Origin of the sequence: Brevundimonas sp. (genome assembly GCF_035561115.1) — a bacterium.
Taxonomy (GTDB): Bacteria; Pseudomonadota; Alphaproteobacteria; order Caulobacterales; family Caulobacteraceae; genus Brevundimonas.
Genome location: NZ_DATMYH010000087.1, coordinates 1 through 54914 on the forward strand (window position 1 = coordinate 1; position 54914 = coordinate 54914).

Here is a 54914-nt window from a genome sequence, read left to right on the forward strand (position 1 = left end):
AGCTCAGGGTCGGGACCATCGAGACCTGGCTGATCTGGAAACTGACGGGCGGGACCAGCCACGTCACCGACGCCACCAACGCCAGCCGCACCTCGCTGATGGATCTGGCGGCGCGGAAATGGCGACCCGATCTGGCTGAGCTGTTCCAGGTGCCGATGGCGGTGCTGCCGGAAATCCGGGGCTGCGCCGATCACCTCGGCGACTGCGAGCCGTCTCTGTTCGGCGCGGCCCTGCCGATCCACGGCGCGGCGGGGGACCAGCAGGCGGCGCTGGTCGGCCACGGCGCGCTCAAGGCCGGGGACGCCAAGATCACCTACGGCACCGGCGCGTTCCTGGTCGCCAATGTCGGAGCGGCGCCCGTGGCCTCGACCAGTCGACTGCTGGGGACGCTGGGCTACGCCGCCGACGGGCAGGTCGCATATGCGCTGGAGGGATCGATCTTCTCGGCCGGCTCGGCGATCCAGTGGCTGCGCGACGGACTCAAGGTCATCACGGAATCGCGCCAGTCCGAGGCCATGGCGCAAGGCCTGAAGGACAATGGCGGCGTCTATCTGGTGCCCGGCTTCACCGGTCTGGGCGCGCCCTGGTGGGAGCCGGAGGCGCGGGGGACGATCATCGGCCTGACCCGCGACAGCGGCCCGGCCCACATGGTGCGGGCGGCGCTGGAGAGCCTGGCCTATCAGACGCGGGACCTGCTGGACGCCCTGGCGAAGGACGGGGCGCCGCGGCTGAAGGTGCTGAAGGTCGACGGCGGCGTGACCGCCAACGCCTTCGCCATGCAGTTCGTGGCCGACATCTGCGACGTCGTGGTCGAGCGGCCGGCGTTTCAGGAGATGACGGCGCTCGGGGCGGCCAAGCTGGCGGCGCTGGGCGTCGGTCTGATCGCCGATCTGGAGGACCATCCGGTCGAGGCGCCCGCGCGCTGGACGCCGCACATGGAGGCGGGCGAGCGCGAGCGGCTGCTGAAGGGCTGGCGCGGCGCGGTGCGGGCGGCCATCATCGCCGCGAACCCGGACCAAGCATGACCACGCCAGACCCTTCCGATCCCGCACTCTCCGACGCCCAGACGGCTTTCTCGGGCACGCGCACGGTCGATCCCCGCTATGCGCTGGACGAGACGGCGCTGGAGCTCTGGCTGTCGGCCAACGTCGAGGGCTACGCCGGGCCGCTGACGGTGCGGCAGTTCAGGGGCGGCCAGTCCAACCCGACCTATGAGCTGTCGACGCCCGGCGGGACCTATGTGCTGCGCCGCAAGCCGCCCGGGACCCTGCTGGCCAGCGCCCATGCGGTGGATCGGGAGTTCAGGGTCATCTCGGCCTTGCACGCCCAGGGCTATCCTGTCGCAAAGCCGTATGCTCTGTGTACGGATGATGCCGTGATCGGCTCCATGTTCTACGTCATGGACAAGGTCGAGGGCCGGATCCTCTGGGACCTGAAATTGCCCGGTATGGAGCCGGCCCAGCGGCGCGCCATCTATGACGCCCAGGTGGATACGCTGGCCGCGCTGCACGCGTTCGACCCGGCAGCCATCGGCCTCGGCGACTACGGCCGGCCGGGCAATTATTTCGAGCGGCAGGTCGGGCGCTGGACGAAGCAATATCGGGCGTCGGAGATCGATCCGATCCCCGCCATGGACCGGCTGATCGAATTCCTGCCCGCGACCCTGCCCCCGGAAGGGCCGACGCGGATCGTCCACGGCGATTTCCGTCTCGACAATCTGATCCTCGCCCCCGACGCCGCCGAGGTTCGGGCGGTGCTGGACTGGGAGCTGTCGACCCTGGGCGATCCGATGGCGGACTTTTCCTATCTGCTGATCGCCTGGGTGATCCCGGCGAGCGCGCGAAACGGCCTGGCCGGGGCCGACATCGAGGCGCTGGGCATTCCTTCCGTCGAGGAGACGGTCGAGCGCTATGCGCGGCTGACGGGGGCGGCGCCGGAAAATCTGGACTGGCTGTTCGCCTACAATCTGTTCCGGCTGGCGGCCATCTGTCAGGGCATCGCCGGGCGGGTGCGCGACGGCACCGCCGCCAGCGCCCATGCCCGGACCATGGCCGCACAGGTCCCGATGCTGGCCGCCGGGGCCTTGAGCTTCGCGAAAAAGGCCGGGGCCTGAAGCCTCAGCCCGGCGGCAGGACGGCGGCGTTGAGGATGCGCCGGTCGCCCCTGGCCTGGATCAGGATGGCGACCGCCTGATCGGGTTCGCGCGTGGCGGGCAGGACGTAGAGACGCGGCTGGCCGGTCCAGTCCCCCAAGGTCCGGACGGACCGCACGACATTGGTGTGGCGCACGCTGCGACCGCGGTTGTCGCCGCGGGCGATCTCAACCGTCTGCGGGCCGGGCGTATAGAGGACGGCCACCACCTCCGCCCCGCCGGCCGGAGCGTGCCCCGAGCCGACGCCGACCCGGTCGCCGCTTTCGCGGAACTCAATCTCGGGCGGGAAGATGCGGCGCGCGGCCTCCTCGTCGATGGCGGTCTGCAGGGCGGCGCCGCCGGCGCCGACGACCTGGCGCCGGCCGTCAATCACGACCTGGGGCGTCGACACGTCGCGCAGGCGCAGAGGCCGTCGATAGGCGCGCTGACGTTGGGAAAACTCGGGCTTGGCGAAGGTGTCCTCCCAGCCCAGATAGTCCCAGTAGTCGACGGCGTAGGTCAGGGCGATCACCCCCGGTTCATCGGCCACGGCCTCGACCCGGGCGTTGGCCTCAGGGCAGCCGGCGCAGCCCTGGGCGGTGAACAGCTCGACGACGACAGGTTCCGCCGGGGGCGCGTCTCGACGAACGACGCGCGTCGGCGACGGCTGGGCTCCCGCCCCGGCCGCCAGCAATGCGGCCGCGAGGGCCGCCGCAGGGATGATCCAGCCCCTCGTGCGCATGGCGGCGAGGTTAATCACGACAGGCGAAAGGACGCCGCTCATTTTCGCGTGAAGGCCGAACGCTAGACGCGGATGTCCAGCAGCGCGCCCGGACGGCCGGGACGGTCCTCGAAGGCGGTTGTGGCCGGCTGGGGCGCGGCCGACTTCAGACTCGGCGCGGCCGCCGGGCCCTGGACCGCGTCAAGCGCCGCCTTGAAGAAATCCGAGCGCGAGGCGCGAACCGGCGTCTGGCCGGCAGGGTGCGTGGGGAACAGGGTTGAAGGGAGGTCGGGTCGAATCGCGCTCATGCCGACAGGGTTAATCAAATCCGTCGGAAATGGGTTAACGTTCCCCGCTTCCGGACGTCGCGGCCGGCAGCGGGCGCGGTGGAGCCTGGATGGCGTCGACCATCCGTTCGATTTCTGCGTCGTCGACCATAGGGCCGGATGACTTGGCCACGACCTGCCCCATGGCGTTGACGGCGAAGGTTTCGGGCGCGCCGGTGATGCCCAGATCCAGCCCGGCGCGACCCTCGCGGTCGACCAGAACCATGGAATAGGGATCGCCGAGCTCGTCGAGGAACCGCCGGGTGTCGGCGGGATCATCCTTCCAGGCCACGCCGACGACGGCGACGCCGCGCGCCTTCAGCGCCATCAGCTTCGGATGTTCGACCTTGCAGGGCAGACACCAGCTGGCGAAGACATTGACCAGCATCGGCCTGCCGACGCCGGCGGTCTTCAGGTCGACGTGGCCGGGGCCGGGCATGGCCCCGGTCAGGATCGGCAGGACCGTCTCGGGGATCGGCCGACCCAGGAGAGCGTCGGGTTTGATCGCCGGATCGCGCTTCAGCGACCAGCCGACGAACAGGACGGCCAGGGCCGCCAACACGACCAGCGGGATGACGGAAAGCCAGCGGCTCATGATTGCGGCCCGTCCTTGTCGAGCTGCTTCAGCTCGGTATTCCAGCGCCGGGCCGCGAGGACCGCCCGGACCGCGAGAGCCGCGAGCACGGCGGCGCTGATCCCCCAGGCGGGCCAGACGAAGGCGGCGTAGGCGCCCATGTCGAGATCGACCATCTTCTTCAGGCCTCCCGGGCGCGGCGGGCGCGCAGGGTCATGACCCTGCGGCGGACGATCTCGGTGCGGATCGAGGTGATCCAGACGGCGAGGAAGAAAATCCCGAAGGCGGCCATCATGGTCAGCAGCGGGGCGAGGAAGACGGTCGGCATGGCCGGACCGTCGGCCCTCAGCAGGGAGGCGGGCTGGTGCAGGGTGTTCCACCAGTCGACCGAGAATTTCACGATCGGCAGATTGACCAGACCGACCAGCCCCAGCACGGCGGCGGCGCGGGCGGCCCTGGCCTCGTCGTCGATCGAGGCGCGCAAGGCCATGTAGCCGAGATAGAACAGGAACAGGATCAGCACAGACATCAGCCGCGCGTCGCCCCACGCCCACCAGGCGCCCCACATGGGCCTTCCCCACAGGCTGCCGGTGACCAGCGCCAGCAGGGTATAGGCCGCGCCGGGCAGGGCCGCGGCCCGCGCCGCGGCGTCGGCGAGCGGATGACGGAACACCAGGGCGAAGAAGCTGGAGACGCCCAGCGCCGCATAGATCATGAGCCCGACCGAGGCCGCGGGGACGTGGACGAACATGATCCGCGCCGTGTCGCCCTGCTGGTAATCCTCGGGCGCAGTGAAGGACAGCCAGGTCCCGACCGCCAGCAGAACCGCGGCCAGCCCCCAGAGCACCGGCGTCAACGGGCGGGTGAAGCGCAGGAAGCGGTCAGGGTTGGCGAGGAACATGGGCGTTCTTTAGTGGCCAATTGTGCGTTGCGCTACTTGAGGCCGGATCGCCGCCGTGTGCTACAGCGTCGCGTTCAGAAGGAGGGTCTCATGACCGACGACGTGACCAAGGACAGCAACGGCAACATCCTGGCCGACGGCGACAGCGTCACCCTGATCAAGGACCTGAAGGTCAAGGGTTCGGGCGGGGTGACGCTGAAGCGCGGGACGCTGGTGAAGAACATCCGGCTGACCGGCGACACCGATGAGATCGAGGCCAATGTCGAGAAGGTGCGCGGCCTCGTGCTCCGCACCGAGTTCGTCAAGAAGGCCTGAGTTTTTCCTCCGTCATCCCGCAAAAGCGGGAGGAGGGAGTGGGGAAGTCATCCCTGGGCGTTCCTGATCGCGGCGGCCGCTGCGAAGGGCGTGACCACGGCGGCGAACAGAACATAGGCCAACAGGAAGGCGAGGGCCGGCGTCGGACTAAGTCCGTTCGCCGCCCGCTCCAGCGCGCCCGCGCCGAACACCACCGGCGGAATGAACAACGGCAGGACGACGACGGCGATCAGAAGGCCGCCGCGTTTGGCGCCCAGCGCAAGGGCGGCTCCCAGTGCGCCGGTCAGGGCGAAGCCGAGGGCGCCGATCAGGGCCGACAGCCCGACCAGCGGCGCCAGCGTCGGCGGCAGGCCGAGGGTGACGGCGGCCAGCGGGGCGGTGATCGCCAGCGGAGCGCCGACCGCCAGCCACTGGGCCTTGGCCTTGGCCAGCACGACCAGCTCCAGCGGGACGGGTCCCAGGGTGATCAGATCCAGCGCGCCATCCTCGTGGTCGCGCTCGAACAACCGTTCCAGCGACAGGATCGACGACAGGGCCAGCGCCAGCCAGGCGATTCCGCCCGCGACCGGCTTCAGTCCCGCCGGATCACCGCCGGCCGCGAGCGGGACCAGCACCGTCAGGCACAGGAAGAAGCCGCAGGCCAGCAGGGGGCCGCCGCCGCCGGCCCAGGCCAGGGCGACCTCGCGCCGCCAGAGAACGAGCAGGGCCCTCATCGCCCGGTTCCGATATCGAGCGTGCGCGCGGGGAGCGGCAACGGGTCGTGCACGGCGGCGACGAGGCCGCCGCCCTTGTCGAGGTGAGCCTGCATCAGCAGACCGAGTGCGGCGCGCCAGCGGGCGTCCAGCGGCGCGAAGGGCTCGTCCAGAAGCCAGATCGGGCGTGGGGCCGCGATCAGCCGGGCGAAGGCCAGTCGGCGGCGCTGTCCGGCCGACAGCTTGCGCACCTCGAGATCCAGCAGGGGTTCGAGCGCCAGCACGTCGACGGCGGCGGCGATCCCGTCGACGGTCGCGCCCGACCATTGCGCCTGAAAGGCCAATTCCTCGCGGGCGCGGCGCCCGGTCTTCAGCCCGTCCAGATGGCCCAGCCAGTGGATGTGGTTGGCCCGGGCCCCGGCCGGCTCGACGTCGGCGAAGGCGACGGTCCCGGCGTCAGGGCGGATGAAGCCGGCGAGGGCCCGAAGCAGGCTGGTCTTGCCCGATCCATTGGCGCCGGTCAGCGCCAGAGCCTCGCCCGAGGCGAGCGTGAACGACAGTTGGCTGAACAGGACGCGATCGCCGCGTGAGACCGTCAGGGCGGAGACGGAAATCATCCGTGACTCCTCCAGTTGCGAATCTCTCTCAATACCCGCGCGGGCGACGTGGGTACATGGACGGGAGAGGGAACCCTCGCTATATCCGGCCTCGCCGCAGCAGGCGTTCGTCGCGCGCGTCGGGGACCTGTGCGCCCCGCCGCAAGCCGCGCGTTCGTGCAACCGGATTGTCGGGCGGCGTTGATCAGAGGAAGCCTCTCCATGCCGTCGAACGACAGCCTCAAGACCCGTCAGGACCTTTCCGTCGGGCGCAAGAAATACGCCTATTACAGCCTTCCGGCCGCCGAGGAAGCCGGTCTGGCCGGGATTTCCCGTCTGCCGCGCTCGATGAAGGTGCTGCTGGAGAACCTGCTGCGCAACGAGGACGGGGTTTCCGTCACCGAGGCCGACCTGCGCGCCGTCGCCGCCTGGACCGAGAACAAGGGCGCGGTCGAGCACGAGATCGCCTTCCGTCCGGCGCGGGTGCTGATGCAGGACTTCACCGGCGTGCCCGCCGTGGTCGACCTGGCCGCCATGCGCGACGCCATGTCGGCCCTCGGCGCCGACCCGACCAGGATCAATCCGCTGAACCCCGTCGACCTGGTCATCGACCACTCGGTCATGGTCGACCATTTCGGCACGCCCGGCGCCTTCAACCAGAACGTCGAGCGCGAATATGAGCGCAACATAGAACGATATAAGTTCCTGCGCTGGGGTTCGTCGGCCTTCAATAATTTCCGCGTCGTGCCCCCCGGCACCGGCATCTGCCACCAGGTCAACCTCGAGAACCTGGCCCAGACCGTCTGGACCGCCGAGGAAGGCAAGAAGACCGTCGCCTATCCCGACACCGTGGTCGGCACCGACAGCCACACCACCATGATCAACGGCCTGGCCGTGCTGGGCTGGGGCGTGGGCGGCATCGAGGCCGAGGCGGCCATGCTGGGCCAGCCGATCCCGATGCTGATCCCCGAGGTCATCGGCTTCCGCCTGACCGGCGCCATGTCGGAAGGCACGACCGCCACCGATCTGGTCCTGACCGTCACCCAGATGCTGCGCAAGAAGGGCGTGGTCGGCAAGTTCGTCGAATTCTTCGGCCCCGGCGTGACCAGCCTGACCATCGAGGACCAGGCCACCATCGCCAACATGGCCCCGGAATACGGCGCCACCTGCGGCTTCTTCCCGGTGTCGCGCGCGACCATCGACTATCTGACCGCCACGGGCCGCGACAAGGCGCGCGTCGCCCTCGTGGAAGCCTACGCCAAGGCGCAGGGCCTGTGGATCGACGAGACCTCGGAAGACCCGATCTTCACCGACGTGCTGGAACTGGACATGGGCACGGTCGTGCCGTCGCTGGCCGGTCCCAAGCGCCCGCAGGACAAGGTCGAACTGACCGTCGCCGCCCCGTCGTTCGAGACTGCCCTGGGCGAGGTCTTCAGCCGCCCCGTCGACGCCCCGCGCGTCAAGGTCGAGGGTGAAAAGTTCGATCTCGGCGACGGCGACGTGGTCATCGCCGCCATCACCAGCTGCACCAACACCTCCAACCCTTCGGTCCTGATCGCCGCCGGCCTGGTGGCGCGCAAGGCCCACAAGCTGGGGATGAAGGTCAAGCCGTGGGTCAAGACCTCGCTGGCCCCCGGCTCGCAGGTGGTCACGGACTATCTGACCGCCGCCGGCCTGCAGGCCGATCTGGACGCCCTGGGCTTCAACCTGGTCGGCTACGGCTGCACGACCTGCATCGGCAACTCGGGCCCGCTGTCGGACGCCATCTCGAAGACGATCAACGACAACGGCCTGGTCGCCACCAGCGTGCTGTCGGGCAACCGCAATTTCGAAGGCCGGGTGAACCCGGACGTCCAGGCCAACTATCTGGCCTCGCCGCCGCTGGTCGTGGCCTATGCGCTCGCCGGCTCGATGCGGATCGACATCTCGAAGGATCCGATCGGCAAGGACAAGAAGGGCAAGGACGTCTTCCTGAAGGACATCTGGCCGACCTCTGCCGAGATCGCCGCCATCCAGAAGAAGTCGGTCACCCCGGCCATGTTCGCCAAACGCTATGGCGACGTGTTCAAGGGCGACCAGCACTGGCAGGGCATCAAGGTCGAGGGCGGCCAGACCTACGCCTGGGACGAGGCTTCGACCTATGTCGCCAACCCGCCCTATTTCGAGGGCCTGTCGATGGAACCGACTCCGGTCGCCGACATCGTCGAGGCGCGCGTCCTGGCCATCTTCGGCGACTCGATCACCACCGACCACATCAGCCCGGCCGGTTCGATCAAGAAGACCTCGCCCGCCGGCGTCTATCTGTCGGGCCGCGGCGTCGACGCCCTGGACTTCAACAGCTACGGCGCGCGCCGCGGCCACCACGAAGTCATGATGCGCGGCACCTTCGCCAACATCCGCATTCGCAACAAGATCACGCCCGACATCGAGGGCGGGGTGACGAAGCATTTCCCGTCGCAGGACACGATGTCGATCTATGACGCGGCCATGCGCTACCAGTCCGAGGGCCGGCCGCTGGTCGTGTTCGCGGGCAAGGAATATGGCACCGGCTCGTCGCGCGACTGGGCGGCCAAGGGCACCCGCCTGCTCGGCGTGCGCGCGGTCATCGCCGAGAGCTATGAGCGCATCCACCGCTCCAACCTGGTCGGGATGGGCGTGGTGCCGTTGCAGTTCAAGGCCGAGGGCTGGCTGCGTCTGGGCCTGACCGGCGAGGAGATCGTCACCATCCGCGGCCTGTCGGACGTCAACATCGGCAAGCTGCGTCCGCGTCAGGACCTGTGGGTCGAGCTGTTCCGCCCGTCGGACGGCAAGATGGCCCGCTTCCCGGTCCGCTGCCGCATCGATAACCAGACCGAGCTGGACTACTTCAAGGCCGGGGGCGTGATGCCCTATGTGCTGCGCAATCTGGCGCGCGGTACGGCGGAGTAGTCAGAAGGTCGCGCAAGGGAGCCCGGATTGCAGATACAGCTCGTCCGCAGCGCCACGATTCGCGTGTCCATGGCGGGCGTCACCCTGCTGATCGATCCGTGGCTCGCGGCGAAGGGCGAGGGACGAAGCTATTCGGGCGACGTCCGCTCGCCCCTCGTCGACCTGCCGATGCCCGCGGAGGCCGTCGTCGAGGCGATAGACGCCGTACTGATCTCGCATCTGCACTCGGATCATTTCGACACGGCGGCGGCGGCCGCGATCCGCCCGGGCACGCCGGTGCTCGCGCCTGAACATGACGTGGCGGGGCTGGAGGGGTTCGGCCTGGCCCATGTTTCCGCCATCACCGGGCCGACCAAGGTCGGTCCGGTAGAGATCGTCCTGACGCCGGGGCGGCACGGACCGGACGAGGTCCTCGAAGCCATGGGCGAGGTCGCGGGCTTCCTGTTGCGCGCGCCGGGCGAACCTTCCGTCTACTGGGTCGGCGACAGCATCCTGTGCGACGAGGTGCGACAGGTGATCCGGTCCGAAAGGCCGGATGTCGTCGTCGTGCACGCATGCGGCGCGGACTGGGAGGGTTCGGCGCCGCTGGTCATGGATGCGGCCATGGTTCTGGAAACCATGCGGCTGTCCGCGCCCGCGACCGTCGTGGCGACGCATATGGACGCGGTTGATCACGCGACGGTCTCGCGCGCCGACCTTGAATGCGCGGCTGCGGACCTTGACGGGCCGGAGCGTCGCCGGCTGCGGATTCCGGCGGACGGTGAGGTCCTCGTCTTCCCGCCGGCCGCGCAACGCCCGGCCTGAGCGGCGGCCTTATCCGCCCGTCGCGTTGTGCGGCCCCCGGTCGCGCGGATTCCGGCCAAAGGCCTGGTCGCAGATGGCGCGGCCGAACTCTTCGGACACCATCATCTGGCGGTCGCCCAGCAGGCCGCCGAGCCGGCCCTGGGCGCTGGTCGCCACGGCGACGGGAAAGCGGCCGACGACGCGGTTGCCGTGGGTCGGATCGACGAATTCGACCGTGCCCGACAGGGTGTGGACGCCGTCGCCGTTCAGCAGGACGCCCAGCCGGTCCGCGCGATGCAGTTCGTCGATATGGATGCGAACGTCGATCGGCGCCGTGCCCCACATGCAGCGCTTCAGCTCCTCATGGACCTCGTCCGAGAAGGTCTCGGAGAAGTCGTCCGTCGAATTCACCCAGTCGCTGGACAGGGTGATGCTTCCGACCTGCGCCGTCTCCTGCAGACCCGGCGGCAGGGCGATGGGCGGACCGCCCTCGATGACCGGCGCGCAGGCGGCGGTGGTCAGCAGGATGGCGGCGGCGAGGACGGCGGCGGACTTCATTTCAGGCTCCCGATTTGCCGCCAAGCTTTAGCGTGGCGGGCGGTGAACGCCGGATGAACCACGTTCGCCGGGAGATTAAATCGCCGTAAGCCGCACTAGCGGCCGAACACCTCGACGCCGATCTCGCCGTCTGTGGTCAGCCAGGCGCGCTTCATGCCCTGGCTGTTGAAGGGGTCGGCGATGTTTCCGGCGCGGTCCAGGGCGATCAGGCCGCCGTCGCCGCCCAGGCCGCCGATCTCGTCGATGACGCCCTGGGTCGCCTCGGACAGAGACTGGCCGGCGGCCACGCGCCAGCTGACCTGCGCCGTCGCGGCGACGCGCAGGAAATATTCGCCCTGTCCCGTGCCCGAGGCGGCGATCCGGTCGTCGGCCCAGGTGCCGGCGGCGGGGATGGGGGTGTCGCCCACCCGGCCCGGCATCTTGCCGAACACGCCGGCGGTGGAGGTGGCCGCCGCCAGCCGTCCCTGATCGTCCAGGGCGCAGCAGCCGACCGTGCCGTGGCTGAGCGTGCCCGGCGGATGATTGTCCTCGCCCTGTCCGGCCCGGGTGAACCAGGCCTCCGGGTCTTCGATACGGTCCAGGCCCTGGCCGGCGCAGAAGGCTGCAGCGCCCTCGCCGACCAGCATGACGTGCGGGGTGTGGTCCAGGACGGCCCGGGCGGCGCGGATCGGGTTCCTGAAGCCCTGCAGGGCCGCTACGGCGCCGGGGCGGCGGCCGTCTCCGTCCATCAGGCTGGCGTCCAGCTCATAGCCGCCGGCGAGATTGGGCGAGGCGCCCCGCCCGGCGACATAGAGGCCGGAGTCCTCCAGCATGACCACCGCCTCGACGACCACGTCCAGCGCCGCTGCGCCCGCGTCCAGCCGCGCCTTCATGGCCACCACCACCTCGCGCATATGGGCGATCTCGCGATCATAGTTTCGCTCGCGCCGGGCGCCCGCGCCGCCGTGAAGGATGAGGGCCGTCATGAAGGGTCGTTCTCCGGATCGCCTCTTTCAAACGGGCGTGGCGCTGATTAGCCTCAAGCCGACGCGCGCGCCACCGGGGTGATCGCATCCACCATCCAACCGGCCTCAAGTAGCGCGAAGCGCGATAGGCCAAAAAGGAATGCCATGCGCGCTGTCCTGTCCAAGGCTCCCGGCGGTCCTGAAACCTTGGTCGTCGAGGAGGTCATGGACCCCCGGCCGATGAAGGGCGAGGTGGTGATCGACGTGCGGGCCATCGGGGTCAACTTTCCCGACACCCTGATCATCGAGGACAAGTACCAGTTCAAGCCGACCCGCCCCTTCTCGCCCGGTGGCGAGGTGGCTGGCGTGGTCGAGGCGATCGGCGAGGGCGTCACCAACGTCCGCAAGGGCGACCGCGTCATCGCCGTGCCAGGCTGGGGCGGCATGGTCGAGCGGCTGGCGGTCCCGGCCGCCTCGGTGATGAAGATCCCCGACGTTATGGATTTCAACACGGCCGCGGCGCTCGTGATGACCTACGGCACATCATACTACGCCCTGAAGGACCGGGCGCAGCTGAAGGCGGGCGAGAGCCTGCTGGTGCTGGGCGCGGCGGGCGGGGTGGGCGTCGCGGCGGTCGAGCTGGGCAAGGCCATGGGGGCGCATGTGATCGCCGCCGCCTCGACCAACGACAAGGTCCAGTTCGCCCTGGAGGCCGGGGCCGACAACGGCCTGATCTATCCCTCGGGCAAGATGGACAAGGCGGCCCGGAAGGAGCTGTCGGGCGAGCTGAAACTGGCCTCGGGCCGCGACGGGCCGGACGTGGTCTACGACGCCGTCGGCGGCGACTATTGCGAGCCGGCGATCCGGTCGATGGACTGGAACGGCCGCTATCTGGTGGTCGGCTTCCCGGCGGGGATTCCCTCCCTGCCGCTGAACCTGACCCTGTTGAAGTCGGTGTCGGTGATCGGGGTGTTCTGGGGCGCGGCGGTGATGCGCGACCCGGCCGCCCACGCCGCCAACATGGCCGACCTGCTGCGCCTGTGGGAGGACGGCAAGATTCGCCCCCGCGTCAGCCAGACCTTCCCGCTGGAACGCGCTCACGAGGCCATCAAGGCGCTGGGCGATCGCTCCGTGATGGGCAAGGTCGTGGTGACGATCGAGGCCTAGTCCTCGCGCAGACGCTCCAGCGCGGCCTGGGCCTGATCCTTGTGCCGGCGCTTGATGTTGGCGCCCAGGGTGGCGATCAGGGCGGCGATGACGGCCGCGTCGTCGGTGAAGCCTATGCCGGCGAAGATGTCGGGAATGGCGTCGAAGGGCAGGACGAAATAGGCCAGCGCCCCGACCATGATCCCCTTGGCCGCGGTCGGCGTCTCGGGATCGCGGGCGGCGAACCAGACCGACAGGGCCTGTCCGGCGAAAGGAATGCGCGAGGCCGTGCGCCGGATCTTGGGCCAGAATCCCTTCTGCACCTGCACCTCGTTGACCCGCTGGATCGACGGCACGAGGGCGCGCGACGGGTCCAGCGCCTCTTCGGGCGTGATCGGTTTGGCTTTGGCGGTCATGGCGGCTAAACCCCGCGGCAATCTCAAGGTTCATACAATATAGGGGCTGTGGCCATGAAACTCGACGGTTCGATCGCGGCGGTGGTGACAGGCGGAGCCTCGGGCCTGGGCGAGGGGACCGCGCGGGCCATCGCGGCCACGGGGGCGAAGGTCGCCATCTTCGACATGAACGAGGAGCGCGGCGAGATCATCGCCGAACAGATCGGCGGCGTCTTCTGCAAAGTCGACGTCACCGACGACGCCTCCGTCGCCGCCGGCTTCGAAAAGGCCCGCGCCGCCCACGGCCAGGAGCGGCTGACCGTCAACTGCGCCGGCATCGCCACGGGCCAGAAGACCGTCAGCCGCAAGAGGGACACGGGAGAGATCCGCGCCCATGACATGGCCCAGTTCGAGCGCACCGTGCGGGTCAATCTGTTCGGCACCTTCCGCGTCCTGTCGCAGTCGGCCGCCGGCATGGTCACGCTGGAGCCCATGGCCGACGGCGAGCGGGGCCTGATCGTCAACACCGCCTCGGTGGCGGCCCAGGACGGCCAGATCGGCCAGGCCGCCTATTCGGCCTCCAAGGGCGGCGTCTACGCCATGACCCTGCCGGTGGCCCGCGACCTGGCCCAGGAGGGAATCCGCTGCAACACCATCCTGCCGGGCATCATGTGGACACCGATGATGGCCGGCATGGACCAGAAGATCCAGGACGCCCTGGCCGCCGCCATCCCCTTCCCCAGCCGCCTGGGCACGCCCGCGGACTATGCGTCGCTGGTGCTGGAGCTGGCCCGCAACGTCTACATCAATGGCGAATGCATCCGCCTGGACGGCGCAATTCGTCTCGCTCCCCGCTGACGCGCGGAGCGGGCGCGCTACCGCTCGCGACGCGGTCGCTCGCTGCTTGAGCGCGATCTTGCGCAATTTCTGCGTAAGGGACTTGCAGGGTTCGCCGCCGCTCCGCTATACGCCCGCCTCCGACTGAAGTGCGGGCGTAGCTCAGTGGTAGAGCACAACCTTGCCAAGGTTGGGGTCGAGAGTTCGAATCTCTTCGCCCGCTCCAGTCGATTGAAGAGGCCCGGTCCCTGATCGGGCCTTTTTCAATTCCGCCCGGGCGGCGTGAGTTTGCCAAGGTTGGGGTCGAGAGTTCGAATCTCTTCGCCCGCTCCAGTCGATTTGAAGAGGCCCGGTCGCCAGACCGGGCCTTTTTCAATTTCCGCCCGGTCTTCGGGCGTTCGTCAGGCTGGATCGTTGTCGCCCGTCCCGGCCGCAACCGTACTCCAATCGATCTTGTCCATGTCCTCGGTCCAGTTGATCGCAGCCCCCAGGCGAATGCTCTGGCCGTCCTTCAGCCTGATCCTGGCGGGCACGGTAGCCGGCGCTGGTCCGGCCTTCTTCAGATAATCGCCGGCGCCCGGGACGTCGGAGATTCGCCGCCTGGCTTCAGCGTCGAGAAGCGCCAGCGTAGACGCCCGCGCAAGGTAGAGGTGGTTCATGACCAGACCTCCAGCCGAAGCGACCAGGATGAAAAGATAGTAGACAGGCGCAGGACCTGACCCGGGAGCGGCGGATGCAGGGGCAGGGTTCGTCATGGGGAGGCTTTCAAAATCGGGCCGGCAGGTGGCCCGTACGGCTTACCCTACCGCCGATTCGGAGCGCGCGGTCCGGATGTCGGCGCCCTTCCGTCAGACCACAGGCGTCTGGACGCCCAGCCTGTTTACGGCCCCCCCCCGGCGGCCCGATTGTTATCGATCCGCCTGGAGCCCCAGCGCCGTGCGGATGTCGCGCCAGTCGATATATTTGAAATTCTGGGTGCCGACGTCATTGACGTCGTCCTGGACCACGACCAGCCCTTCCGGGAAGGCCCCGACCGGGCCGCCGAACGCCGCCACCCCATCGGTGCCGGTGACCTTGTCCACGGTCCCCTCCGCGACCACGAAACGGCCCTTGTAGACCGGCGCGGCGCCGTCGATGCGCCAGACGGGGAAGGCGGAGTCCCCCTGGCTGGAGCCGATCAGATAGCGGGCGGCGCCGTCGGCGATGACGGTCAGGCCTTCCGCGTCGGCGATCAGAATGTCCCGGGCGATCCCCTGCACCAGGGTGCGCTCCGGCCCCGCCGCCGGGTCGAGGCGATAGCGCCACAGGCCGACATTCTCCTCGGCCAGATACAGGGCGTCTGTCGCCTCGTCTGTGGCGCAGCCTTCCGAGATCGTGCCGATGTCGAACCGGCGGACCTCGCGGGCCGCGGGCCGTCCGGCGGCGTCGGCGGTCAGCACGAACTGCCGCACCTCGCCTTCGTGACCCACCAGAACGGCGTGGATCTCGCCGCCGCGGCGGGCGAGGCAGAAGCCGTAGGGCTCGACCACGTCGGTGGCGATGTCGCCCCAGGGCCGCACGGCGTTGTCGCCGGTTCCGGCCGGATCGAACAGATACAGGGCCACGCCGCTCTTGCCCGGCGTCCGGTCGCTGGCGCCGAGCACTACCTGGGGCCGTCCGCCGACGCTCAGCCCCTCGAGCGCATCGACATTGTTCAGCAGGCCCTCGGGCAGGAATTGCAGGATCGCCCCGTCCAGGCCGTAGACGTACAGGCCCGACTTCTTGTCCGTGCCCGCGACGAAGCCCGAGGTCGTCACGCCATTGACCGTGACGGGGCTGGCCGAGGTCCAGATCGCGGGGTCGTCGGCGGCGTCCTCGCCCGCGGTCCCCACCGAGGGGGTCTCCAGCGCCGCGCGCACCGGGACGCCGGGACCGACGAAGCCCTCGCCCTCGCCCTGGAAGTCCACCTCGGCGACGGCGCAGGCGGACAGAAGCGCCACAGCGGCCGTCGCGATCATCAGGTTCCGGATCAACATGAAGCCCCGCGAGTGAAGTTTTCCGGGCCTGATCACGCACGGGCCGGCCGGTCAATGCGCCCACGGTGACGGTTCCGTGTCGACGGGACGACAACTGCTCCAGGGGCGGAGAATATGTCATCCCGATGTGCGCGGACCGACGATTTGTCTTCGTCGAACCGTCGCGAGGGCGTCGCCGCCACGGCCTAGCTGCGCTGTTCAGAGCCGGCGGCCGGGGGGTCGAGCGGACCATCGGGGATGCCTTTCATGAAACTCGGACTTCTGCTCGGGGCCGCCCTGGCGCCGCTCGCCTTCGCCGCTCCGGCGCTCGCCCAGTCGGCCGGCGATCCCGTCGGGCCGACCACCGCCCTCGACGAGGTGATCGTCACCGGCGAGCCGGTCATGCGCAACCGCACCGACGACGTCGTCCCGACCCTGTCCTACGACCTGGAATATTTCCAGCGCTTCGAACCGCTGACTGTCGGCGACGCCCTCAAGCGCGTGCCGAGCGTGACCTTCCTGTCCGACATTCTCGAGTCCGACGGCGTGCGTCTGCGCGGCCTCGATCCCGGCTACACCCAGATCCTGATCAATGGCGAACGCGTGCCCGGCGCCGGCGTCGACCGCTCCTTCTTCGTCGACCGTATCCCCGCCGAGCTGATCGAGCGGGTCGAGGTGGTCCGCTCGTCCTCGGCCAACCGCTCGGGCGACGCGGTCGCGGGCGCCATCAACATCGTGCTGCGCGACGCCCTCGCCCTGGATGGCGGCTATATCCGGGCCGGCGCCATCCTGTTCCCGGACGACGAGTTCGGCGGAACCTTCGGCGCCGTCTATGGCGGTCAGGTCGGACCGGGCCGGTTGCTGGTCGGCAGCAGCGTCCAGGACCGCCGTAATCCCAAGAACAAATACAGCCAGCGCTTCGACGAGCCGGGCGGCACGCTGGACAACACCGAGGTCCAGACCGACGTGCGCAGCGGCACGGACTATTCGTTCAATGCGGCCTATGAGGTCGAGGTCGGCGGCGGCACGCTGGACCTGTCGGGCGTCTTCGTGCGCACCGAACGCCTGCAGGACGAGGACTCGATCGAGTATCGCGACGGGATCGAAAACACCGCCAACCTGCTGACGATCAATGACAACAACGTCGACATCGAAACCGACAACTTGAATCTGCGCGCCCGCTACGAGCGCGAGATGTTCGGCGGCGAGACCCGCTTCAAGCTGGGCTTCGCCAGCTTCGACGATCAGCAGTCCGAGTTCGAAAACGAGGCGGAATATCTGCGCGACGGCCTGCCCTTCCCGGAAGAGGACCGTTTCACCGCCGACCTTGAGTATCGCGACCTGCAGGACGAGGAAGTGTCCGCCGCGCTTGAGCACACGCGTCCCCTGGGCGGGGATGTCGAGCTCGAGTTCGGCGTCCAGGCGATCCAGAAGGACCGCGATTCGACGACCCGGGTCGCCGACCGCGTCCGCTTCACCATTCCCAATGCTCCGACCCCCCGCCCGGCCCAGCCGCCGTTCGTCCTCACCACCAGCGACTATGTCATCGAGGAAACCCGGATCGATCCCTACGTCATGGTCTCGGGCGAGAGCGGTGCGCTGAAGTGGGAGGCCGGCCTGCGTTATGAGACGACCGACACCACCATCGCCGGCATCGACAATGACTATGCCGCCCTGCTGCCCTCGGCCAGCCTGCGCTACCGCCTGTCGGATACGGATCGCCTGACCCTGTCGGTGGCGCGCACGGTCCGCCGGCCGGACTTCGACGACCTGGCCCCGGTGACGCTGGAAGAAGAGCACGGCGACAACGATTTCCGCGGCAACCCGAACCTGGAGCCCGAACTGGCCTGGGGCGTGGACGTGGGCTTCGAACGCCGTCTGGGCCGCCGCGGCGTGGTCGGCATCAACGCCTTCTATCGCGACGTCACCGACCTGATCGAGGACGTGAACACCGGTGAGCCGGGCAGCGGCGATGACGACACCACCCCCGACGTCATCGAGGCCTTCATCGAATCGATCGACAATGTCGGCGACGGTCAGGTCTATGGCGTCGAGTTCGACCTCTCCACGCCGCTGGACTTCATCGGCATGGACAACACGGGCGTGTTCCTGAACGCATCCTGGCTGGACAGCCAGGTCGAGGACGCCTTGGGCGAGCGCCGCTTCAACGATCAGTCGGACTATGTCGTCAACTTCGGCTTCACCCATGACATCCCGGCCTGGGGCGCGGCCTTCGGCGCGACTTACCGGAAACAGGGCGACGCCTTCGGGCGGGTCTATGCGGAGGAGGTCACGACCTCCTACGGCGCCGATCTGGAGGTCTTCCTCGAGAAGCGTCTGTTCTCGAACACCGTCATCCGCCTGACCGGCTCCAACCTGCTGGACAGCTCCAAGGACGAGGTGTTCGACAAGTTCGGCGATCAGGCCGATCAGATCGCCCGCGACTACGACGAGTACGAGCTGGAGTCTGAAAGCGCCGGACCGGTCTACCAGATGGTCATGCGCGTCGCCTTCTGAGACGAGCGCCGCAGAGGAACGGGGGCCGGCGGCGACGCCCGGCCCCTTTTTCGCGCCATCCGGCTCCCTGTTGACGACAGGACTGGACCGCGCGGTCCAGCCCGGCTAGTCGCCTTGAGGGCGAAAGCGGGCCGGTCCGGTTCGCCGTTTGCAGGGTATCTCCCGAACGGGCGCGCGGGGCGCCAGAACGGGACAGTCGGGTCGCATGTTTCTCGAAGGCCAGGTCAACTGGATGTGGGTGTGGGCCGCTCTCGCCGGCCTTGGCTGGCTCGCGGCCCTGATCGCGATCTTCTTCGCCCTGCGCAAGAGCACCCAGCACGGCAGCGCCTCGGATCAGCTCGATCTGATACAGCGCGTCGCCGAGGATTCCCAAAAGCGGCTGTTCGAAACCCTGAACGCCATTCCCGTGGCCCTGGTCGAGACCGACAAACAGGGAAAATTCGTTTTCGCCAACCGCGCCGCGCATCAGCTGCTGGGGCGAAAGGACGCCGAACTGATCGGCCTGCGGTTCCATTCGGCGACCTGGGGCATCACCTTCCCGGACGGCCGCCCGGTGCCGCCGGACCTGTTGCCGAGCGCTCGCGCGCTGCGGGGCCAGACGGTCCGGGGATTCCAGCACCTGCTGGCCAATCCCGCCTCGCGCCGCAAGATGCTGGTCTCGGTGACGGCCATGCCGATCGAGAACGAACTGGGCCAGATCACCGGCTCGACGGCCGCCATCGTCGAGAGCGAGAGCCTGCAGACGCCTGAAGTCATCCTGCCCGGGACGGCCTCCGGAGCGGCCGCCTCGTATGAGGGCCTGACCCGCCGGGTGTTCGACGCCGCTTCCAGCGCCCTCGTCGTCGTCGGAACCGACGGACAGATGCGCGAGGCCAATCACACCGCCCTGCTGCTGCTGGGCCGCGATGAGGCCGCCGGCGATTTCGCCGACCTGTTCCTGGCCGAGAACGAACGGGTCGAAGGCCGACAGACCCTGCGGGCCGCCCTGTCCGTCCCCGCCGGGGAGGCCGAGCCGATCGTTTCCCGGATGGGTGATGGCGAGGGCGTGCGCTGGTCCATCCTGCCCCTGACCAATGCGGATGGCGTCGTCGACGCCCTGCTGCTGGCCGGAGAGCGCGCCGGCGCGGCGCCGGCCGAGGACAAGGACGACACCCCGGTCGTCGAGATCGTCGCGGCCGATCCCTCGCCCGAGGTCGACGCGCTGCGCGAGGCGGCGAACGCGGCGCGGCTGCAGGCCGACGAGGCGCAGGCCGCCGCCGCCGCCGCCCGCGAGGAGGCCCAGGCCGCCCGCGCCGCGGCGCTGAAAGCCCAGCAGGACGCCGAGGCCCAGCTTCAGGGCGGTCGCCGGATGGAGAACGTCGGCCGTCTGACAGGCGGACTGGCGCATGATTTCAACGCCCTGCTCGGCGTCATGACCGGGGCCCTGGACATGATGCTGCGCCAGGCCGACGACCCCGACCGTGTGCGCCGCATCGGCCAGGCGGCGTTGGCGGCCGGCCAGAAGGGCGAACTTCTGACGCGCCGGTTGACCGCCTTCTCGCAGGGCGACGACGAGCCCGTGCTGCGGGTTCTCGACGCCGGCGTGCTGTTGCGCGGCATGGAGACCCGGCTGCGGGCCATGGCCGGACCGGGCGTCGACCTGATGATCGAGGGGCCGTCCGTCGAGGCCCCCGTGCGCCTCGATCCCGTCGCCTTCGAGGGCGCCGTCACCGGCCTGACGCGCAACGCCGTCGACGCCGTCGCCGGCCAGGGCTCGGTCGCCGTGCGGCTGGAAGCGCTGCTGGAGGGCGGTGTCCGTCTGAGCGTCCGCGACAGCGGTCCGGGCATGGATCGCGACCTTGCCGCCCGCGCGGTCGAACCCTTCTTCACCACCCGCGAGGGTGCAGCCGGCCTGGGCCTGTCGCAGGCCTACGCCTTCTCGCGTCAGTCAGGCGGCGTCCTGTCGATCGACAGCGCTCCGGGCGAAGGTGCTGAAGTCTCCATCACCCTGCCCAGCGCGGGCTGACGCCCGCCCCTTTCGCCGGTTCCACAGACCGGTGTAAGGTTAACGCGGGTTCGGAGGCTCGAAATGAAGCTGTTGCGTCTGATCGTGATGTTGGCGGTCCTCGGCTATGCCGGGTGGCTGGCCTGGCCGTTCATCTCTCCGCTGATCGAGGGCGCGGCGCCCGATGCGGCCGTGCGCGCAGGGACCGGGGCCCCGGCGGGCGGCGACCTGTTCGGCTTCCTGCCGGTGTGGAGCCTCTGGGCCGGAGCGGTGGGCCTGTATGTGATCGCCGCGCTGATGCTGGGGGCGGGGAACACCCGGGCGGCCGTGGCCTATTTCCTCGGCTTCGCCGCCGATGTCATTCTGCGGCTGGCCGTTGACCGGCAGGGCGATGTCGCCGCCCGGTCCGGGCCCACGACGATGGCGACGCCCGAGGGGATGGAGGGCCTGCCGGTCGAGCCCGTCTGGCTGGTGCTGGGCGTCCTGTTCCTGCTGGGCGTGCTGGTGGCGTTCGCCAGCCGCCGCATCCGGCGCAAGCGCACCGCCGGTCAGCTGAATTTCTGAGACTGTCGGACGGGACCAGCCGCGCCTATATGCGGCGCGGCGGTTGACGCTTGCGGGCGGCGCCGTCAGGTTCCGCGCGCCTTCCCGCGCCCACGACAGGATACGAGACACTCCATGGCCGAAGCCGCTTCCCCCAGCACCTATGACGTCGTCATCATCGGCGGCGGACCGGGCGGGTACAATGCGGCCATCCGGGCCGGCCAGCTGGGGCTGAAAGCCGCCTGCATCGAGATGCGGGAAACCCTCGGCGGGACCTGTCTCAACGTCGGCTGCATGCCGTCCAAGGCCCTGTTGCACGCGTCCGAACTGTTCGAGGCGGTGACGAAGGAGTTTCCGACGCTCGGCATCGAGGTCGGGGCGCCGAAACTGAATCTCGGCCAGATGATGGGCCAGAAGCAGGACAGCGTGCACGCCCTGACCAAAGGCATCGAATTCCTGTTCAAGAAGAACAAGGCCGACTGGATCCGCGGCCGTGGCCGGATCGTCGGCAAGGGCCAGGTCGAGGTGACCGCCGCCGATGGCTCGAAAACCCTTCTGACGGCGAAGGATATAGTCATCGCCACCGGCTCGGAGCCGACCCCGCTGCCAGGCGTCGCCTTCGAGGCGGACCGGATCGTGGATTCCACCGGCGCCCTGTCCCTGCCGGCCGTACCGAAACATCTGATCGTCGTCGGGGCCGGCATCATCGGCCTTGAGTTGGGCTCGGTCTGGCGCCGGCTGGGGGCGCAGGTGACGGTGGTCGAATATCTGGACCGCATCACGCCCGGCATGGACGGGGAGGTGGCTAAGGCCTTCCAGCGCGCCCTGACCAAACAGGGCATGACGTTCAAACTCGGGGCGAAGGTCACCGGCGCGAAGACCGGCAAGGACGGCGTGGAATTGACCGTCGAGCCTGCCGCCGGCGGAACGGCGGAAACCCTGAAGGGCGATGTGGTCCTGGTCGCGATCGGCCGTCGTCCGTACACGGAAGGGTTGGGGCTGGAAACCGTGGGGATTCAGGCCGACAAACGGGGCTTCCTCGCTAACGACCACTTCAGGGTCGGGGACGGAGTGTGGGTCATCGGCGATGTGACCTATGGCCCGATGCTGGCGCACAAGGCCGAGGAAGACGCCGTGGCCGTGATCGACCTGATCGCCGGCAAGGCCGGCCACGTCGACTACGATCTGGTGCCCAGCGTGGTCTACACCTCGCCGGAAGTGGCCTGGGTCGGCAGGACCGAGGACCAGCTCAAGGCCCACGGCGTCGCCTACAAGGCCGGAAAATTCCCCTTCGCGGCCAACAGCCGGGCCAAGATCAACCACGAGACCGAGGGTTTCGTGAAGGTGCTGGCCGACGCCGCTACCGACCGCATCCTGGGCGTCCACATCCTGGGACCCCAGGCCGGCGAACTGATCGGCGAAGCGTGCGTGGCCATGGCCTTCGGCGGGTCGTCGGAAGACATCGCCCGCATCTGCCACCCGCACCCGACGCGCTCGGAAGCCGTCAAACAGGCGGCCATGGGGATCGAGGGCTGGACGATGCAGGCCTGATCCGGCGGGGCCGCTCCGCTATACGCCCGGAATCTCGAGCCTGCGGGTGGTTTGGCGGCGCAGACCCTCGAAGGTCACCGTATTGCCGGGGAAGTCGAGCGTGACCTCGCGGAACCGGCCCAGCAGATCCGCGCCGATCAGCAGGGCGGGCCGGCCGGACAGGCCCAGGGTCTCGAAACAGTGCAGGTCGGCGAACAGCATAGGCGTCGGTCCCAGCCGCTGCGGCCCGAACCTGAGATCGTCGACCATGGCCAGATCCGCGCTCAGGCTCTGACCCGTCACCCCGTAGATCGGCACCTGGCGGGCCACGCGGCCGCCGTCCTGGCGTCGCGCCGCCGCGGCCCGCCGCAGCGCCATATTGCCGATCGAATACTGCGCTCCGCTGTCGATGAACGCCGCCGCCGGCTGACCGTCCACGATGATCTGGGTCATGATCATCTGACCGAAGCGGCCCCGTACCGAACGCAGGCCGGCTCGTCGAAGGCGCGACCCGGTAGCCATATCACCCCCCGTCTGGATGGTGACGCCCCTCACATTCAGGCTCGCCGAGCGGCGCATGACATTGAACTTCAGCCTGAAGCTGTCCAGCACGTCCAGGCCGATCAGGCCGTCGGCGCCCAACTGGTCGCGCGGAAAGACCGGGCAGGCGAGATCACGGAATCCGAGTCCGCTGAGCTGCAGCCGGTCGATCGCCACGCTGCGGGTCACGCGCGCCTCCGTGATCCCGTGAACCAGCACGGGCGCCAGCGGCGGCAAACCCAGCCGGTCCGCGAGCGTGTCCGCGATCGAGGTCGTACCCGCCCCCGTGTCGATCACGAAGGTGAAGGGCCCATGCCCGCCGATGAACACTGCGGCGCCGACGCGGGTGAACAGATTGCTCAGCAGCTGGATGGGCCGGTCGTCGACCAGCGGCTCCACCGCGTCCTGTGCGGCGGCCGGCCCGGCCGGAAGGCCCAGGGCCCCCAGTCCGGCCAACAAGACGCGTCGGTCCAGGCCTGTCATGCAGTTCACGCTCCGCGCCGCCTCCCCAGCGGATAAGCCGTCACTGTAAGCGCGCGAACCTGAGCCTGACCAGCCCGGCGAACTCAGGTCCTCGGATGGGCGGCGGAATAGGCTTCGAGCAGGTGTTTTGCGTCGACGGCGGTGTATTTCTGGGTGGTGGACAGGCTGGTGTGGCCCAGCAACTCCTGGATGGCCCGCAGGTCCGCACCGGCGCCGAGCAGGTGGGTGGCGAAGCTGTGACGCAGGGCGTGGGGCGTGGCCGAGGCGGGCAGGCCCAGTCGCCCGCGCAGCCGTTGGACCATGGCCTGGACATGACGGGGCGTCAGCGGCCCTCCGCGACGCGCCCGGAACAGGGCGTCGCCCGGTTCCAGCGGAAAGGGCTGCAGCGCCAGCCAGGCGTCCACCGCCGTTCGCACGGCGGGCAGGACGGGGACCAGCCGGGTCTTGCCGCCCTTGCCGGTGATGCGCAGCGTCTCCGGCAGCGGCGCGTCGGCGCGGGTCAGGGACAGGGCTTCGGAAATCCGCAGGCCGCATCCGTACAGCAGGGTCAGGACGGCGCGGTCGCGCGCGGCCTCCCACGGTTCGGCGTCGGGGTCGGCGTCCGGCTCCTGCATCAGGCCGCGGGCCTGATCCTCGCTGACCGGCCGGGGCAGGGAGGCCTTGATACGGGGACCGCGCACCAGGGCCAGTTGCGGGGCCGGCGTGCCGCAACGCCGGTCGAGGAAGGCGTGGAAGGCGCGGATGGCGGACAGGGTCTGGCTGATCGACCGCGCCGTCAGCGGATGGTCGCCGCCGCGCCGTTCGGCCAGATGGGCGCGGACCTCGGCGGCGGTGACGGTTCCGAGGTCGGCCAGGCGCTGGGGCCCTCCGCGGTGGCGCTGCAGGAAGGCCAGATACGTCCGCCCGATGCGGCCATAGGCTTCCAGCGTATTGGCCGCCAGACGGCGTTCGTGGGCCAGATGCTCCAGCCAGGCCGACAGGGCCTCGTCCGAGGAAAGGTCGGGGGCGGTCAGCTCAGGATGGGCCATCGTTCGGCGGTCCGTTCCACCACCCGGGCGATGAAGGCCGCCAGCTCGCAGCCCATGGTCGGGGCGAAGCCGTCCGGCTCGGGCGAGCCGAAGGCGCAGATGGCGTGGCGCGCCGGAACGTCGGCGCCGGGGAATTGCGGAGCCATGCGGATCAGGGCGACCGACCTTACGTCCGCCTCGGCCGCGCCGAACAGGTTCAGGCCTTCGAAATTGGGTCCCAGCCAGGTCAGGCCGTGATCGCCCAGCAGGGCGTCGACGCCGCCGGCCTCCAACCCGCGCCAGCCGAACGGCACGCCGCCGGGCTTCTCGAGGGCGATGGCGGCGCCGGCCAGTCCGAACCGTCCCTGGGCCACCGCGTCGAGGCGGCGGGCCAGATCGGAGGGGTTGCGGGCCTCCATCAGGTCCAAAGCGGCGACATGGGTCTGGGTCTGGGCGGCGAAATTGGCGCGGGCGATGTTCTCGATCCGCTTGCGGGCGTCGGCCTCGCGCTCGGCGACCTCTTCCAGCCGGGTCAGGGCGGCGCGGCCGAACTCCACGACATTGCGGCCGTGCGGCTTGAGCCCGATCTCTTCCAGCAGGGAGCGGTCGTCCAGCAGGATCTGGGCGTTGGCCTGCAGCCACGCCCGGATTTCCGGCCAGTGCGGCTCTTCCGGCTTGGTCGAGAGGTCAGGCGAAACGCTCACAAACCTCTCCTCGAGGTCAAATCAGAGAATGGACTGACCGGTCTTGCCCCAGTCCGCCAGGAAAGCATCAAGCCCCTTGTCGGTTAACGGGTGTTTGACCAGGGCCTTGAAAACATCGGCCGGGATGGTCGCGGCGTCGGCCCCGGCCACGGCGGCGGCGCTGACATGGTTCGGGTTGCGCAGCGAGGCGGCCAGAATCTGCGTGTCGAAGCCGTGCACGTCGTACAGGACCCGGATTTCCTCCAGCAGGCCGATGCCGTCGGCGCCGTGGTCTTCCAGCCGGCCCACGAAGGGCGAGATGAAGGTGGCGCCGGCCTTGGCTGCCAGCATGGCCTGGGCGGCCGAGAAGCACAGGGTGACGTTGGTCTTGACGCCCTTGTCGGCGAAGGCCCGCGCGGCGCGCAGCCCGTCCCAGGTCAGGGGCAGTTTGACGACCACGTTCGGGGCGATGGCGGCCAGCTTGTCGCCCTCCTTGACCATGGTCTCGAAATCGGTCGCCACGGCCTCGGCGGAGATCGGCCCCTCGACCAGGGCGCAGATTTCGGCGATGACCTCGGCGATGTTGCGACCGGATTTGGCGATCAGCGAGGGATTGGTGGTGACGCCGTCCACCATGCCGGTGGGGACCATGTCCCTGATGACGGCGACGTCGGCTGTGTCGAGGAAGAGTTTCATGGGCGCGCTTCTAGCGGACCGGGCGGTCCGGTGAAAGTCGCATCCGTCCTTATTCCCCTGCCGGTGCCCGAGGCCTTCGACTACGAGGTTCCGGAGGGGCTGGACGTCGCGCGGGGCGATCAGGTCGCCGTGCCGCTGGGGCCGCGGCTGATGCGGGGCATAGTTTCCGAAGCGCGGGAGACTACCGGATCGAACCGGCGGCTGAAGGCCATCGATCATGTGCTGGACGATCCACGCCTGCCCGAACGCACGATGGATTTCGTGGAGTGGGCGGCGCGCTGGACGCTGAGCGCCCCCGGGGAGATGGCGGCGGCCGCCCTGAAGGGCCTGCGCGCGCCCCGGCCCCGGCCCGAGCGCCGCGTAAGGCGGGTCGGCGACAAGATTCCCGCCCGGCCGACGGCGGCGCGGGCGGCGGTGCTGGAGGCGCTGGGTCCGCGGTCGATGCCGGGGCCCGATCTGGCCCGGGCGGCGAATGTGTCGTCGGGGGTGGTCAAGGGCCTGGTCGACGAGGGGGTGCTGGAAATCATCGAGATCGAGGCGGTCGCGGCCTTCGACGCGCCCGACCCCGACCACGCCCCGGCGACGCTGAATGCCGATCAGGCGGCGGCGGCGCATGAGATGGCCGTGGCCACGGGCAGGGGCGGCTTCGCCCCCTTCCTGCTGGACGGGGTCACGGGCTCGGGCAAGACCGAGGCCTATCTGGAGGCGGCGGCGCGCACGCTGAAGGCCGATCCCTCGGCCCAGATCCTGATCCTGCTGCCCGAGATCGCCCTGACCCAGGCCCTGATCGCCCGCATCGCCGACCGCTTCGGCGCGGCCCCGGCGGAATGGCATTCGGGCGTCGCCCCGCCGCGCCGGCGTCAGGTGTGGGAGGCGGTGGTCGCCGGACGCTGCAACATCGTGGTCGGCGCCCGCTCGGCCCTGTTCCTGCCCTACGCCAACCTGCGGCTGGTGGTGGTGGACGAGGAGCACGACGGCTCGTTCAAACAGGAAGAGGGGCTGGTCTATCACGGCCGGGACCTGGCCGTGGCGCGGGCGCGGATCGAGGGGGCGACGGTGGTGCTGGCCTCGGCCACGCCGTCGCTGGAGACGCTGTGGAACGCGCATCAGGGCCGTTACGGCTGGCTGAAGCTGGCGGCGCGGCACGGGGCCGCGGTCCTGCCCGACATATCCCTGCTGGACCTGCGTCAGAACCCGCCCGATCCCCAGACCTGGCTGTCCCAGCCGCTGCGAGAGGCCATCGGGGAGACCCTTCAGCGCGGCGAGCAGACCCTGCTGTTCCTCAACCGGCGCGGCTATGCGCCCGTGGTGCTGTGCCGGGTCTGCGGCCACCGGCTGACGGCGCCCGACACCGACAGCTGGCTGGTCGAGCACCGCTACACCGGGCGGCTGATCTGCCACCTCACCGGCTTCTCCATGATCCGGCCGAAGCATTGTCCGGCCTGCGGCGCTGAGGATTCCCTGGTCTCGGTCGGTCCCGGCGTGGAGCGGGTCGAGGAGGAGGTGCGCCAGCTGTTCCCGCAGGCGCGGACGGCGGTGTTCAGCAGCGACACGGCGCCCGACGCCAGATCCGCCCGCGCCCTGATCCAGCGCATGGCCGACGGCGAGATCGACATCCTCGTGGCCACCCAGGCCGCGGCCAAGGGCCACAACTTCCCGCATCTGACGCTGGTGGGCGTGGTCGACGCCGACCTCGGCCTGCGCGGCGGCGACCTGCGCGCGGCCGAACGGACCTTCCAGCTCTTGACCCAGGCCACGGGCCGGGCAGGCCGGGCGGACAAGCCGGGGCGGGCCATCCTCCAGACCTGGACGCCCGAGCATCCCGTGTTGATGGCGCTTGCGGCCGGCGACCGCGACGCCTTCGTCGCAGCCGAGATGGCCGAGCGCGAGGCCGCCTCCCTGCCGCCGCACGGCCGGCTGGCGGCCATCGTCCTGTCCAGCGAGAACGCCGCGGCGGTCGAGAAGGTCGCCCGCGACCTGGCCGAGAACATCCCCAACGCCGAACGGCTGGAGGTCTATGGTCCCGCCGACGCGCCCCTGGCGCTGGTGCGCGGGCGGCGGCGCAAGCGGCTGCTCGTTCGCGCGGACCGGGACGTGGATCTGCAGGGCTTCCTGAGGGCGTGGCTGGCGCGGGTGAAGGCGCCGGCCTCGGTGCGGGTGACGATCGACGTCGACCCGTACAGCTTCCTCTAGCGCGGTCCGGTGAGTTTGATCTCGAACAGGGTCGGCCAGTTCTTGCCGGTGACGAACAGCCGGCGGCCCTCCGCGTCCCAGGCGATGCCGTTCAGCACCGCGTCCGTGGGGTCGAGGTTCGACCGGTCCGGCATCAGCCCCGTAAGGTCGATGACGCCCGTCACCACGCCGGTGGCCGGGTTTATGCGGACGATATAGTCGGTCTGCCAGACATTGGCGAAGACCTCGCCCTCGACCCATTCAAGCTCGTTGATCTGGCGCAGCGGCCGGCCCTGGACAGTCACCGGAACCTGACCCGTCTCGGCCATGGTCTGCGGGTCGAAAAAGCGCAGCGCGGCCGTGCCGTCCGACAGGATCAGACGCGTCCCGTCATGGGTCAGGCCCCAGCCCTCGCCCGCGTAGTCGAACTCGCCCTCGGGCTCGAGGGTCACGGGGTCCCAGACGAAACCCTTGCCGCCCTTCCAGGTCAGGGTCACGACGCGGTCGCCGAACACGGTCAGGCCCTCGCCGAACAGGACCGGATCCAGTTCGCGCCGTTGCAGCACCGCCCCGTCCTCCAGCCGCACCCGGCGCACGGTCGACGGAGAACGGCCGGTGCTCTCCAGCAGCTCGCCGTTGCGGAACACCAGTCCCTGGGTGAAGGCGCCGGGGTCATGGGGCCAGGCGCGGACGATCTCGAACCCGTAGACCGGGACCGGCGCCGGCGCGGCAGTCGATACGGGAACGGGTGGGGGCGCCGTCTGCGCCACGGCCGGCAGGGGCGTCAGCAGCGCAGTGAGAAGAAGGACGGCCCCCCGCATGGTCACACTCCCGGTTCGGCCGTCTCGGCCTTGTTCAGCGCCGCCTGCCGGGCCGCGAGGGCGGCCTGCTTCTTCGCCGACGCCGCGCGGCCCATCATGTTCAGCCCCTCGACCAGGGCCGAGAAGGCCATGGCGGCGTAGATATAGCCCTTGGGCACATGGACGCCGAAACCGTCGGCGATCAGCACCATGCCGATCATCAACAGGAAGCCGAGGGCCAGCATGACGATGGTCGGGTTCTTGTCGATGAAGTCCGCCAACGGGTCCGACGCGACCAGCATGGCGATGACGGCGATGACCACGGCCACCATCATGATCGGCACATGGTCGGTCATGCCCACGGCGGTCAGGATGGAGTCGATCGAGAAGACCAGGTCCAGCAGGATGATCTGGCCGATAGCGGCGCCGACGTTGTTGATGACGACCGCGGTCTTGTTCTTCTCCAGCAGGTCGTCGCTGATGCTGGCGTCCACGGCGTGGTGGACCTCGGTCGTCGCCTTCCAGACCAGGAACAGGCCGCCGGCGATCAGGATCAGGTCGCGCCAGCTGAAGGCCGTGTCCCAGCCCGCCCCGGCGAAGCCGAGGTCGAACACCGGGCGGGTCAGGCCGACGATCCAGCCGATCGTGGCCAGCAGGCCCAGCCGCATGACCAGGGCCAGGGCGATGCCGATCCGGCGGGTGCGCTGTCGATGCTCGGGCGGCAGCTTGTTCGAGAGGATCGAGATGAAGATCAGGTTGTCGATCCCCAGCACGACTTCCATGACCACCAGGGTGATCAGGGCGGCCCAGGCGGCGGGATCGGACAGCAGTGCGGCGATTTCGATCATGGATCCGGGATAGGCCAGCGGGGGAGGCCGCGCCAGATTTTTTCGTCCCGGCAAGGCGCGTCAGGGCGCCGCGTTCGATCGGGCCTCTGGACCCGGCTCGCGGGCTCGCCTAGCCAAGGACGAACTGCATTTGTTTCTTCAGGTGAAGCGTGCCCTCAGGTCTTGCCGCCCTTCTCGACGACGTCGCGACCATCGCCAAGATGGCGGCGGCCTCTGTCGATGACGTGTCCGCCGCCGCCGGCCGCGCCGGCGTGAAGGCGGCCGGCGTGGTCGTTGACGACGCCGCGGTGACCCCGGGTTACGCGATGGGCTTTTCGCCCCAGCGCGAGCTGCCCATCATCCGCAAGATCGCCATCGGTTCGCTGAAGAACAAATTCCTGATCCTCCTGCCCGGGGCCCTGCTGATCAGCGCCTTTGCGCCCTGGGCGCTGACGCCGCTTCTGATGGCCGGCGGCGCCTATCTCTGCTTCGAGGCGTCCGAGAAGCTGTGGGAGAAGCTGGCGGGTCACGGAGGCGGCGAGACCCCGCCGGAAGAGCTGGCCCTGTCGTCGGTCGAACAGGAAAAGAAGATGGTGGGTTCGGCGATCCGCACCGACCTGATCCTCTCGGCCGAGATCACCGCCATCGCCCTGGCTGACCTGGCCGAACGCCCGCTGGCGACCCAGGCGGCGGCCCTGGCCGTGGTCGGACTGTTGATCACCGGGGCGGTCTATGGCGCCGTGGCGCTGATCGTGAAGATGGACGATATCGGCCTGCATCTGGCGGAGCGCCGCTCAGCTTCGGCCCGCGCGCTGGGCCGCGCGCTGGTCCACGCCATGCCGATGGTGCTGGGCGGACTGGCGACGATCGGGACCGCGGCGATGCTGTGGGTCGGCGGAGGAATTCTCGTCCACGGTCTGCATGAATACCACCTCGACGCCCTGCCGGGGCTGATCGAGGGTCTGGGGCACGCCGCCGGAGGCGTCCCGCTCGTCGGACCCGTCACCGGATGGCTGGCGACGGCCGCCGCCTCGGCGGTGGTCGGCCTCGTGGTCGGCGGCGTGGTCGTGGCGATCATGCATTTCATTCCACGCAAGCGCGCCGCCCACTGATCGACGGGCGCGGCGCCCGGAGCGGCGCCCGGCCTCGACGCTCAGAACCCCGGGACGACGTCCGCCACGACCGGGAAGTGGTCCGAGATGACCCGGCCGCCGAAGGAATCGGTGGGGACGGCGAAGCGTTCGACGTGGAAGCCCGGGCCGACGAAGATGTGGTCGATGGCCACGCCCTCGTTGTCCCTGGCGATGTCGAAGGCGTTGAAGGTCCCGGCGGGGCCGAAGACGATCGCGCTGGCCGCCCGGGCGTCGCGCAGGCCGGAGGCCACGATCCGCTCATACGGCGCCGTGGCCGGGCCGGTGTTGAAATCGCCCATCAGCACGATGTCGGCGCGCCCGCCGTCGACCTCCACCGGCTCCATGGCGACGATCAGGGCGGCGCATTGCTCGCGGGCGACGACGCCGACGTGGTCGAAATGGGTGTTGCGGACGTCGAGCAGCCGGCCGTCGCGGCGGTCCTTCAGCACCACCCGCGTGACGGTGCGGGGGTAGGCGGCGTCCCAGCCCTTCGACGGGACCGTCGGGGTCGGGGAGCACCACAGGGTCTCGGCCCGCACGCGCTCATAGCGCTCGCGGCGCCAGAACAGGGCCGCGCTCTCGCCGGAGACGCCGTCGTCGCGGCCGAGGCCGTAGTGGTCATGGCCGGGCAGCTGTCCGGCCAGAAAGTCGACCTGGTGCGGCAGCGCCTCCTGCAGGCCCAGCAGGTCCGGGTCGAGGAAGGCGATCTGGTCGGCCATGGGCTGGCGGCGCTCGCTCCACAGCGGATTGTCGGACGGGCCGTCAAAGCGGATGTTGTAGCTCATCACCCGGACCGCGGCCGGATCGTGGACGGCGGCCGTGGCGGCCGGCGCGGCGCAGAGCAGGGCGGCGGCCGTCAGGGTGCAGGCGATGCGGGCGAGGGTCATGGGCCGGGTTCCGGGGCGGACGGGGAGGCCAGTCTTCGCCTCCGGACCCGGCCTCGCCACGTCAATTCGCGTTACGCTGCGGCGGACCGCCTCGGTTGCGGTCGGGGGGTTACGGTGCTATCAGGCGCCCGGCTGAGCCGGAGGGCGCGTTGCAAGACGCGTCCCCCAAGTGCTTTCTCAAAGCATTTCAGACCTTTGACTGGCGCGGAAACGCCGCCGGTCGCCAACCCGAACGCCAACCGCGCGGACATTATAAGTGGCTGACGATTACAGGACGACGGAAGTCGGCGAGCGCTACGCACAGGCGCTGTTCGACCTCGCTGACGAGACGGGCGTCCTCGACGCCGTACGCGCCGATCTGAAGTCGCTGCGCGCCGCGTGGAACGACAGCGCCGACCTGCGCCGACTGGCCACCTCGCCGGTCATGGCGGCGGAGGATCAGCAGAAGGGTCTGGTCGCCATCGCCGATGCGGCGAAGTTCAACGGCGTGACCCGCAACTTCCTCGGCCTGCTGGGCCAGAACGGCCGCTCCGGCGACCTGCCGGCGGTGATGGCGGGCTTCGACCTGCTGTATGCGAGGAAGACCGGCGTGGTCGCCGCCGAGGTGGTTTCCGCCCAGGCCCTGAGCGCCGCGCAGATGAAGGCCATCCAGTCCGCCCTGCGCGCCTCGCTGGGCAAGGATCCGGAAATGACCGCCCGTGTCGATCCGTCGATCCTGGGCGGCCTCAAGGTCAAGGTGGGGTCGAAACTGTTCGACGCTTCGCTGAAGACCAAGCTCGACCAGATGAAATTCGCCCTGAAGCGCGCGTAAGCGCGCTGACCAACAAGAATGCAGCGCGCCCAACCCGCGCGCTGACAAGACGATAACAGAGAGCCTGTCATGGACATCCGCGCCGCCGAAATCTCGGCCATCCTCAAGTCGCAGATCGCCAATTTCGGCGTCGAAGCCGACGTGTCCGACGTCGGCCAGGTGCTGTCGGTCGGCGACGGCATCGCCCGCATCCACGGTCTGGACAACGTCCAGGCCGGCGAGATGATCGAATTCCCCAAGGCCGGCGTGAAGGGCATGGCCCTGAACCTCGAGCGCGACAACGTCGGCGCCGTGATCTTCGGCCAGGACAACCAGATCGCCGAGGGCGACGAGGTCCGCCGTCTGGGCGAGATCGTGGACGTGCCGGTCGGCAAGGGCCTGCTGGGCCGCGTCGTCAACCCGCTGGGCGAGCCGATCGACGGCAAGGGCCCGATCCAGTTCACCGAGCGCCGCCGCGTCGACGTCAAGGCTCCGGGCATCATCCCGCGCAAGTCGGTGCATGAGCCGATGCAGACCGGCCTGAAGGCCATCGACACTCTGATCCCGATCGGCCGCGGCCAGCGCGAACTGATCATCGGGGACCGTCAGGTCGGCAAGACCGCCGTCGCCATCGACACCATCCTGAACCAGAAGAGCACCAACGCCGCCGCCGCGTCGGAAGGCGAGAAGCTGTATTGCATCTACGTCGCCATCGGCCAGAAGCGCTCGACCGTGGCCCAGATCGTCAAGACGCTCGAGGAGCGCGGCGCCCTGGACTACACCATCGTCGTCGCCGCCACGGCGTCCGAGCCGGCCCCGCTGCAGTTCCTGGCCCCGTTCTCGGGCACGGCCATGGGCGAGTTCTTCCGCGACAACGGCATGCACGCCCTGATCGTCTATGACGATCTGTCGAAACAGGCCGTGGCCTATCGCCAGATGTCCCTGCTGCTGCGCCGCCCGCCGGGCCGCGAAGCCTATCCGGGCGACGTCTTCTATCTGCACAGCCGTCTGCTGGAGCGTTCGGCCAAGCTGAACGCCGACTACGGCTCGGGCTCGATGACCGCCCTGCCGCTGATCGAAACCCAGGCCAACGACGTCTCGGCCTACATCCCCACCAATGTGATCTCGATCACCGACGGCCAGATCTTCCTCGAGTCCGACCTGTTCTACCAGGGCATCCGCCCCGCCGTGAACGTCGGCATCTCGGTGTCGCGGGTGGGCTCCTCGGCCCAGACCAAGGCGATGAAGAAGGTCGCCGGCTCGATCAAGGGCGAACTGGCCCAGTACCGGGAAATGGCCGCCTTCGCGAAATTCGGTTCGGACCTCGACGCCTCGACCCAGAAGCTGCTGGCCCGCGGCGCCCGCCTGACCGAGCTGCTGAAGCAGCCGCAGTACAGCCCGCTGACCATGGAAGAGCAGGTCGTCTCGGTCTACGCCGGCACGCGCGGCTATCTGGACGGCATCGCGGTGGGCGACATCGGCCGCTTCGAGAGCGAGCTGCTGGCCCGCATCAAGTCCTCCAACAAGGGCCTGCTGGACGGCATCCGCACGAAGAAAGACCTCACCGCCGAGCTCGAAGCCGAGCTGAAGTCGGTGCTGGACGCCTTCCTCAAGACCTTCGCCTGAGCCCGGCCCGGATAGCGAGAGAGTAGCCCCGGATGGCCAGCCTCAAGGAAATGCGCAATCGGATCGGAAGCGTGAAGTCCACGCAGAAGATCACGAAAGCCCTGAACATGGTCGCCGCGGCCAAGCTGAAGCGCGCCCAGGACCAGGCCGAGAGCGCCCGTCCCTACGCCCGCAAGATGGCCGCCGTGATCGCCAATCTGGCGGCCGGCGTCTCGGGCGACGGCGCGCCGAAGCTGCTGGCCGGCACGGGCCGGGACCAGAAGCACCTGATCGTCGTCGCCACCGGCGACAAGGGTCTGGCCGGCGGGTTCAACACCAACGTCATCCGGGCCGCCCGCGAGCGGATCAAGGCCCTGCTGGCCGAGGGCAAGGACGTGCGGATCATCGCCGTGGGCCGCAAGGTCCGCGACGGCCTGACCCGCCTGTACGGCGACCGGCTGGTGAAGACGTTCGAGATGTCGGATCACAAGGTCATCGGCCTGCCGGCGGCGGAGCCGGTCGCGGCCCTGATCGCCGAGGAGTTCGAGGCCGGCAACGCCGACGTCGTGACCCTGTTCTACAGCCGCTTCCAGTCGGTCATCGCCCAGGTGCCGACGCCGAAACAGCTGATCCCGGCGGTCGTCGACGGGGACGCTCCGCCGATCGATCTGAACGGCGCGACCTACGAATACGAGCCGTCCGAGGAGGAAATCCTCGAGACGCTGCTGCCGCGCAACATCACGACCCAGATCCTGGCCGCCCTGTACGAGAACCAGGCCAGCTTCTTCGGGGCCCAGATGGCCGCCATGGACAACGCCACGCGCAATGCGGGCGACCTGATCAACAGCCTGACCCTGCAGTACAACCGCAAGCGCCAGGCCCAGATCACCACCGAACTGATCGAGATCATCGCCGGCGCCGAAGCGCTCTGATCCGACCCCCGCACAGATACGACCTTCCGAACGGAACGAACCGATGACCGACACCACCGCCAAGAAACCCGCCGCCAGGAAGCCCGCCGCTTCCAAGGCTCCCAAGGCCGCCGCCGCCGCGACCGGCAATGCGACCGTGACCGCCGGCACCGGCGTGGGCAAGATCGCCCAGGTCATCGGCGCCGTCGTCGACGTCGAGTTCACCGGCCAGCTGCCGGCGATCCTGAACGCCCTGGAGACGCAGAACGTCGACCAGAAGACCGGCCAGCCCTTCACCCTGGTGCTGGAAGTCGCCCAGCACCTCGGCGAGAACATGGTCCGCACCATCGCCATGGACACCTCGGAAGGCCTGACGCGCGGCCAGGCCGTGGTCGACACCGGCACCTCGATCCTGGCCCCGGTCGGCCCCGGCACCCTCGGCCGGATCATGAACGTCGTCGGCGCGCCGATCGACGAACAGGGCCCGATCAAGACCACCATGTACCGCCCGATCCACCGCGAGGCTCCGAGCTTCGAGGAGCAGTCGACCTCGTCGGAAATCCTCGTCACCGGCATCAAGGTCATCGACCTGATGTGCCCCTACACCAAGGGCGGCAAGATCGGCCTGTTCGGCGGCGCCGGCGTGGGCAAGACCGTGACCATGCAGGAGCTGATCAACAACATCGCCAAGGCCTATGGCGGTTATTCGGTTCTGGCCGGCGTGGGTGAACGCACCCGCGAGGGCAACGACCTGTATCACGAGATGATCGAGTCCAACGTCAACGTGGACCCGGCCAAGAACGGCGGCTCGACCGAGGGCTCGAAATGCGCTCTCGTCTACGGCCAGATGAACGAGCCTCCCGGCGCCCGCGCCCGCGTCGCCCTGACCGGCCTGGCCCAGGCCGAGTATTTCCGCGACGAAGAGGGCAAGGACGTCCTGCTGTTCGTCGACAACATCTTCCGCTTCACCCAGGCCGGCTCGGAAGTGTCGGCGCTGCTGGGCCGCATCCCCTCGGCCGTGGGCTATCAGCCGACCCTGGCCACCGAGATGGGCAACCTGCAGGAGCGGATCACCTCGACCAAGAAGGGCTCGATCACCTCGGTCCAGGCCATCTACGTGCCCGCCGACGACCTGACCGACCCGGCGCCCGCCGCCTCCTTCGCTCACCTGGACGCGACCACGGTTCTGAACCGCGATATCGCCGCCCAGGCCATCTTCCCGGCTGTGGACCCGCTGGACTCGACCTCGCGGATCATGGACCCGCTGGTCATCGGCGAGGAACACTACCGCGTCGCCCGTTCGGTCCAGGAAGTGCTGCAGCAGTACAAGGCGCTGAAGGACATCATCGCCATCCTCGGCATGGATGAGCTGTCGGAAGAGGACAAGCTGATCGTTTCGCGCGCCCGCAAGATCAGCCGCTTCCTGTCGCAGCCCTTCTTCGTGGCCGAGCAGTTCACCAACTCGCCGGGCAAATTCGTCTCGCTGGAAGACACCATCCGCTCGTTCAAGGGCATCGTCGCCGGCGAATACGACCACCTGCCGGAAGCGGCCTTCTACATGGTCGGCGCCATCGAGGAAGCCGTCGAGAAGGCCCAGAAGCTCGCCGCCGAGGCGGCCTGATCCATGGCGGGCAAGCTCAGCTTTTCGCTGGTGTCGCCTGAGCGCGAGGTCTTCAACGGCCTCGTCGACCAGGTCGATGCGCCGGGCGTCGAGGGCGATTTCGGCGTCCTCGCCGACCACGCCCCCTTCATGACGGCCCTGCGCGAAGGCGTGGTCACCGTCATCGACGGCGGCTCGCGCCGCCAGTTCGAGGTCCACGGCGGCTTCGCCGACGTGACCCCCGCCGGCCTGACCATCCTGGCCGAACAGGCCTCGGAACTGGCCGCGGCGTAAGTCTTGAGGCCCTTGTCATCCCGGACGCGGCGAAGCCGCGATCCGGGACGCGCCGAACCCAAAACAGCTTCCCTCCCGGAAGGCGCAGCGCGCCTGTCCGGGGAGCAGGGATGAAGCGCCCCGTCTCCCGGTTCAGCTCTGCGAGCTGCCCGGGAGTTTTCGTTTCTGAAGCCGGTCCCATCCCCGATAGCCGCTGCGCGGCTTCGGGGATGACAAGGTCAATGCTTGACCCTCGGGACGGACGCCCTAGATAGCCCCTGCAAGACGAGGCCACGTCCTCGCTCCCGTGGTTCGGGATCAAGTCCGGGACGGCCCGGCCCTTTGCAAGGAGGGCGCGCCCATGGCCTGGACCTATCTGATCATTGCAGGCCTGCTCGAGATCGTCTGGGCCTATTCCATGAAACAGTCGGCCGGCTTCACCCGCCTGTGGCCCAGCGTCGTGACCATGATCACCATGGCCGTCAGCTTCGGCCTGCTGTCGATCTCGATGAAGACCCTGCCGCTGGGCACGGCCTATACCGTCTGGACCGGCATCGGGGCGGTCGGCGCCTTCGTGGTCGGCGTCATCTGGCTGAACGAGGGCGTGCATCCGATGCGGGTGGCCGCGGCCGGCCTGATCGTCGCCGGACTGGTGCTGATGCGGCTGGCGCCGTCGCACTGACGGTGTAGCCTCCGCCGGAAGGAGGCTCCCATGCTCGAACTGCGACCCAACTGCGAGTGCTGCGACCGCGACCTGCCGTTCGACAGCGCCGAGGCCCGTATCTGCACCTTCGAATGCACCTTCTGCGCCGCCTGCGTGGACGGGGTGCTGAAGGGGGCCTGCCCCAACTGCGGCGGCGGCTTCGTCGCCCGGCCGATCCGACCGGCGCACCTGATGGCGAAATATCCCGCCTCGACGAAGCGGGTGCTCAAGCCGCAGGGCTGCGCGGCGGCCTAAACCACCAGCGGCGCGAACACCGCCACGACCTGTTCGTAGACCGCGCGCTTGAACGGCACGATCAGGTCCGGCGCGTCGCTGAGCGCGCCCCAGCGCCAGGCGTCGAATTCGATCTCGCCATGCGCTTCCAGATCGATCTCTGACTCGTCGCCGGTGAAGCGGAAGGCGAACCAGCGCTGCTTCTGTCCGGCCCAGCCGCGCGCCTGTTTCGTGCCGCCGTAGCCTTCGGGGAAGTCGTAGATGATCCAGTCCTCCGTCGAGGCGATAAGGTCGGCCGAGACGACGCCCGTCTCCTCGGCCAGCTCGCGACGGGCGGCGGTTTCCAGGTCCTCGCCGTCGTCGACGCCGCCCTGGGGGAACTGCCAGTTATGCGGCCCCCCGGTCCCGGCGCGGCGCCCGTACCAGACGCGGCCGTCCGGATGGAACAGCACGACGCCGACGTTCGGGCGGTAGCGGGAGAGGTCAGTCATGAGGGTCAGGCAGTAGGGAACAGGAACTAGGCTGGTAGGGGGCTTCTAGCAGGTCGTCGCACGACGGCCCTACTGCCTAATTCCTGTTCCCTGCTGCCTGAAACCTATCTTCCCGGCCGCTGCGTCATCGCCGAAGCCGGCGCCAGCTGCAGGCCCCGCGCGTCGAGGTCGGAGGTCCAGCGGGCCACGGCCTCGACCGTGACCGGATAGCTGAAGCCCGCGCCCAGGGCCTGGCCGCGGCCCTTGGCCAGGGCTTCCAGCGCGTTCAGCTGGCCGACGATGGCGGCGGGCGTCTGCTGCTCGTCGATGACGCGGTTGGCGCTGGCGCGGGCCCAGGCGCCCGGCCGCCGGCTCATCGAGCCGTCGTCCAGGAAGGCGACGCCGCGCTGGCGCAGGATGCCGAGGAAGGCGTTCATGCCGGCGTCCGAGTTGGCGAACCGGTCGCCCATATAGTTGGTGACGCCGAAATAGCCCGTGGCCCGGCCCAGCAGCCAGTTCATCTTGGCCGTGATGTCGGCGGGCTGGCCCGAGGCCAGCAGGGTGTAGGGGCCGGGGTCGTTGTCGGGATAGCCGGTGGGCTCCATCGGCATTTCCAGCATCACCTCATGGCCCTGGGCGCGGGCCAGATCGATCCAGGTCTGCAGGCCCTCGGCGTACGGGACGAAGCTGAGGGTGACCTCGGCGGGCAGGCGTTCGATGGCGGCGCGGGTGGTGACGGCGTTCAGGCCGAGGCCGCCGACGATCAGGGCCACGCGCGGCTTGCCGTTCGAATGGAAGGGGCGGGCATAGGCCTGGGCCGGCACGCGGCCATCGGTGGCGATGGTCGGCAGGGGGCCGTTGGGGCCCGGCTGGCTGAGCCCGGCGATGGGGGCCGCCGGCAGCGGCTGGGCGGCGACGCGCGGGGCGGTGACCGGGGCGCCGTTGCCCGAAACCGTGGCGCCGTTCGGCAGGGTGATGACCGCCTCGCCCCCGAGGGCCGGATCGAGGACGCCGCCTTCGGCCGCCAGATCCTGCCACGAACCGTAGGCGCCCATGGAGAAGGCCTCAAGGCCTGTGGGAACGGGGGCGGCCGCGGGGGCTTCGCGCTTCAGCGCCGCGCGGGCCGAAGGGGCTCCGGCGCGGGGATCGCCCAGCACGGTGACGAACAGGGCGGCGGCGCCCAGAAGCATCAGCCCGGCGCCGGCCACGGCGACCGGCGGGTGGCTGAGGAAACGGGTCACGGGTGCGAGATTTTCGCGCATCGACCGGCGAACCGGGGGGATTCCGGCGGTGGCGGCTAGGACGGACTGGCGCTTGGCGAACATGGGCGGGACTGGACGCTTGATGCGGGGGTCCGCGAAGCGGACTCCTTCAAGGCACACAGTGGCGGGCGTCGGTTAAGAAAGCCTAACACGCCGTTAGGCATGGACGCCCTATTGCCGCGGTTCGTTTCCGGGCGTGATGTCCGGGGGCAGGCGCGGCGCGGGCAGCGGGCTTTCAGGCGGTTGCTCGGCGCGGACGACCGGCGCGTCCGTCACCACAACGCCTTCCGGCGCGGCGGCCAGCTGGCCCAGGTTTCCGCCCGCGCGCAGCACGTCGAAGGCTCGCTCCAGCTGGTAGTCCTTGTCCTCGTCATAGGTCTCGCCCGGCGCCTCGCGGGGCGTGTGCGGCCCCTTGCGCTCGGCTCCGATCGACGAGTCCAGGGCGGTAGCGTAGGCGGCCTCGGAATAGATGAAGTTGGAACGCGACACGATCCGCGCCTCGGCCGCCGAGCGCGACACCTCCAGATCCGGTTCGATGCCGATCTTCTGGATCGAGGCGCCGGACGGCGTGTAATAGCGCGCCGTGGTGATCGACAGCGCCCCGTCGGCGCCGTTGCGAAGCGGGATGACGGTCTGGACCGAGCCCTTGCCGAAGCTGGTCAGCCCGACCAGCGTCGCCCGCTCGTGATCCTTCAGCGCGCCGGCCACGATTTCCGAGGCCGAGGCCGATCCATAGTTGATCAGCACCACCAGCGGCAGGCCGCCGATCTGGTCGCCCGGGCGGGCTGCATAGCGCTGGATCTGCTCGGCCTTGCGCCCGCGCTGGCTGACGATCTCGCCGCGCTCGAGGAAGGCGTCGGACACGGCGATGGCCGCATCCAGCAGGCCGCCGCCGTTATTGCGCAGATCCAGCACATAGCCCTTGATCGCGGGGTTCTCGGTCTTCAACCGGGCGATGGTCTCGCTGAGCTCGCGGCCGGTGTTCTCGTTGAAGGTCGAGACGCGCAGATAGCCGAACTCGCCCTCGACCCGGCCGGTCACGGATTCGATCTTGATGACCTCGCGCGTCAGGACGACCTCCCTGGGCTCCTCCCCGTCGCGCAGGAAGGTGACCTTGACCGAGGTGCCGACCGCGCCGCGCAGCTTCTCCGACACCTGGCTGACCGTCAGGCCCGAGGCGTTCTGGCCGTCGATGGACGAAATGACGTCGCCGGCGTTGACGCCCGCGCGCGCCGCCGGTCCGCCGTCCATGGGCGAGATGACCTTCACCATCCCGGCCTCGGACTGGATGGTCAGGCCGACGCCCGAATAGGCGCCCGAGGTGCGCTCCTGCAGATCGCCATAGCCGTCGGGCGGCAGATAGTTGGAGTGGGGATCCAGAGCCGTCATCATGCCCTGCAGCGCCGCCTCGATCAGCTTCTTGTCGTCGACGGGCACGACATAGGCCTGTTCGACGATGCCCAGCACGTCGCCGAACAGCCCCAGCATCCGGAAGGCCTCGTTGCGCGGCGTCTGGCCGACGGCGGTGGCGGCGCCCACGCCGACCATGGTCAGGGCTGCGGCGCCAATCAGAAGCAGTTTACGCATAGGTCTCTTTCAACGGTCGGGCGGCGGCCGCGAGCGCGGCTTCATCAGCAGATACGGACCGGCGAGCGACCAAATCGTGACCGATCGACGGTTCGCGGATAAAATCAGCGTCATCGCGGCTTGGGAAGCGGTTTCGCCTTCAGCGCAACCACGGCGCCGGATCGATCGGACGTTCGTCGCGGCGAAGCTCGAAGGCGATTTCGCCGTCTGCGCCCGAACGCCCCAGGACCTGGCCGTCGGCGACCCGGTCCCCCGTCTGCACCGCCGCCTCGTCCAGACCCGATACGACGGCGCGCCAGCCGGGTCCGAGGTCGAGGATCACCACCTGCCCCCAGCCGCTCAGCGGGCCGGCGAACGCCACTCGTCCGGCGGCGGGAGCCCGGGCCTCGGCCCGGTCCGCGCGCCAGCGCCAGCCGGTCGCGCCACGGCCGAACCGCTGCGACGGGGCGCCGGCGATCGGCGGGGTCAGGCTGGTCCGCCCGGCGGGCAGACGGGCGGCGGCGGGCTCGGCGTCCGCGTCCGCCGTGGGCACGGTCGCGCCCAGCGACCGCAGTCGGGCCTCCAGCGCCCGGGTCGCCCGTTCCGCTGTCTGGGCCTCGGCGCGAAGCACGGCCTGGAGCGAGGTCTTGCGCGCGGCCAGGGCCTCGATCCGGGCCCGGCGGTCGCCGCGGGCGCTCTCGGTGGTGAACAGCCGCTCGCTGTTCAGGGCGGCGAGGCGACGGACGCGGTTCACCTCGTCCTGACGGTCGGCCAGACCCTGGGCGCGGGCCTGCAACGTCGGGGCCATGGCGCGGATCAGGATGGAGGCGCGCACGGTGTCGATCGCCTTGTCGGCGGGGACCAGAAGCGGCGGCGGCGGCCGGCGGCTCATCATCTGCAACGCCGACAGCAGCCGGCCCTGCCGGCCCCGCGCCTGCGACAACTGCGCCACCAGCGCCGCCTCGCGGGCGCCCAGCTCCCGCAGGCGGGCCCGCTGGGCCAGGATCAGCCGGTCGTCGTCCCCGACCGAGGCGCGCAGCTGGTTCAGCGACCGCTCCAGCCCCGCCAGTTCGGCGGCCGCCTCGGCCGCCTCGGCGCGCAGCCGGCGGGCGCGCGCCTGCTCGTCGCGGAACTCGGCCCGAAGCCGCGCAACGTCATTCGTCGGCGCGCTGGCCGCCACGGGCAGGGCGGTCAGGCTCAGACACAGGATCAGGACCAGCGGACGCATCAGTCGCGATGATAGGGCGATCCGGCCAGAATGGTCACGGCGCGATACAGCTGCTCCGCCAGCATCGCCCGCGCCAGCGCGTGCGGCCAGGTCTGGGGGCCGAAGGCGAGGGTCGATCCGGCGGCGGCGCGCACGCTCTCGTCCAGCCCGTCCGCCCCGCCGATGGCGAAGACCAGCCGGCGCTCGCCGCGGTCGCGCAGCAGGGCGATATGGTCGGCGAAGGCGCGGCTGGAGAAGGTCCTGCCGCGCTCGTCGCAGGCGATCAGATGCGCGCGCTCGGCGGCCTTGAGGATCAGTTCGGCCTCGGGCGCCTTGCCCGGCTTGCGCGGTTCGAGGTCGATCAGTTCCAGGGGGCCGAGACCGAGGGCCCGTCCGGCCAGGCTCGCGCGCTCGGCGTAGTCGGCCGCCAGCACGGCCTCGGGTCCCCGCCCCGGCTTGCCGATGGCGATGACGGCCAGCTTCATGGGTTCAGGATCGGGGGATCAGGCGCGCGCGTCGACGCGGTGGCCGCTCTCGACCGACCAGATCTTCTCGATGTTGTAGAAGGCGCGCACCTCGGGACGGAACAGGTGGACGATGACGTCCCCCGCATCCAGCAGCACCCAGTCGCAGTGCGGCAGGCCCGAAACCTTGACCTTGCCCAGACCCTGTTCCTTCAGCGTGCGCTGCAGGTGGTCGGCCAGGGCGCCGACGTGACGGTGCGACCGCCCCGAGGCGATGATCATGGTGTCGGCCATCGGGCTTTTGCCCTTCAGGTCGATGAGGACGATGTCCTGGGCCTTGTCGTCGTCCAGGCGCGACAGGACAGCCTGTTCCAGCGCGGTTGAGCCGACGGGAAGGGGAGCCTGCGGACCGTCTTCGGAGCGGATGGGTTCGAATTCGTCCATCTCGTGCGCCGTGTTCGAAACGGCGGCGTCTTGCGCATCGTGCGCGGGCGAGGGGGTCAGCGGAGAGCTCCAGGGAGATTACTAAAGCGGAAGCCTATCACAAATGCGCGGCGGCGTCACGCGCGGCCCGAAGCGCGCTCGATGAGCGCGGATTCAGCGGAGCCGTCAGATACGTCCAGGCGGGCGCTTCGAGGTCCGGCAACAGACGCGCGCGGGCGGCCGGGATCCGCGCAGGGGCGAAGCGGGCGGCGGCCGGGGCGGTGCGGCTGTCCAGCTGGCTGCCCGGCCGGGCGATCACCGCCATGGGCATCATCCGCATGATGTCGGTCCAGCCCCGCCATTTGTGGAAACCGGCCAGATTGTCCGACCCCATCAGCCAGACGAAGCGCACGCCCGGATGGCGGGCCGTCAGGGCGCGCAGGGTGTCGACGGTCCATTGCGTCCCGGCGCGGGTCTCGAAGTCCGAGACGATCATAGACCGGCCGTCCGCCGCCAGCTTCGCCGCGGCCCGGGCCGAGGCCATTCGCTCCGCCAGGGGCGCGCTGTCGCGGGCGTCCTTCAGCGGGTTCTGCGGCGACACCAGCCAGACGACCCGGTCCAGCCCCAGCCGCCGCATGGCGGTCTCGGCCACATGGGCGTGGCCGTCGTGGGCGGGATTGAACGAGCCCCCGAACAGGCCGACCGCCATGCCGGGCTGAAGGTCCAGCCCGTCGCGCAGGGCGCCGGGTCGAGGCCCCGGGGCTTTCGGCGCTGGACCGGCGTGGAAGAAGGACAAGGTGCGCTCGCGGGGACTTATGCTCAGCAGGGAGCTAACACGGCGCCCGCGCGGTGTCGCCCGCGATCAGCCGCCCGCGATATCCAGAGCGAGGTGTTCGGGAGAGAGCGCGCGGAGGAAACACGCCGCGTCGAATATCTCGCCCGGCGCGAAGGCTCCACACTTCCTGATCTCGCCCGAGAGAATGCGCTGGACAGCCTCGACGACGAGCGGGGCCGTAACTGCGTAGATGTCGCGGCCTGACGCGGACGCCCGGCGGGTCTCGGCGCCCTTCCGGACAACGGCTTCCACCGCGAAGGTCTGGGCCGAGCGCCCACTGTCGTCCGTCGGCGCGGGCGGCGGCGTCCCGGCGTCGCGAAGGTCCCTCAGCGGCGCGAGGTTCAGCCAGGTGTGGAGTTCGGCCGCCCGCAGATGCCGCGCGATCAGGATCGTCTCGCTGAAGGACAGCTCGACCGCCTCCTGGACCCCGAACGGCGCCGGAAACATCCGGGACATCTCCGGCGCCGGCGTCGGCAAGGGCTCCAGTCGTCCGTTGGAGATGAACAGCCGCGGGGTGGTGTTTCTTTGGCCCGTGATCCGCGTACCGCGGGTCGGCCGCCAGCTGTCCAGCGCGATTCCGATCTCAATCCCGTCCGCCGTGGTCCAGTCGCCCATGGCGGCGGTGGCCAGCAGATCGGCCAGTCCGCCGTAGAAGGCCATGGCGGGAACGAGGATCACGCCCGTGTCCTCGGCCTGGCTGCCGAACCGCTCGAAAAGCGTCCGGGCGCTACCCTGTTCCGCCGAAACGTCCAGATAGGGGATGCGCGCCCGGATCGCCGCGGCCGCCAGCGGCTCGGCGGTGTCGAGGAAGGGCCCGGCGCAGTTGATGACCGCCAGGACTCCGGCGAGCGCCCGGTCGAGCGAGACCGGGTCGGCCACCGTGGCGACCCTTGTCTCCACTGATCGCTGCGCAAATCCGGACCCGGCCAGGCGCGCGGCGTCGCGGCCGATGGCGATCGGTGTAAATCCGCGTCGCAGCAGCTCGGCGACGACGAAGCGTCCAGTGTGTCCCGCCGCCCCGAAAACGGCCACGGCGTCGCCCGGGACAGATGAGGAGGCTTCTTGAACGGGCATGGCGTGTTTCCTGTGCTACAGACCTGTATGTTCTGCACGCTACGAACAGGTCTGTAGCGAGTCAAGCGGCGACATGGTAGGATATCAGTCAGGAGATCTGAGAATGACGCGACACGCCAAGGTCCGCCCCGCCGGCGACCTGACCGACGACCTGACCGACGACCCGACCGTCTCCCCGATCGAGGTGCGCGACCGCATCCTCGCGACCGCTTCGGACCTCTTCTATCGCCGGGGCGTGCGCGCCGTCGGGGTGGACCTGGTCGTCGAGAAGGCCGGGGTCGCCAAGACCAGCCTCTACCGGTATTTCCGGACCAAGGACGATCTGATCGCGGCCTTCCTCCGCCGGGAGGACGAGGATTTCTGGGCCTGCTGGGACCGGGCCGCCCAAGGCCATGAAAGGGACGCCCGGGCTGAACTCGAGGCCCAGCTGGAATGGATCGGCGAGCGTGTCGGCCGGCCCGGCTATCGGGGTTGCCCGCAGATCAATGTGGCCGCCGAGTTTCCCGACGCCGATCACCCGGCGCGCGCTGTGGCCATCGCCCACAAGAAGGAGCTTCGCCGCCGGCTCAAGGGCATCGCCGACCGCCTGCATGCGGAACACCCGGACGACCTGGCCCTGAAGCTGTCCCTGCTGATCAATGGTGCGTTCGTGAGCGGCGAGATCTTCTCGGACGGCGAAGCGACGCCGGCGCTTCTGACGATGTCCCGGGCGCTGGTCGCCGCGGACGCCTGATCCCGTCCAGGCGCGCGCAGCCCCGAGGGTCAGGGCCGGATCTGGCCCTCGCCGCGGATGACGTATTTGAAACTGGTCAGCTGTTCGGCGCCGACGGGGCCTCGCGCATGCAGCCGGTCGGTCGAGATGCCGATCTCGCCGCCGAAGCCGAACTCGCCGCCGTCGGCGAACTGGGTCGAGGCGTTGGCCAGGACGATGCCGGCGTCGACCTCGGCGAGGAAGCGCTCAATGACCGCGGGATCCGAGGCCACGATCGCCTCGGTGTGGCCCGAGCCGTGGCGGGCGATGTGATCGAGGGCCGCGTCGATCCCGTCGACGACCCGCACGGCGAGGATCGGTTCAAGGTATTCGGTCGACCAGTCGGTCTCGCTCGCCGGCGTCGCCGTCGGAACGAGGGCGCGGGCGCCGGCGTCGGCGCGCAGCTCGCAGCCGGCCTCGGTCAGGTCGGCGGCGATCAGCGGCAGCAGGGCTTCCGCCGCCGTCCGGTCGATCAGCAGGGTCTCGGCCGCGCCGCAGACCGAGACGCGCCGCATCTTGGCGTTCAGCGTCACCGCCCGGGCCATGGCCGGATCGGCGCTGGCGTGGACATAGAGGTGGTTGACCCCTTCCAGATGTCCCAGCACCGCGACGCGCGCGTCCCGTCTGACCCGCTCGACCAGCGAGCGCCCGCCGCGCGGGATCAGCAGGTCGATGTTTCCCTCCAGGCCGACCAGCATGAAGCCGACGGCGGCGCGGTCGCGGCTGGCGACCATCTGCACCGTGTCGGGGGACAGGCCGGCGGCCTCGAGCCCCTCGACGAGGGCGGCGTGGATGGCGAGGTTCGAGCGCAGGCATTCCGATCCGCCGCGCAGGATCACGGCGTTCCCGGCCCGCACGGACAGGGCGGCGGCGTCGGCGGTGACGTTGGGCCGGCTCTCGTAGACGATGGCCAGCACGCCGATGGGGGTGCGCACCCGGGCGATGTCCAGACCATTGGCCGGGGTCCAGCGCGCCGTCTCGACGCCCACCGGATCGGCGATGGCGGCGATGGCGTCCAGGGCCGAGACGACGCCCTCCAGCCGGGCGGGATCGAGGGCGAGGCGGTCGATCATGGCGGCGGCCATGCCGCCGGACCGGGCGGCCTCGAGATCGGCGGCGTTGGCGGCGAGCACCCGGTCGGACCGGGCCCGCAGGGCCCTGGCCATGCCGGCGATGGCGCGGGTGCGGGCCTCCGGCCCTGCGAGCGCCAGGGCGCGGGCGGCGGCGCGGGCGCGCCGGCCCATGGCCAGCATGTCAGCCTCAAGATCGGCGGGGGTCGTGGATGATGCCTCGGAGCTCATCCGCTCAGGGTCGCATCGTCGCGGCCGGTTTCAAAGGCGTCAGGTCCGCCGAAGGGCCAGATCGTCGGCATGGATCACCACCGGACCGCCCTCATAGCCCAGGGCGGCGGCCAGGTCGGCGGAGCGGACCCCGACGATCCGCGACAGGTCGCCGGCGTCATAGCGGACCAGTCCGCGGGCGATCCCGGCGCCGGCGCCGTCGACGATATCGACCGGGTCGCCCTTGCCGAAGGCGCCGTTGGCCGAGACCAGCCCCACGGCCAGCAACGACTTGCCTTCCAGCAGCGCGCGGGCGCAGCCCGGGTCGACCACCAGTTCGCCGCGCGGGGCCAGGGAACCGCCGATCCATTGCTTGTAGGCGGCCTTCACTGTCGTGGCGGCCCGGATCAGGGTGCTGCGCGTCTCCCCGTGGAAGGTTGCGCCCGCCTCCATGGACCGGCCGGCGGCGATCAGGGTGGCGCAGCCGGCGTCGGCGGCGATCCGCGCGGCCATCAGCTTGGTGGCCATGCCGCCGGCGCCCATGCCCGCGCCGGCGTTCGGGCCGGTCGCCATCGCCTCGATCGCGGGGGTCAGGGTCTCGACGACCGGAATATGGACGGCGTCAGGGTGCGTCCGCGGATCGGCGGTGTAGAGGCCGTCGACGTCGGACAGCAGGATCAGCAGATCCGCGCCGATCATCTGGGCCACGCGGGCCGCCAGCCGGTCGTTGTCGCCGTAGCGGATCTCGTCGGTGGCCACGGTGTCGTTCTCGTTGACCACCGGGATCACGCCCATGTCGAGCAGGGCCCCGACGGTGGCGCGGGCGTTGAGCCAGCGACGCCGCGTCTCGGTGTCGTCGCGGGTCAGCAGGATCTGGGCCGTGACCACGCCGTGCGGCTCGAAGGCCGAGGCCCAGGCCGCCATCAGCAGGGACTGGCCCACCGCGGCCGAGGCCTGTTTGCCGTCGAGGCTCCCGGCCCGCGCCTTCGGCCCCAGCCTTCGGGCGCCGAGGGCGACGGCGCCCGAGGAGACGACCAGCACCTGCTTGCCGTCCGCCATCCAACCGGCGACGCGCATGGCCAGTCCCTCCAGCCGGGCGCGGTCGACGGCGTTGGTCCGGCGGTCGACCAGCAGGGACGAGCCGATCTTGAGCACGATGCGCCGGGCGTCGGCGATCGCCCGGTCGGATCGGGACGCCTCCCCGGCCATCAGGGCACCCAGCCACCGGGGGTTTCCATGACGGTCTCGTCCTCCTCGGCCGGGGCGATCTCGCCGCGGCCCTTGCGGACCTCGATCCAGGCGGCGCGAAGCAGGTCGGTGACGCCCTCGCCCGAGACGCCGGAGACCAGCATCGGACGGCGGCCGGCGACGGCCTCCAGCTCGGCCGCCTTCTCCTCGCGCGCCTCGGGAGTCAGGGCGTCGATCTTGTTCAGCGCCAGCACCTCGGGCTTGTCGGCGAGACCGGCGCCATAGGCCTCCAGTTCGTGGCGGATGATGCGGTAGGCCTTGCCGACGTCGTCCTGGGTGCCGTCGATCAGATGGATCAGACATCCCGAACGCTCGACGTGGCCCAGGAAGCGCGTGCCGATGCCGGCCCCCTCGTGGGCGCCCTCGATCAGGCCGGGAATGTCGGCGATGACAAACCGCTCCGTGGGCGACAGGTCGACCACCCCGAGGTTGGGCACCAGGGTGGTGAACGGATAGTCGGCGATCTTGGGCCGGGCGGCGCTGGCCGCGGCCAGGAAGGTCGACTTGCCGGCGTTGGGCAGGCCGGCCAGACCGACGTCGGCGATCAGTTTCAGCCGCAGCCAGATCCAGCGCTCCTGACCCTCCTGGCCGGGGTTGGCGTAGGCGGGCGCCTGGTTGGACGGCCCCTTGAAATGGACATTGCCCCAGCCGCCGTTGCCGCCCTTGAGCAGCAGTTCGGTCTTGCCGACGTGGTCCATGTCCAGCAGCACCGTCTCCTTGTCGTCGTCCAGCACCTGGGTGCCGACCGGGACCTTCAGGATCACGTCCTCGCCCTTGGCTCCGTGCATCTGCCGGCCCATGCCGTGGACGCCGGTCTGGGCCTTGAAATGCTGCTGGTAGCGGTAGTCGATCAGGGTGTTCAGCCCGTCGACGGCCGTGATCCAGACGTTGCCGCCATTGCCGCCGTCGCCGCCGTCGGGTCCGCCGTTGGGAATGAATTTTTCGCGCCGGAACGAGACGGCGCCCGCCCCGCCGTTGCCGGAGCGGATATAGATCTTGGCCTGGTCGAGAAACTTCATCGCCGGCTTATGCCGCAAGAGAGCGGCGATTTACAGGCGGGGCGGGGGTCGATCGCGCGGCGGCAGCCCCCTCATCCGGGCATCCCCGCGAAGGCGGGGACCCAGGCTTTGGCCCCAGCGCCGGTGTTGGACCAGGCGCCGGTCCGGTCAGCCAATCGCGTTGCAGCTCAAACCTGGGTCCCCGCCTTCGCGGAGATGCACGTTTTTTGTGCTGGCAATCCGCCGCCAGCCAGACGACGTCGCGCGCCTAACCCGCTGACTTCATTCGCTCCTTCTCGAGAAGCAGCGTCATTTCGTAGCCGCAGGAACAGCCCGTGAGACAATCCGGGTCTGGCCTTCGTCTCCGATCTTTGACAATCGAATCTTCCAGCGAACCGGCCGGTCAGGCGGACGCCGCGGACGCTTCGCACTGTTCGCCGCAAGTGGACTCAGTGGACTCTTCGGACTCTTCGGACTGTGTTTTTTCGCTCCGCACGCAGTGCACTCAGTGCACGCTTCGCACCGTGTTTTTCCGCCCACCCGCCGTCCGCCCCCCACGAAAAAGGCCCCGGCGTCTCCACCGGGGCCTCGCATTCTCCGTCCGTCAGAAATCAGCCCTTGGCCCAGACCCCGAACGGATCGCTCCACGGCATGTCCAGCGCCTCGGCCACCGCCGGATAGGTGATCTCGCCCTTCAGCACGTTCAGGCCGCGCGCCAGATGCGGATTGGCCTTCAGCGCCTCCAGTCCCTTGTCCGCCAGCGCCAGGCCGAAGGGCAGGGTGGCGTTGTTCAGGGCTTCCGACGAGGTGCGCGGGGCCGCGCCCGGCATGTTGGCGACGCAATAGTGGACCACGCCGTCGATGACATAGGTCGGGTCTTCGTGGGTGGTGGCTCGGCTGGTCTCGAAACAGCCGCCCTGGTCGATGGCGACGTCGACCAGCACCGAGCCGGGCTTCATCTGCTTCAGGTGTTCGCGCTTGATCAGCTTGGGCGCCTCGGCCCCCGGGACCAGGACGGCGCCGATGATGACGTCGGCCTTGACCATCTCCTCCTCGATCGCCCCGATCGAGGAATAGCGGGTGATGACCCGGCCCTGGGTCACTTCGTCGATATAGGCCATGCGCGGGATCGAGCGCTCCAGCACCACCACCTCGGCGCCCAGGCCCATGGCCATGCGGGCCGCGTTCAGGCCGACGACGCCGCCGCCCAGCACCAGCACGCGGGCCGGGGCCACGCCCGGGACGCCGCAGAACAGCAGGCCCATGCCGCCGTTGTGCTTCAGCAGGGTCTCGGCGGCCGAGAAGACGGCGATGCGGCCGGCCACTTCCGACATCGGCGCCAGCAGCGGCAGGCCCCCCTGGGCGTTGGTCACGGTCTCATAGGCGACGGCGGCGCATTTCGACGCCAGCAGACCCTTCGTCTGCTCGGGGTCGGGCGCCAGGTGCAGATAGGTGAACAGGATCTGGTCCTCGCGGAGCATTTCCCACTCGACCTTCTGCGGCTCCTTGACCTTCACGATCATGTCGTTGTCGGCGAAGACCGTCTTCGCGTCGGCGACGATCTTCGCGCCGGCCTTCCTGAAGTCGGCGTCGGTGAAGCCCGCGCCCAGACCGGCGCCGGTCTCGATCGAGACCGTGTGGCCGTGGGCGACGTATTCGCGCACCGCCGTCGGCGTCAGGCCGACGCGGTGTTCGTTCTTCTTGATTTCCTTCGGGACGCCGACGCGCATGACCGTTTCCTCTGCGAGATGGACGGACGGTTCTGCGGCCGCTCCGTTTCGGGCCGCAATCTAGCGGCGGTTTCGCCGCAGGTTCCTGTTCTTTTCAGCGAGTAAACCGCATAAAGTCGCAGAATCTGCGAACGAGGCCCATCTTGAAGACCGTTTCCGCCGTCGCCCTCGACGACACCGACCGCCGGATGATCCGCGCCCTGCAGGGCGACGGCCGCATGACCAACGCCGACCTCGCCCGCACCGTCAACCTGTCCGAGAGCGCCTGCCTGCGTCGCCTGCGCGCCCTGGAGGCCGCCGAGGTGATCAGCCGCTACGCCGCCATCATCAACGAACGGGCCGTCGGTCTGCCGATCAGCGTCTTCGTCACCGTCACCCTGTCCTCCCAGGCCGAGGCCTCGCTGACGGCCTTCGAGACCGCCATCTCGACCGTGCCCGAGGTGGTCGAATGCTATCTGATGACCGGCGGCTCGGACTATCTGCTGCGGTTGGTGGTCCGTGACGTCGATGATCTGGAACGGGTCCACTCGCGCGAACTGACGCGGATTCCCGGCGTCACGCGGGTCTCGTCCAGCGTGGCCATGCGGACGGTGGTGAAACGGGGGGCGCTGCCGGTCTGACGCTGGACCCCGCCCGTTTCCGGCCTAGACTGGCGGGGTGCATTCCTCCGTTTTCCAGACCCTGATCGCCGGCGGCCGCATGGCCCGCCACCGCCACGCCTGCGGTTATGCGGCGCTGGTGCTCAAGGGCGGCTATGTCGAGGCCGGCGACCGGGGGCGGTTCCACGCCGAACCGGGCCATGTGCTGATCCACGGGCCATGGGAATCCCACATGGACGCCGTCGCGCGCACGGGGGCGGTGGTCCTGAACCTGCCTCTGGCGGGCGTCGCCTTCGGCGCCGGCCTGGTTGACGATCCGGACGCCGTGGCGCGGGCGGCCGAGCAGGATCCGGCCGGGGCGGCCGCGTTGCTGCGCCGGACAGCGCGGCCGCTCGACGCCGCTCCCGATGATTGGCCGGACGCCTTGGCCCGGGCCCTGCGGCATGATCCGGACACGGTTCTGGAGATCTGGGCCGGCGCGGCGGGACTGGCGCCGGCGACGGTCAGCCGGGGCTTCCGCCAGGCCTTCGGGACCAGCCCTCGCCGGTATCGCGCTGACCAGCGAGCGCTGAGGGCGGCGCGCGCCATTGTGGGGTCCGGCGACGCTCCGGCGGCTCTCGCGGCTGAGCTGGGGTTCGTCGACCAGGCCCATATGACCCGGGCCGTGGCGGCCCTGACGGGGCTCACCCCCGGCCGCCTCAGGGTCAAGTCGGTACAATCCGGAGCCGCTGTCGCCCGCTAGTCAGGGCGGATGAACCGTCGCTCGCTTCTGCTCTCCGCCCTTGCCGCCCCGGTCGCCGCCGGCCTGGCCCTTCCCGTCCTGGCGCAGGATCGGCCGCCGCCGCGCACCGTCTGGCGGGTTCAGGGATCGGAAGGCCAGGACGCCATCGCCTTCTTGGGGCCGCTGTCGGGCCGCGAGCTCTACACCCGCTACTACGCCGCCGACGTCGCCCTGTTCGCGCCGAAGCTGACCGAAGCGGTCCGCGAGGCCGTCCCGGCCCTGTGGGCCTCGGCCGAGGAAGGTGGCGTCGGCCTGCTGTCGCCCAATCTGGCGCTGATCTTCTCCCATGCCGCCAGCGACGCCACGATCGACGACCTGCTGACGGCGCTCGGGGATCCGGAGGCGCGCATCGGTCCCGCCTTCCGGTCCGGGGCGTACTGGAACGAGAACGACTGGGGCTGGTTCGTTCGCGAGGCCCCGCGGCTCCGGATCGTGTTCGAAGGATTGAAGGCGGCCGGCTTCCCCGCCTTCCTGCAGGAGCGGGGCGCCGCCGCCCTGGCGGAGGGATTGCAGCGTCAGCGGGGCGGACTGCCGGCCTATGACATCATCCGCATCGAGGAGAAGCTGACCGGCCGGACCTTCGAGCCGGAGATCGACATCACCCTGCTGCAGTTCGTCAAACCGCACGGCATCAAGGTCCGGGGCCAGCGCTTCCTTCAGGCGGCCGACTATGACGTGGCGACCACCGTGCGCATCGCGGCGCACGAACTGCTGCATCCGCCCGTACCCATGGACGGTCCGGCCGCCCTGGCGGCGCTGGCGGTGCTGGGACAGGACCCCTTGATTCCGCGTATCGTGGCCGAGCATGACCCGCGCTGGGGCTACACCACCCTGCCCGGCATCCTGAACGAGGACCTCTGTCAGGCGCTGGACCAGATGGTCAGCGAAGCCATGGGCGTGGCGCGCAACCCGGCCGACCGCTGGCGCCTGTCGGACGACGGCATCCATGTTCTGGCGGCAGGACTGTATGGCCTGCTGCGCCAGGACCGGTGGGGGCGCGAGGGCGGTTCGATCGAGACCTGGCTGGCGGATGCGGTCCGGCGCGGCCGGCTGGCTCCGGCCAATCTCCACGCGGTCGCAGCGGATGTGCTGGAACGGTCCGTCGACCGGCTCTGGCCCCTGACGCCGGAGAGCTAGGCGTCAGCCGCCCGCGGCGCCGGCGGCCATCGTGTCCTGGATGCTGATGATCGCCGGCGTCAGGATGACGATGAACAGCACGGGCAGGAAGAACAGGATCATCGGCACGGTCAGCTTGGCCGGCAGGGCGGCGGCCTTCTTCTCGGCGGCCGACAGGCGCATCTCGCGGTTTTCCTTGGCCATGGTGCGCAGGGCCGAGCCCAGCGGGGTTCCGTAGGTCTCGGCCTGGGTCATGGCTGTGGCGACCGATTTGACGCCGGGGTGGTTGGTCCGTTTGGCCAGGCCCTCATAGGCCATGCGCCGGTCAGGCAGATAGCTGAGCTCGGCCGACAGCAGGGTCATTTCCTCGGCCAGGTCGATGGACGAGCCGCCGATCTCCTGGCTGACCTTCTGGATCGCCGCCTCGATCGACATGCCGGCCTCGACGCAGATCAGCAGCAGGTCCAGCGCATCGGGAAAGGCCTGCATGATCGAGGTGCGGCGCTTGGAGATGCGGTTGGCGAGGAAGATGTTGGGCGCATAGAAGCCGATCACGGCCGCGACCATGGTGATGGTCAATCGAACCATGAAGGACAGGCCGAAATCGTTGAAGACGAACAGATAGAAGGCCGCGATCGCCAGGAAGACGAAGGGCATGGAGAAGCGGAAGAAGTAGAAGGTGGTCAGGGGCTTGGGTCCGCGATAGCCGGCCTGGGCCATCTTGTCGGCGACCTTCGGGTCCTCCAGCAGCTTGGTCAGATTCAGCCGTTCGACGACCCGCTTCTTGAAGCCCTCGTCGGTATGTCGCAGACCTTGCTGGCTGGTGTTCTGTGATGCGATCGCCTGACGCGACCGGCGCTTCAGTTCCTCGCGGCGGACCGCGACCGCCTTCATCCGGCCTTCCAGTTTCGCCCCGCCGCCGAACGAGCCGAGCAGGGTCACGGTGGTGGCGAAGACCAGGAAGCCGACCAGCATGCTGAGAAGGTTCAGAGGGTCGGTGAAGAAGGGAATGAGGCCGGGCATGTCTGGTCCTCAGAACTTGAACGAGATCATTTTCTTCATCACGAACACCCCGAAGCTCATCATGACGACCGCGACCAGCAGCATGAACTGGCCGCGCGGGTCGGTGAAAAGCTTGGCCATGTAGGCGGGCGTGGTGACGCTGACGAGGATCATCACCGCGGGTGGCAGTGAGCCGATGATGCCCGCCGAGGCGGTGGCTTCGGACGACAGGGCCTTGATCTTCTCGCCCATCATCTTGCGGGCCCGCAGCACGACCGTGAGGTTGTTCAGGGCCTCGGCCAGATTGCCGCCGGTCTTCTGCTGGATGGCGATGACGATGGAGAAGAAT

General features: G+C 69.5%; 57 protein-coding genes and 1 tRNA gene (1 of these 58 running past the window's edge). 25 read left to right on the forward strand and 33 right to left on the reverse strand.

Going from position 1 to position 54914, the window contains the following annotated elements; translation table 11 throughout:
* Positions 1-1025: FGGY family carbohydrate kinase (locus VN378_RS10920; RefSeq protein ID WP_325743605.1), on the forward strand; the 1025-nt coding region annotated here is incomplete at its 5' end.
* Entirely contained in the window at positions 1022-2113 is a 1092-nt protein-coding gene (locus tag VN378_RS10925) for a phosphotransferase family protein (RefSeq protein WP_325743606.1), read from the forward strand. The genes VN378_RS10920 and VN378_RS10925, both read left to right, overlap by 4 nt.
* 4 nt (positions 2114-2117) lie before the next feature.
* Here VN378_RS10925 and VN378_RS10930 read toward each other — a convergent pair whose 3' ends face one another.
* From VN378_RS10930 to ccmC, 5 genes are all read right to left on the reverse strand, one after another.
* Positions 2118-2873, reverse strand: a complete 756-nt coding sequence (locus VN378_RS10930; RefSeq protein ID WP_325743607.1) for a DUF1223 domain-containing protein — start codon at positions 2871-2873, stop codon at positions 2118-2120.
* Positions 2874-2935: 62 nt separating this feature from the next.
* Positions 2936-3160 (reverse strand): hypothetical protein, encoded by a 225-nt coding sequence (locus VN378_RS10935; RefSeq protein ID WP_325743608.1) that lies wholly within the window; start codon positions 3158-3160, stop codon positions 2936-2938.
* A 34-nt stretch (positions 3161-3194) separates the two neighbouring features.
* Positions 3195-3773: a DsbE family thiol:disulfide interchange protein gene (locus VN378_RS10940; protein WP_325743609.1), complete on the reverse strand. Its 579-nt coding sequence runs from the start codon at positions 3771-3773 to the stop codon at positions 3195-3197.
* Entirely contained in the window at positions 3770-3928 is a 159-nt protein-coding gene (gene ccmD / locus VN378_RS10945; protein ID WP_325743610.1) for a heme exporter protein CcmD, read from the reverse strand. Before ccmD ends, VN378_RS10940 begins: the two co-directional genes overlap by 4 nt.
* Positions 3929-3933: 5 nt before the next feature.
* Positions 3934-4653, reverse strand: coding sequence for a heme ABC transporter permease CcmC (ccmC, locus tag VN378_RS10950; RefSeq protein ID WP_325743611.1), 720 nt, complete (start codon positions 4651-4653; stop codon positions 3934-3936).
* Positions 4654-4743: 90 nt separating this feature from the next.
* On the opposite strand from ccmC, the gene VN378_RS10955 reads away from it, so the two are divergent.
* On the forward strand, positions 4744-4968 hold the full coding sequence (locus VN378_RS10955; RefSeq protein ID WP_055754537.1) for an alkylphosphonate utilization protein: 225 nt from the start codon (positions 4744-4746) through the stop codon (positions 4966-4968).
* Between the two features lie 47 nt (positions 4969-5015).
* Here the strand turns inward: VN378_RS10955 and ccmB are convergent, their stop codons facing one another.
* Both ccmB and ccmA read right to left on the reverse strand, forming a co-directional pair.
* Positions 5016-5681: a heme exporter protein CcmB gene (gene ccmB / locus VN378_RS10960; RefSeq protein ID WP_325743612.1), complete on the reverse strand. Its 666-nt coding sequence runs from the start codon at positions 5679-5681 to the stop codon at positions 5016-5018.
* On the reverse strand, positions 5678-6277 hold the full coding sequence (ccmA, locus tag VN378_RS10965) for a heme ABC exporter ATP-binding protein CcmA (protein ID WP_325743613.1): 600 nt from the start codon (positions 6275-6277) through the stop codon (positions 5678-5680). The genes ccmB and ccmA overlap by 4 nt, the downstream gene beginning before the upstream one ends.
* 201 nt (positions 6278-6478) lie before the next feature.
* On the opposite strand from ccmA, the gene acnA reads away from it, so the two are divergent.
* Both acnA and VN378_RS10975 read left to right on the forward strand, forming a co-directional pair.
* Positions 6479-9184, forward strand: a complete 2706-nt coding sequence (acnA, locus tag VN378_RS10970) for an aconitate hydratase AcnA (RefSeq protein WP_325743614.1) — start codon at positions 6479-6481, stop codon at positions 9182-9184.
* A 27-nt stretch (positions 9185-9211) separates the two neighbouring features.
* Positions 9212-9988, forward strand: a complete 777-nt coding sequence (locus VN378_RS10975; protein WP_325743615.1) for an MBL fold metallo-hydrolase — start codon at positions 9212-9214, stop codon at positions 9986-9988.
* Positions 9989-9997: 9 nt separating this feature from the next.
* On the opposite strand, the gene VN378_RS10980 is transcribed toward VN378_RS10975, so the two are convergent.
* Positions 9998-10525 carry a hypothetical protein gene (locus VN378_RS10980; RefSeq protein WP_325743616.1) on the reverse strand — a complete coding sequence of 176 codons (528 nt, stop codon included), beginning with the start codon at positions 10523-10525 and terminating at the stop codon, positions 9998-10000.
* A gap of 95 nt (positions 10526-10620) precedes the next feature.
* Entirely contained in the window at positions 10621-11490 is an 870-nt protein-coding gene (locus VN378_RS10985) for an isoaspartyl peptidase/L-asparaginase family protein (RefSeq protein ID WP_325743617.1), read from the reverse strand.
* Positions 11491-11634: 144 nt separating this feature from the next.
* Here VN378_RS10985 and VN378_RS10990 point away from each other — a divergent pair, with 144 nt between their 5' ends.
* Positions 11635-12636: an NADPH:quinone oxidoreductase family protein gene (locus VN378_RS10990; protein ID WP_325743618.1), complete on the forward strand. Its 1002-nt coding sequence runs from the start codon at positions 11635-11637 to the stop codon at positions 12634-12636.
* On the opposite strand, the gene VN378_RS10995 is transcribed toward VN378_RS10990, so the two are convergent.
* Complete coding sequence (locus VN378_RS10995) at positions 12633-13031, reverse strand: YkvA family protein (RefSeq protein WP_325743619.1); 399 nt, start codon at positions 13029-13031, stop codon at positions 12633-12635. The genes VN378_RS10990 and VN378_RS10995 overlap by 4 nt on opposite strands.
* 54 nt (positions 13032-13085) lie before the next feature.
* On the opposite strand from VN378_RS10995, the gene VN378_RS11000 reads away from it, so the two are divergent.
* Together VN378_RS11000 and VN378_RS11005 are read left to right on the forward strand one after the other, a co-directional pair.
* Positions 13086-13868 (forward strand): SDR family oxidoreductase, encoded by a 783-nt coding sequence (locus VN378_RS11000; RefSeq protein ID WP_325743620.1) that lies wholly within the window; start codon positions 13086-13088, stop codon positions 13866-13868.
* 130 nt (positions 13869-13998) lie between these two features.
* Positions 13999-14073: transfer RNA gene (locus VN378_RS11005), tRNA-Gly, on the forward strand.
* 175 nt (positions 14074-14248) lie between these two features.
* On the opposite strand, the gene VN378_RS11010 is transcribed toward VN378_RS11005, so the two are convergent.
* Together VN378_RS11010 and VN378_RS11015 are read right to left on the reverse strand one after the other, a co-directional pair.
* Positions 14249-14506 carry a hypothetical protein gene (locus VN378_RS11010; RefSeq protein ID WP_325743621.1) on the reverse strand — a complete coding sequence of 86 codons (258 nt, stop codon included), beginning with the start codon at positions 14504-14506 and terminating at the stop codon, positions 14249-14251.
* Between the two features lie 249 nt (positions 14507-14755).
* A complete protein-coding gene (locus VN378_RS11015) occupies positions 14756-15844 on the reverse strand; it encodes a phytase (RefSeq protein WP_325743622.1) in 1089 nt (362 codons plus the stop codon).
* 264 nt (positions 15845-16108) lie between these two features.
* Here VN378_RS11015 and VN378_RS11020 point away from each other — a divergent pair, with 264 nt between their 5' ends.
* The 4 genes from VN378_RS11020 (at position 16109) to lpdA (ending at position 22436) form a co-directional block, all read left to right on the forward strand.
* Entirely contained in the window at positions 16109-18358 is a 2250-nt protein-coding gene (locus VN378_RS11020) for a TonB-dependent receptor plug domain-containing protein (protein ID WP_325743623.1), read from the forward strand.
* A gap of 205 nt (positions 18359-18563) precedes the next feature.
* Complete coding sequence (locus tag VN378_RS11025; protein WP_325743624.1) at positions 18564-20363, forward strand: PAS domain-containing sensor histidine kinase; 1800 nt, start codon at positions 18564-18566, stop codon at positions 20361-20363.
* 63 nt (positions 20364-20426) lie between these two features.
* Positions 20427-20906: a hypothetical protein gene (locus tag VN378_RS11030; RefSeq protein ID WP_325743625.1), complete on the forward strand. Its 480-nt coding sequence runs from the start codon at positions 20427-20429 to the stop codon at positions 20904-20906.
* 114 nt (positions 20907-21020) lie between these two features.
* Positions 21021-22436, forward strand: a complete 1416-nt coding sequence (lpdA, locus tag VN378_RS11035) for a dihydrolipoyl dehydrogenase (protein ID WP_325743626.1) — start codon at positions 21021-21023, stop codon at positions 22434-22436.
* Between the two features lie 18 nt (positions 22437-22454).
* Here the strand turns inward: lpdA and VN378_RS11040 are convergent, their stop codons facing one another.
* The 4 genes from VN378_RS11040 to fsa form a co-directional block, all read right to left on the reverse strand.
* Positions 22455-23438 (reverse strand): retropepsin-like aspartic protease, encoded by a 984-nt coding sequence (locus VN378_RS11040; protein WP_325743627.1) that lies wholly within the window; start codon positions 23436-23438, stop codon positions 22455-22457.
* Positions 23439-23521: 83 nt separating this feature from the next.
* Complete coding sequence (locus VN378_RS11045; RefSeq protein ID WP_325743628.1) at positions 23522-24466, reverse strand: tyrosine recombinase XerC; 945 nt, start codon at positions 24464-24466, stop codon at positions 23522-23524.
* The gene (locus VN378_RS11050; RefSeq protein ID WP_325743629.1) at positions 24448-25149 is read right to left on the reverse strand and encodes a DUF484 family protein; all 702 of its coding nucleotides are present in this window, start codon (positions 25147-25149) and stop codon (positions 24448-24450) included. The genes VN378_RS11045 and VN378_RS11050 overlap by 19 nt, the downstream gene beginning before the upstream one ends.
* A gap of 21 nt (positions 25150-25170) precedes the next feature.
* On the reverse strand, positions 25171-25824 hold the full coding sequence (fsa, locus tag VN378_RS11055) for a fructose-6-phosphate aldolase (RefSeq protein WP_325743630.1): 654 nt from the start codon (positions 25822-25824) through the stop codon (positions 25171-25173).
* A 30-nt stretch (positions 25825-25854) separates the two neighbouring features.
* On the opposite strand from fsa, the gene VN378_RS11060 reads away from it, so the two are divergent.
* Entirely contained in the window at positions 25855-28017 is a 2163-nt protein-coding gene (locus VN378_RS11060; protein WP_325743631.1) for a primosomal protein N', read from the forward strand.
* Here the strand turns inward: VN378_RS11060 and VN378_RS11065 are convergent.
* Complete coding sequence (locus VN378_RS11065) at positions 28014-28817, reverse strand: glutaminyl-peptide cyclotransferase (protein ID WP_325743632.1); 804 nt, start codon at positions 28815-28817, stop codon at positions 28014-28016. The two genes, VN378_RS11060 and VN378_RS11065, sit on opposite strands and share 4 nt — an antisense overlap.
* 2 nt (positions 28818-28819) lie before the next feature.
* A complete protein-coding gene (locus tag VN378_RS11070; protein WP_325743633.1) occupies positions 28820-29644 on the reverse strand; it encodes a TerC family protein in 825 nt (274 codons plus the stop codon).
* A 149-nt stretch (positions 29645-29793) separates the two neighbouring features.
* Here VN378_RS11070 and VN378_RS11075 point away from each other — a divergent pair, with 149 nt between their 5' ends.
* The gene (locus VN378_RS11075; RefSeq protein ID WP_325743634.1) at positions 29794-30735 is read left to right on the forward strand and encodes a DUF808 domain-containing protein; all 942 of its coding nucleotides are present in this window, start codon (positions 29794-29796) and stop codon (positions 30733-30735) included.
* Between the two features lie 41 nt (positions 30736-30776).
* On the opposite strand, the gene VN378_RS11080 is transcribed toward VN378_RS11075, so the two are convergent.
* Entirely contained in the window at positions 30777-31643 is an 867-nt protein-coding gene (locus tag VN378_RS11080; protein ID WP_325743635.1) for an endonuclease/exonuclease/phosphatase family protein, read from the reverse strand.
* A gap of 256 nt (positions 31644-31899) precedes the next feature.
* Here VN378_RS11080 and VN378_RS11085 point away from each other — a divergent pair, with 256 nt between their 5' ends.
* From VN378_RS11085 to VN378_RS11115, 7 genes are all read left to right on the forward strand, one after another.
* Positions 31900-32454, forward strand: a complete 555-nt coding sequence (locus tag VN378_RS11085) for a F0F1 ATP synthase subunit delta (protein ID WP_325743636.1) — start codon at positions 31900-31902, stop codon at positions 32452-32454.
* A gap of 69 nt (positions 32455-32523) precedes the next feature.
* Positions 32524-34059 (forward strand): F0F1 ATP synthase subunit alpha, encoded by a 1536-nt coding sequence (gene atpA, locus VN378_RS11090; protein WP_325743637.1) that lies wholly within the window; start codon positions 32524-32526, stop codon positions 34057-34059.
* A 32-nt stretch (positions 34060-34091) separates the two neighbouring features.
* Positions 34092-34970: a F0F1 ATP synthase subunit gamma gene (locus VN378_RS11095; protein ID WP_325743638.1), complete on the forward strand. Its 879-nt coding sequence runs from the start codon at positions 34092-34094 to the stop codon at positions 34968-34970.
* Between the two features lie 43 nt (positions 34971-35013).
* Positions 35014-36570, forward strand: coding sequence for a F0F1 ATP synthase subunit beta (gene atpD, locus VN378_RS11100; protein WP_325743639.1), 1557 nt, complete (start codon positions 35014-35016; stop codon positions 36568-36570).
* 3 nt (positions 36571-36573) lie between these two features.
* Complete coding sequence (locus VN378_RS11105) at positions 36574-36843, forward strand: ATP synthase F1 subunit epsilon (RefSeq protein WP_325743640.1); 270 nt, start codon at positions 36574-36576, stop codon at positions 36841-36843.
* A gap of 340 nt (positions 36844-37183) precedes the next feature.
* Positions 37184-37504 carry a multidrug efflux SMR transporter gene (locus tag VN378_RS11110; protein WP_325743641.1) on the forward strand — a complete coding sequence of 107 codons (321 nt, stop codon included), beginning with the start codon at positions 37184-37186 and terminating at the stop codon, positions 37502-37504.
* 30 nt (positions 37505-37534) lie between these two features.
* On the forward strand, positions 37535-37780 hold the full coding sequence (locus VN378_RS11115) for a DUF1272 domain-containing protein (RefSeq protein WP_325743642.1): 246 nt from the start codon (positions 37535-37537) through the stop codon (positions 37778-37780).
* Here VN378_RS11115 and VN378_RS11120 read toward each other — a convergent pair.
* From VN378_RS11120 to VN378_RS11155, 8 genes are all read right to left on the reverse strand, one after another.
* Positions 37777-38250: an RNA pyrophosphohydrolase gene (locus VN378_RS11120; protein ID WP_325743643.1), complete on the reverse strand. Its 474-nt coding sequence runs from the start codon at positions 38248-38250 to the stop codon at positions 37777-37779. The two genes, VN378_RS11115 and VN378_RS11120, sit on opposite strands and share 4 nt — an antisense overlap.
* A gap of 104 nt (positions 38251-38354) precedes the next feature.
* Positions 38355-39554, reverse strand: coding sequence for a divergent polysaccharide deacetylase family protein (locus tag VN378_RS11125; RefSeq protein ID WP_414642241.1), 1200 nt, complete (start codon positions 39552-39554; stop codon positions 38355-38357).
* Between the two features lie 108 nt (positions 39555-39662).
* Positions 39663-41078 carry a S41 family peptidase gene (locus tag VN378_RS11130; RefSeq protein ID WP_325743645.1) on the reverse strand — a complete coding sequence of 472 codons (1416 nt, stop codon included), beginning with the start codon at positions 41076-41078 and terminating at the stop codon, positions 39663-39665.
* 139 nt (positions 41079-41217) lie between these two features.
* Positions 41218-42285, reverse strand: coding sequence for a murein hydrolase activator EnvC family protein (locus VN378_RS11135; protein ID WP_325743646.1), 1068 nt, complete (start codon positions 42283-42285; stop codon positions 41218-41220).
* Positions 42285-42749: a 23S rRNA (pseudouridine(1915)-N(3))-methyltransferase RlmH gene (gene rlmH, locus VN378_RS11140; RefSeq protein WP_325743647.1), complete on the reverse strand. Its 465-nt coding sequence runs from the start codon at positions 42747-42749 to the stop codon at positions 42285-42287. The genes VN378_RS11135 and rlmH overlap by 1 nt, the downstream gene beginning before the upstream one ends.
* 18 nt (positions 42750-42767) lie before the next feature.
* Positions 42768-43172 (reverse strand): ribosome silencing factor, encoded by a 405-nt coding sequence (gene rsfS, locus VN378_RS11145; protein WP_325743648.1) that lies wholly within the window; start codon positions 43170-43172, stop codon positions 42768-42770.
* Positions 43173-43269: 97 nt separating this feature from the next.
* Positions 43270-43947, reverse strand: coding sequence for a nicotinate-nucleotide adenylyltransferase (locus VN378_RS11150; protein WP_325743649.1), 678 nt, complete (start codon positions 43945-43947; stop codon positions 43270-43272).
* A gap of 66 nt (positions 43948-44013) precedes the next feature.
* The gene (locus VN378_RS11155; RefSeq protein ID WP_325743650.1) at positions 44014-45060 is read right to left on the reverse strand and encodes a saccharopine dehydrogenase family protein; all 1047 of its coding nucleotides are present in this window, start codon (positions 45058-45060) and stop codon (positions 44014-44016) included.
* Between the two features lie 103 nt (positions 45061-45163).
* Between VN378_RS11155 and VN378_RS11160 the strand changes: the two genes are divergently transcribed.
* Positions 45164-45793, forward strand: coding sequence for a helix-turn-helix domain-containing protein (locus tag VN378_RS11160; protein ID WP_325743651.1), 630 nt, complete (start codon positions 45164-45166; stop codon positions 45791-45793).
* A gap of 29 nt (positions 45794-45822) precedes the next feature.
* On the opposite strand, the gene VN378_RS11165 is transcribed toward VN378_RS11160, so the two are convergent.
* From VN378_RS11165 to ald, 4 genes are all read right to left on the reverse strand, one after another.
* Positions 45823-47112, reverse strand: coding sequence for a glutamate-5-semialdehyde dehydrogenase (locus tag VN378_RS11165; RefSeq protein ID WP_325743652.1), 1290 nt, complete (start codon positions 47110-47112; stop codon positions 45823-45825).
* A 39-nt stretch (positions 47113-47151) separates the two neighbouring features.
* Entirely contained in the window at positions 47152-48300 is a 1149-nt protein-coding gene (gene proB / locus VN378_RS11170) for a glutamate 5-kinase (protein ID WP_325743653.1), read from the reverse strand.
* Positions 48300-49358: a GTPase ObgE gene (gene obgE / locus VN378_RS11175; RefSeq protein ID WP_325743654.1), complete on the reverse strand. Its 1059-nt coding sequence runs from the start codon at positions 49356-49358 to the stop codon at positions 48300-48302. The genes proB and obgE overlap by 1 nt, the downstream gene beginning before the upstream one ends.
* A gap of 590 nt (positions 49359-49948) precedes the next feature.
* Positions 49949-51067: an alanine dehydrogenase gene (gene ald / locus VN378_RS11180; protein ID WP_325743655.1), complete on the reverse strand. Its 1119-nt coding sequence runs from the start codon at positions 51065-51067 to the stop codon at positions 49949-49951.
* A 143-nt stretch (positions 51068-51210) separates the two neighbouring features.
* On the opposite strand from ald, the gene VN378_RS11185 reads away from it, so the two are divergent.
* Genes VN378_RS11185 through VN378_RS11195 form a run of 3 tightly spaced genes read left to right on the forward strand, consistent with a single transcriptional unit; the run spans position 51211 to position 53584 of the window.
* Entirely contained in the window at positions 51211-51687 is a 477-nt protein-coding gene (locus tag VN378_RS11185; RefSeq protein ID WP_325743656.1) for an Lrp/AsnC family transcriptional regulator, read from the forward strand.
* 37 nt (positions 51688-51724) lie between these two features.
* Positions 51725-52408, forward strand: coding sequence for a helix-turn-helix domain-containing protein (locus VN378_RS11190; protein ID WP_325743657.1), 684 nt, complete (start codon positions 51725-51727; stop codon positions 52406-52408).
* 9 nt (positions 52409-52417) lie between these two features.
* Positions 52418-53584: a hypothetical protein gene (locus tag VN378_RS11195; RefSeq protein ID WP_325743658.1), complete on the forward strand. Its 1167-nt coding sequence runs from the start codon at positions 52418-52420 to the stop codon at positions 53582-53584.
* A gap of 3 nt (positions 53585-53587) precedes the next feature.
* Here the strand turns inward: VN378_RS11195 and VN378_RS11200 are convergent, their stop codons facing one another.
* Positions 53588-54586: a type II secretion system F family protein gene (locus tag VN378_RS11200; protein WP_325743659.1), complete on the reverse strand. Its 999-nt coding sequence runs from the start codon at positions 54584-54586 to the stop codon at positions 53588-53590.
* Between the two features lie 9 nt (positions 54587-54595).
* Positions 54596-54914 carry the 3' end of a type II secretion system F family protein gene (locus VN378_RS11205; protein ID WP_325743660.1) on the reverse strand. 659 nt of this gene lie beyond the right edge of the window, so only the last 319 of its 978 coding nucleotides appear in the window; its start codon lies beyond the right edge, outside the window — the gene reads right to left on this strand; the stop codon is at positions 54596-54598.

Bases quoted from the DNA above. Each gene is read 5' to 3' on its own strand.
- VN378_RS10925 (WP_325743606.1), top strand. From the start codon at position 1,022: ATGACCACGCCAGACCCTTCCGATCCCGCACTCTCCGACGCCCAGACG.
- VN378_RS10930 (WP_325743607.1), bottom strand. From the start codon at position 2,873: ATGCGCACGAGGGGCTGGATCATCCCTGCGGCGGCCCTCGCGGCCGCA.
- VN378_RS10935 (WP_325743608.1), bottom strand. From the start codon at position 3,160: ATGAGCGCGATTCGACCCGACCTCCCTTCAACCCTGTTCCCCACGCAC.
- VN378_RS10940 (WP_325743609.1), bottom strand. From the start codon at position 3,773: ATGAGCCGCTGGCTTTCCGTCATCCCGCTGGTCGTGTTGGCGGCCCTG.
- ccmD (WP_325743610.1), bottom strand. From the start codon at position 3,928: ATGGTCGATCTCGACATGGGCGCCTACGCCGCCTTCGTCTGGCCCGCC.
- ccmC (WP_325743611.1), bottom strand. From the start codon at position 4,653: ATGTTCCTCGCCAACCCTGACCGCTTCCTGCGCTTCACCCGCCCGTTG.
- VN378_RS10955 (WP_055754537.1), top strand. From the start codon at position 4,744: ATGACCGACGACGTGACCAAGGACAGCAACGGCAACATCCTGGCCGAC.
- ccmB (WP_325743612.1), bottom strand. From the start codon at position 5,681: ATGAGGGCCCTGCTCGTTCTCTGGCGGCGCGAGGTCGCCCTGGCCTGG.
- ccmA (WP_325743613.1), bottom strand. From the start codon at position 6,277: ATGATTTCCGTCTCCGCCCTGACGGTCTCACGCGGCGATCGCGTCCTG.
- acnA (WP_325743614.1), top strand. From the start codon at position 6,479: ATGCCGTCGAACGACAGCCTCAAGACCCGTCAGGACCTTTCCGTCGGG.
- VN378_RS10980 (WP_325743616.1), bottom strand. From the start codon at position 10,525: ATGAAGTCCGCCGCCGTCCTCGCCGCCGCCATCCTGCTGACCACCGCC.
- VN378_RS10985 (WP_325743617.1), bottom strand. From the start codon at position 11,490: ATGACGGCCCTCATCCTTCACGGCGGCGCGGGCGCCCGGCGCGAGCGA.
- VN378_RS10990 (WP_325743618.1), top strand. From the start codon at position 11,635: ATGCGCGCTGTCCTGTCCAAGGCTCCCGGCGGTCCTGAAACCTTGGTC.
- VN378_RS10995 (WP_325743619.1), bottom strand. From the start codon at position 13,031: ATGACCGCCAAAGCCAAACCGATCACGCCCGAAGAGGCGCTGGACCCG.
- VN378_RS11000 (WP_325743620.1), top strand. From the start codon at position 13,086: ATGAAACTCGACGGTTCGATCGCGGCGGTGGTGACAGGCGGAGCCTCG.
- VN378_RS11010 (WP_325743621.1), bottom strand. From the start codon at position 14,506: ATGAACCACCTCTACCTTGCGCGGGCGTCTACGCTGGCGCTTCTCGAC.
- VN378_RS11015 (WP_325743622.1), bottom strand. From the start codon at position 15,844: ATGATCGCGACGGCCGCTGTGGCGCTTCTGTCCGCCTGCGCCGTCGCC.
- VN378_RS11020 (WP_325743623.1), top strand. From the start codon at position 16,109: ATGAAACTCGGACTTCTGCTCGGGGCCGCCCTGGCGCCGCTCGCCTTC.
- VN378_RS11025 (WP_325743624.1), top strand. From the start codon at position 18,564: ATGTTTCTCGAAGGCCAGGTCAACTGGATGTGGGTGTGGGCCGCTCTC.
- VN378_RS11030 (WP_325743625.1), top strand. From the start codon at position 20,427: ATGAAGCTGTTGCGTCTGATCGTGATGTTGGCGGTCCTCGGCTATGCC.
- lpdA (WP_325743626.1), top strand. From the start codon at position 21,021: ATGGCCGAAGCCGCTTCCCCCAGCACCTATGACGTCGTCATCATCGGC.
- VN378_RS11040 (WP_325743627.1), bottom strand. From the start codon at position 23,438: ATGACAGGCCTGGACCGACGCGTCTTGTTGGCCGGACTGGGGGCCCTG.
- VN378_RS11045 (WP_325743628.1), bottom strand. From the start codon at position 24,466: ATGGCCCATCCTGAGCTGACCGCCCCCGACCTTTCCTCGGACGAGGCC.
- fsa (WP_325743630.1), bottom strand. From the start codon at position 25,824: ATGAAACTCTTCCTCGACACAGCCGACGTCGCCGTCATCAGGGACATG.
- VN378_RS11065 (WP_325743632.1), bottom strand. From the start codon at position 28,817: ATGCGGGGGGCCGTCCTTCTTCTCACTGCGCTGCTGACGCCCCTGCCG.
- VN378_RS11070 (WP_325743633.1), bottom strand. From the start codon at position 29,644: ATGATCGAAATCGCCGCACTGCTGTCCGATCCCGCCGCCTGGGCCGCC.
- VN378_RS11080 (WP_325743635.1), bottom strand. From the start codon at position 31,643: ATGACCCTCGCCCGCATCGCCTGCACCCTGACGGCCGCCGCCCTGCTC.
- atpA (WP_325743637.1), top strand. From the start codon at position 32,524: ATGGACATCCGCGCCGCCGAAATCTCGGCCATCCTCAAGTCGCAGATC.
- VN378_RS11095 (WP_325743638.1), top strand. From the start codon at position 34,092: ATGGCCAGCCTCAAGGAAATGCGCAATCGGATCGGAAGCGTGAAGTCC.
- atpD (WP_325743639.1), top strand. From the start codon at position 35,014: ATGACCGACACCACCGCCAAGAAACCCGCCGCCAGGAAGCCCGCCGCT.
- VN378_RS11105 (WP_325743640.1), top strand. From the start codon at position 36,574: ATGGCGGGCAAGCTCAGCTTTTCGCTGGTGTCGCCTGAGCGCGAGGTC.
- VN378_RS11110 (WP_325743641.1), top strand. From the start codon at position 37,184: ATGGCCTGGACCTATCTGATCATTGCAGGCCTGCTCGAGATCGTCTGG.
- VN378_RS11115 (WP_325743642.1), top strand. From the start codon at position 37,535: ATGCTCGAACTGCGACCCAACTGCGAGTGCTGCGACCGCGACCTGCCG.
- VN378_RS11120 (WP_325743643.1), bottom strand. From the start codon at position 38,250: ATGACTGACCTCTCCCGCTACCGCCCGAACGTCGGCGTCGTGCTGTTC.
- VN378_RS11125 (WP_414642241.1), bottom strand. From the start codon at position 39,554: ATGTTCGCCAAGCGCCAGTCCGTCCTAGCCGCCACCGCCGGAATCCCC.
- VN378_RS11130 (WP_325743645.1), bottom strand. From the start codon at position 41,078: ATGCGTAAACTGCTTCTGATTGGCGCCGCAGCCCTGACCATGGTCGGC.
- VN378_RS11135 (WP_325743646.1), bottom strand. From the start codon at position 42,285: ATGCGTCCGCTGGTCCTGATCCTGTGTCTGAGCCTGACCGCCCTGCCC.
- rlmH (WP_325743647.1), bottom strand. From the start codon at position 42,749: ATGAAGCTGGCCGTCATCGCCATCGGCAAGCCGGGGCGGGGACCCGAG.
- rsfS (WP_325743648.1), bottom strand. From the start codon at position 43,172: ATGGACGAATTCGAACCCATCCGCTCCGAAGACGGTCCGCAGGCTCCC.
- VN378_RS11155 (WP_325743650.1), bottom strand. From the start codon at position 45,060: ATGCCCGTTCAAGAAGCCTCCTCATCTGTCCCGGGCGACGCCGTGGCC.
- VN378_RS11160 (WP_325743651.1), top strand. From the start codon at position 45,164: ATGACGCGACACGCCAAGGTCCGCCCCGCCGGCGACCTGACCGACGAC.
- VN378_RS11165 (WP_325743652.1), bottom strand. From the start codon at position 47,112: ATGAGCTCCGAGGCATCATCCACGACCCCCGCCGATCTTGAGGCTGAC.
- proB (WP_325743653.1), bottom strand. From the start codon at position 48,300: ATGGCCGGGGAGGCGTCCCGATCCGACCGGGCGATCGCCGACGCCCGG.
- obgE (WP_325743654.1), bottom strand. From the start codon at position 49,358: ATGAAGTTTCTCGACCAGGCCAAGATCTATATCCGCTCCGGCAACGGC.
- ald (WP_325743655.1), bottom strand. From the start codon at position 51,067: ATGCGCGTCGGCGTCCCGAAGGAAATCAAGAAGAACGAACACCGCGTC.
- VN378_RS11195 (WP_325743658.1), top strand. From the start codon at position 52,418: ATGAACCGTCGCTCGCTTCTGCTCTCCGCCCTTGCCGCCCCGGTCGCC.
- VN378_RS11200 (WP_325743659.1), bottom strand. From the start codon at position 54,586: ATGCCCGGCCTCATTCCCTTCTTCACCGACCCTCTGAACCTTCTCAGC.